A 57485-nucleotide genomic window follows, 5' to 3' on the forward strand; every position below is an offset into this window, starting at 1 on the left:
CGGCGACCCCGAGTGCGTTACCGGACGCCCGGAAAAACGCGCGCGGAAGGCTGCGGGCGGCGCGGGAGGGCGCTCCAGACGATAACCTGTAAAACGTGTCTACTCCTTTCAACCCGTTCGGGCAGGTCCTCGTCGCCCTGGTGACACCATTCACGGCAGACGGAGAGGTCGACTGGGCCGGCGTCGAGAAGCACATCGACGACGTCATCACCGCCGGAGCGGACGGCATCGTCGTCACCGGCACCACCGGCGAAACCTCCACCCTCACCGACCCGGAGAAGCTCCGGCTCGTCGAGGTGGGCAAAGACGTCGCGGCCGGCCGGGCCAAGATCATCACCGGCGGCGGGTCCAACGAGACCGCCCACGCCATGCAGCTGGCCAGGCAGAGCGAGAAGGCCGGCGCCGACGGCAACATGATCGTCACGCCGTACTACAACAAGCCCACCCAGGCGGGTGTGCTCACGCACTTCCGCATGATCGCGGATGCCACCGACCTGCCGGTCATCCTGTACGACATCCCGGGGCGCACGGGCATCCCGATCATGTACGAGACCATCCTGCGGGCGGCGAAGCACCCGAACATCCTCGCGGTCAAGGACGCCAAGGGCGACCTCGCGCAGGTGAGCCGGGTGCTCAACCAGACCGACCTGCTCTACTTCTCCGGCGACGACCCCAATGTGCTGCCGCACCTGTCGATCGGCGCCACAGGCTTGATCGGCGTCACCGCGAACATTGCCGCGACGCCGTACCGCCAGATGGTGGATGCCGTCAACGCCGGCGACCTCAAGACGGCCACGTTGGCGCACCAGCAGCTCGAACCGCTCGTGCGCGCCGTGATGACCCACGTGCCCGGCACCGTCGCGGCCAAGTACATCCTGCACGGGCTGGGCCGCATCGGCAGCCCCCGCGTGCGCCTGCCTCTCGTCGGCCCCGAGGAATCCGAGGCCGCCATGATCGAAGACGAAATCGACCTCGTCCGCAACATCCCCGGTGTCGACTTCACCAACTTCCGGCCCGACCGCAATGCCGCCGCAGGTGGCGCGCTGCCCAAGGTCGCCGGAACCACACGCTAAAAGCAACACGAACGCACCACAAACTCCAGCACCACCAACTCCACATATAGGAGGGCTTATGCCCAACGACGTATACGCACCGCCCGCGCTCCCCAAGGGGACTCTCCGCGTCACGCCCATCGGCGGACTCGGCGAAATCGGCCGGAACATGACCACCTTCGAGATCAACGGCAAAATCCTGATCGTCGACTGCGGCGTGCTGTTCCCCGAGGAGCACCAGCCCGGTGTCGACCTGATCCTGCCGGACTTCACGCCGATCAAGGACCGCCTCAAGGACATCGTCGGTGTTGTGCTCACGCACGGCCACGAAGACCACATCGGCGCGGTTCCCTACCTGCTCAAGCTGCGCCAGGACATCCCGCTGATCGGCTCCGGCCTGACGCTGGCGTTCATCGAGGCCAAGCTCAAAGAACACCGCATCACCCCCTACACCTTGCAGGTGAAGGAAGGCCAGAAGGAACGCCTCGGCCCGTTCAACCTCGAGTTCGTCGCGGTCAACCACTCGATCCCCGACGCCCTCGCCGTGGCCATCAAGACCGAGGGTGGCAGCGTGCTGCACACCGGTGACTTCAAGATGGACCAGCTGCCGCTGGACAACCGCATCACCGACCTGCGCGACTTCGCCCGTCTGGGCGTCGAAGGCATCGACCTGTTCCTGGTCGACTCCACCAACGCGGACGTTCCCGGCTTCACCCCGTCCGAACGCGCCATCGGCCCGGTCCTGGAAGACGTCATCGCCCGCGCCCCGCGCCGGGTCGTCATCGCCAGCTTCTCCAGCCACGTGCACCGCGTGCAGCAGGTTCTGGATGCCGCACACGCCAACGGCCGCCGCGTGGCCCTGCTCGGCCGCTCGATGGTGCGCAACATGACCATCGCCGCCGACCTCGGCTACCTCAAGGTGCCCGACGGTGTGCTCATCGACTTCAAGAAGGCCGGGAACATCCCGGACAACAAGATCGTCTACATGTCCACCGGTTCGCAGGGCGAGCCGATGGCTGTGCTCAGCCGCATCGTCAACATGGAGCACCAGATCGAGGTCGGCCCCGGCGACACCGTCATCCTGGCCTCCAGCCTGATCCCCGGCAACGAGAACGCGGTCTACCGCATCATCGACGGCCTCACCAAGCTCGGCGCCAACGTCGTGCACAAGGGCAACGCCAAGGTGCACGTCTCCGGACACGCCGCCGCCGGCGAGCTGCTCTACGTGTACAACGTGCTGCGCCCGAAGAACGTGCTGCCCGTGCACGGCGAGTACCGCCACCTGGTGGCCAACGCCAAGCTCGCGGTGCAGAGCGGTGTGCCGGTCGAGAACGCGATCTTGGCCGAGGACGGCACCGTCCTCGACCTGCGCAACGGCGTCGTGAAGAAGGTCGGCCAGCTCGACCTCGGCTACGTCTACGTCGACGGCTCCACCGTGGGCGAGATCACCGAAGCCGACCTCACCGACCGCCGCACCCTGGCCGAAGAGGGCTTCATCTCGATCATCGTCGTGGTCGACAAGTCCACCGGCAAGATCATCACCGGCCCGGAGATCCACGCCAAGGGCTTCGCCGAAGACGATTCGGTCTTCGACTCCGTGCGGCCCAAGATCGAGGCCGCGCTGGCCGAGGCCGCCCAGAGCGGCAGCCACGACACCTACGCGCTCACGCAGGTCGTGCGCCGCACCGTCGGCCGCTGGGTGCAGGCGTCGTTCCGCCGCCGCCCGATGATCGTCCCGATGATCATCGAGGCGTAACCGAACGCGTCAACCGCACCATCCGCCAACCCCCGGCCGCCCTCGGCGCCGGGGGTTGGCGTGTGTCTGGGCCTGTCGTCGGACCCCGCCGAAGTGGGGGTCATCCTTCAGGAGGATTTTGCCCGAAAGCGGCCCCGACGGGCCTGAACTGCCCCTAGGCTCGAGCCAGCCGTCACCGGAGAGGTGCGACCGAGCATGGGGGAATCAGTGAATGTGATGCGCAAATGGGTCTTTCCGATCCTCCGTTTGCTGGTGGTGGCCGCGATCGCCGTCGCCCTGGTGAAACTGGCGTTCTTCGCCGACACCGCTGAGGCCCTCGACCCGGCCCAGCCCACCGGGCAGATCGTGGAACCGCAGGTGCCGGTGGCCCTGGGCACCATCACCAACGACGTCACCCTGCCGGGAACCGTGTCCGCCGACGCCGCGGTGCCGGTCAAGGCCGTGGCCATCGGCACCGTCGACGAGCTCTTCTTCGCCCCCGGCCAGACCGTCACGGCGGGCGACAAGCTCTACGACATCAAGGTGGAGACCGTGCTCGACCCCGTCGAGACCACGGACGAGACCGGCCTGGTGACCATCACCCAGCCAAAGCCCGCGATCACCTTCGAGAAGGTCTTCGCGCCCGCCAGCGGCGTGCTCAGCGCGCTCACCGTCATCCACGGCCAGTCCGTCGCCATCGGTGACGTCACCGGGCAGGTCGCCCCGCCCAGCTACTCCGTGAGCGGCTCGCTGAGCCCCGAACAGCAGTACCGGCTGGTCACCCAGCCCACCGAGGCGTCCATCACCATCACCAACGGGCCGGCCCCGTTCACCTGCACCGGGCTGCGCATCAGCACCCCGCTGGCCGGGGCGGATGCCGACCCCACGGCCGGCGGCGCCGACACCGGGAGCGGGACTGCGGCATCCGGCACCACCGTCAGCTGCGCCATCCCCGCCGAGGTCACCGTGTTCCCGGGCCTGGCCGCGCAGATCACCATCGCCGGCGGCAAGGCCGAGAACGTACTCGTCGTGCCCACCACCGCCGTCAAGGGCTCCGCCGAGACCGGCGTGGTCTGGTTCGTGCTGGAGGACGGCACCACCGAGGAGCGCCCGGTGACCCTGGGCATGAACGACGGCACCTCGGTGCAGGTCGTCGAGGGACTCGCGGAGGGCGACCTGATCAACCAGTTCGTACCCGGCGCCGTCGCCCCGACCGACTGCCTGAACCCCGGCGAGATCTGCGCCGACACCGGAACGACACTCCATTGACGCTCCTACACCTGGCCGGCGTGACCCGCACGGTCGAACTCATCGACGGTCCGCCGCTGACGATCCTCTCCGGCGTCGACCTCGACGTCGCCGTGGGGGACCGGGTCTCGGTCGTGGGCCGCAGCGGTTCGGGCAAGTCCACCCTGCTCAACCTGCTCGGGCTGCTCGACAACCCCACCTCCGGTGACCTCGAATTCGATGGCCGGCCGGTGAAGTCGTTCTCGTCCGCCGAGCGCGACCGGGTGCGCGGCCGCGACGTGGGCTTCATCTTCCAGCAGTTCAACCTGCTGCAGGGCCGCACGGCGCTGGAGAACGTGATGACGCCCCTGCTCTACGCCAACGGCAAGCAGTTCTGGCAGCGCGCCCGCATCGCCACCGAGATGCTCGAGCGGGTCGGACTCGGCCACAGGCTCGGGGCCATGCCCGACAAACTCTCCGGCGGCGAGCAGCAGCGCGTGGCCATCGCCCGCTCGCTGGTGCGCGGCCCGCGGCTGATCCTGGCCGACGAGCCCACCGGCGCGCTCGACCTGGAGACCGGCGCCGACGTGATGGCCCTACTCGACGAGGTCGCCACCGGCTCCGGCGCGGCCCTGATCACCATCACCCACGACCCCGCCATCGCCGCCCTCGCCACCAGGCACCTGCGCCTGGACCACGGCGTGCTCACGGCCGTCGGCGCGCTGGCCGCGCCCGCTCCGTTCGATGACCAGCTCGAGACGGTCCCGGCATGAACCGGCTGCTCAGCAACGTGGTCGGCTCGTTCGTGGAGGCCTGGCAGGAGCTGCGCATCCACAAGACCCGGGTGATGCTGTCGCTGATCGGCGTGGCCGTCGCGGTCTGCGCGATCACCACCGTCGTCGGCCTCGGCGCCGTCGCGCAACAGTCCATCGTGGAGCAGAACGAACGCAGCGGCGGGCGCAGCGCCACGCTCTCGCTGTATGCATCCTCGAGCGATGGCAGCATCATCGATCCCGAGGTCATGCAGGAACTCTGGGCGACCGAACTCGAACGGTACGGCATCGAGTACGCCAGCCGGGTGCTGTACTCCACCCAGACCGTACAGTTCACGGATGGCGCGGTGCCCGTGCAGGTTATGGGCGTCGACCAGCCCTACGGCACCATGCACCGGGTGACCCTCTCCGAGGGTTCCTGGTTCGCCGAGGACGACGCTGAGCGCCTCGCACCGGCGGTGCTCGTCAATCAGATCTTCTACGACAGGATCGGCCGGCCAGACCTGGCCACGCATCCCACCACGACCCTGCTCGGCGCCACTCCGACCACCGCCGTGATCACCGGCGTCTACCCGGTGAGCGTCTGGGAGACCGAACCGGCCATGTACCTGCTCATGGACACGCTGACCGCACTGACGCCCGCCGATCAGCTCGCGGCGGGCGGCATGACCCCGAACTACGAATTGTGGGTGCCGCCGGAGATCAGCGAGGACCTGATCACGGCGCTGCAGCGGGATGTCCAGGGGGCGCTCGGCGCCGGCACCGAGGTGTCGGTGAGCCGGCAGGACTACGCCGCGTACAACGAGGACCCGTTCGCGTCGATCAAGTTGCTGGTCGGGGGAGTGGCCGGCCTCGTGCTGCTGCTCGGCGCACTGGGACTGGTGAACATCGCCCTGGTCACCCTCAAGCAGCGCATCCGCGAGATCGGCGTGCGGCGCAGCTTCGGCGCCACCGCCGGCCGGGTGTTCTTCTCGGTGATGATGGAGAGCATCGTCGCCACCGTGGTGGCCGGCGTCGTCGGCGTGATCGGGGCGGTGCTCATCGTGACCAACCCGGTCGTGCAGGGCTTCATCGCCCAGGGCATGGTCACCGACTTCCCGCCGTTCCCGGTGGAGGCGGCCCTGCTCGGCCTGGCCTGCTCCGTCGGTGTCGGCGCCCTGGCCGGCCTGCTGCCGGCCCTCGTGGCGGTGCGCGTCAAGGTGATCGACGCCATCCGCTATTGATCGCTCGCGAAAGCGGCCGTGTGGTCGCCACGGCTCTCCCGAAGCAGCCCCAGGGCCGCTTTCGTGGAGTCCTGAACGGGTCACGCCCGGGTAATTGGGCGTGGGCTCACGCCGATGTCGGCGCTCGGCGGTACCGTGGAACACATGGCTACGAGCACTAAGTCGACCGGGCGTGCCCGCAGCACGCCTGCGCGCGGCACCGGAACGACCGCGCGCACCAAGGCCGGCACCACCACGAACCAAAAAACCGTCAAGTTCCCGGCGGCCGAGACCAAGCCCGGCCTCGGCGTGCGGCTGTGGATGGGCCTGGCCCACGTGTCCGGCGGCGCCGCGCGCGCGCTCGGCCCCGAGCAGCTCTCCAAGGAGGAACGCCGCGACGGCCTGCCCTTCTTCCTCGTGCTGCTCGCGATCGCCGGAGCCGTCATCGAGTGGTTCCTGATCAACGACCCGATCGCTCAGACCCTGGATGCCTGGACCTTCGGCGCCCTCTTCGGCCGGCTGGCCTTCGCCCTGCCGGTGATCTTGCTGCTCTTCGCGATCTGGCTGTTCCGCAACCCGAGCTCCGTGCACGACAACGGCCGCATCGGCATCGGCCTGTCGCTGCTGCTGGTCACGGTCTCCGGGCTGTGCCACATCTTCGGCGGCCAGCCCGCGCCCACCCAGGGCGTGGAGGTGCTGGCCCTCTCCGGCGGTGTCCTCGGCTGGATGATCGCCGCCCCGCTGATCTTCCTGATCACCACCGTGGGCGCGGCCATCGTAGTGATCCTGCTGCTCATCCTCAGCCTCTTCATCATCACCAAGACCCCGCCGAACAAGATCGGTGAGCGCAGCCGCGAGCTCTACGCCTGGCTGTTCGGCACCCCGCTGGCCGAACCCGAGGAACGGGCGGCGGCGAAGGAAGCCAAGCACGAGCGCATCCAGGCGCTCAAGACCAAGCAGATCGAGCTCGACGGCCTCGACCCGGCCCAGGACGACGACACCGACGAGGGCGCCCTGCCCTGGTGGCGTCGCAACACCAGCAAGCGCGAGGAGGACCCCGACTTCTCCAGCGCCATGTCGAGCGAGTCCGACGAGCCAGCCCCGCCGGCCGCCGACCCGCTCAGCACCCTGCTCAACCACGGGGCGGATGCGGCCAAGGGCGGCTTCGACTCCGCCCTCGAGTCCCCGAAGGAACCGGTTCACCAGGACCACTACGGCACCGAGGTGCTCGAAGACCTGCTCAAGGCCGAGGAAGCCATCAAGCGCTTCACCGGCGAGGTGGAACCGCTGCCGCGCAGCACGGGCCTGCACGCCGACGACCCGGCCGGCCTCACCGAGGAGCTGCCGGGCCTCGACGACCTCGACGAGGCGGCCACCGCGGTGGACCGCAGCGTGGGCGAGTACAAGTTCGGCGAAGAGCCCGTGCTGCCGTACGTGCTGCCGTCGGCCACGACCCTCACCGCCGGCCCGCCGGCCAAGGCCCGCTCAGCGGCCAACGACGAGATCGTCAAGTCCATCACCGAGGTGCTCAGCCAGTTCTCGGTGGACGCCCGCGTCACCGGTTTCTCCCGCGGCCCCACCGTCACCCAGTACGAGATCGAACTCGGCCCCGGCGTCAAGGTCGAGCGGGTCACCGCGCTGAGCAAGAACCTCTCCTACGCCGTCGCCTCCAACGAGGTGCGCATCCTCTCGCCGATCCCCGGCAAGAGCGCCATCGGCATCGAGATCCCCAACACCGACCGTGAGATCGTCACCCTCGGAGACGTGCTCCGCTCGAGCACGGCCACCAACAGCACCCACCCGATGACCATCGGCGTCGGCAAGGACGTCGGTGGCGGGTTCGTCATCGCCAACCTCGCCAAGATGCCCCACCTGCTCGTGGCCGGCTCCACCGGATCCGGTAAGTCCAGCTTCGTGAACTCGATGATCACGAGCCTGCTCATGCGCGCCAAGCCCAGCGACGTGCGCATGGTGCTGATCGACCCCAAGCGCGTCGAGCTCGCCGCCTACGCCGGCGTGCCGCACCTGATCACCCCCATCATCACGAACCCCAAGAAGGCAGCCGAAGCGCTGCAGTGGGTCGTGAAGGAGATGGACATGCGTTACGACGACCTGGCCAGCTTCGGATTCCGGCACATCGACGACTTCAACAAGGCCGTCGTCAACAATGAGATCGTGCTGCCCGCCGGCAGCGCCCGCACCCTCAAGCCCTACCCCTACCTCCTCGTGGTGGTCGACGAGCTCGCCGACCTCATGATGGTCGCCCCGCGCGATGTCGAAGACTCGATCGTGCGCATCACGCAGCTGGCCCGTGCCTCCGGCATCCACCTGGTGCTGGCCACCCAGCGCCCCAGCGTCGACGTGGTCACCGGTCTGATCAAGGCCAATGTGCCGTCCCGTCTGGCCTTCGCCGTCACGAGCGTCACCGACTCCAGGGTCATCCTCGACCAGCCCGGCGCCGACAAGCTGATCGGCCAGGGCGACGCACTGTTCCTGCCGATGGGCGCCTCCAAGGCCCTCCGGGTGCAGGGCGCCTGGGTGAACGAGTCCGAGATCGAACGTGTGGTCAAGCACGTCACCCAGCAGGCCAGGCCCGACTACCGGCCCGACGTCTCCGCCGAGGCGCCGCGCAAGGAGATCGACTCCGACATCGGCGACGACCTCGAGGTGCTGCTCGCCGCCGCCGAGCTCGTGGTGTCCACCCAGTTCGGCTCCACCTCGATGCTGCAGCGCAAGCTCCGCGTGGGCTTCGCCAAGGCCGGCCGCCTGATGGACCTGCTCGAGTCCCGTGAGATCGTCGGCCCGTCGGAGGGTTCAAAGGCCCGCGACGTTCTCGTCACCGCCGAACAACTGCCCAGCGTGCTGGCCAAGCTGCGCGGCTCAGACGCCGAGCACCACGCCGCCACCGCCCGCTCGCAGTTCGAAGAATCGCAGCGTCAGCAGGCGCACGAGCAGGCCGCGCCCGACCCCCGCTACGCCGACGACCCGGTGGCCAAGATGAGTGAAGGGTACGCTGAGGAGGAGGGCGACTCCGACGAGGACGCCTGGCAACTCACCGACAGGGACTGACCCCATGGCTACACCGACCACTCCGGCCAAGGCGTCCAACTGGAACCTGCCCAACGTCATCACCATCGTGCGCATCCTGCTCGCACCGCTGTTCTTCTGGATGCTGCTGGCCGACAACGGCGCAGATGGCGCGCTGCGCTGGTGGGCCGCTGTGCTGTTCATCGTGGCGATCGCCACCGACGGTGTCGACGGGGCCATCGCCCGGCGGTACAACCTGGTCACCGACCTCGGCAAGCTGCTCGACCCGATCGCCGACAAGATCCTCACCGGCGCCGCGCTGATCGGCCTGTCGATCCTGGCCGAGCTGCCCTGGTGGGTCACCATCGTCATCCTGGTGCGCGAGATCGGCATCACCGTGTTCCGCTTCGCCATGCTCAGCGACAGGGTCATCCCCGCTTCCCGCGGCGGCAAGCTCAAGACCATCATGCAATCGGTGGCGATCTCGCTGGCCCTGCTGCCACTCTGGCTGGTCTTCGGCGGCTGGATCGACTGGGTCAACACCATCACCATGACCCTCGCTCTGCTGCTCACGGTCTACACGGGCGTCGAATACCTCGTCGCCGCCCGCCGGGAGAACCGTCAGCCCAAGCCCACCAGCCAGGCCTGAGATGCCCGCTGAGTCGGCCAGGGCCACGGATGCCGCGGCAGACCTGGTCGCCACCCTCACCGCCAGGCACCTCACCATCGCCGTGGCGGAATCGCTGACCGGCGGACTGCTCGTGGCCGAGCTTGTGCGCATCCCCGGCGCATCCGCCGTGCTGGCCGGGGGAGTCGTGGCCTACCAGACGCCGCTCAAGCACACCCTGTTGGGCGTGGACGCTGTAGTGCTGGCCGAGCACGGGGCCGTGCACCCCGAGGTGGCCAGGCAGATGGCGAGCGGCGTGCGCACCGCCCTGGCCGTCGACGGGCGCCCGGCCGACATCGGCATCGCCACCACCGGGGTGGCCGGCCCCGATGAACAAGACGGGCAGGCCGTCGGCACGGTCTACCTGGGAGTGTCGTTCGGGGATAGTGTGCGGGCCATGGGGTTCAGCTTCACGGGCGGCCGGGCAGAGATCCGGGCGCAGGCCGTCGAGCAGGCGATCGAAGCTGTGCGTCAGCTGATGGAACCCGGAAAGCCCGAATTCGCGGAATAGTTCGTGTTACCGGTGGGTTACAGAAGGCATATTCACAAGAAAAGTCCAGTCATCCTCGGTAATCTCGAGGTGTCGGATGGATAGGGTACTGTTGGCCATCCGCCACACGAAACTGACCAGTTGAGTGGGCCCCAGCAGTTCAGACAGCACGAAGAAGGAGGTTCCGATGATTCTTGTTCGTCAGGAAATCGGCGATGTGCTCAGGGACTTCCGCCTGCAGAAGGGGCGCACACTGCGTCAGGTTGCGAGTAAGGCCAGTGTGGCCCTCGGATACCTGTCCGAAGTGGAGCGCGGCCAGAAGGAAGCCTCATCTGAGATTCTGGCTTCCGTCGCAGAGGCGTTGGAGACCCCCATTTCAGTCATCATGCGCGAGGTCGGCGACCGTTTGGCCGTCATCGAGGGAATCGATCGTTTCCCCGACACCGTGCCCGACGAGCTGGTTGCGAAGTTCGACGCCAGCATGATGGTGCGCTAAGTCGGCCACCATCACGGCGGCACCGACTGAACGCAGCATCCGAATGAGCACACCATGAGACTGAGCGAATTCCGCCAGGCCCTGAAAGATGAATTCGGCGAGAGTTACGGCCGGGTCCTCACCAGGGACCTGGTGCTCGGTCCGCTCGGACGCACGGCCGATCAGGCCCTTGCCGGCGGCGTTCCCGCCCGCGATGTCTGGCTGGCGCTCTGCGCCGAGACGGATGTCCCGCCGGCCAGGCGCCACGGTGCAGGCCTGCCGCCGGCGCGCAGCTGACCGTCCCGCAGACCAGCCCGAGCGCCGGAAACATCCCATGACCCAGAACGGCCCGGCTCACCCAGCCGGGCCGTTCGTCTGTCACCGGCCCTGCACGTCCTCCGGCGAAGATTTCCGGCACCGCGGTTTCCGACACACCGCAACACCGTCGAATGCGTGTTCGGTTCTTGGTAGGCTCCTCCACAGTAGAAGTCGAAGACGGATTATGCACAGTAGCGGTGCCTCCCGGCCAGTGTCGGGGGTGCCGCGTACAGTCAGGCTCGTCAACGACCTGCGCACCAGCCTTGTCGAGGACGGTCGCCGGGGTCTTCCCGGTGGCCGGAACGACAGCCTATAGGCGCCACGCGCACGACCCGAAGGAGCACACCATGGCATCAGCAGCAGACCGCGAGAAGGCACTCGACACCGCCCTCGCCCAGATTGACCGCCAGTTCGGCAAGGGCTCGATCATGCGCCTCGGCAGCGACGAGCGCGCACCCGTCGAGACCATCTCCACCGGGTCGATCGCGCTGGACGTCGCCCTCGGCATAGGCGGGCTGCCCCGCGGCCGCGTCGTGGAGATCTACGGCCCGGAGTCCTCGGGTAAGACCACCCTCACCCTGCACGCCATCGCCAACGCGCAGAAGAACGGCGGCATCGCCGCCTTCATCGACGCCGAGCACGCCCTCGACCCGGAATACGCCAAGAAGCTCGGCGTCGACATCGACGCCCTCCTGGTCTCCCAGCCCGACACCGGCGAGCAGGCGCTCGAGATCGCCGACATGCTCGTGCGAAGCGGCTCGATCGACCTCATCGTCATCGACTCCGTCGCGGCCCTGGTGCCCCGTGCCGAAATCGAAGGCGAGATGGGCGACTCCCACGTGGGCCTGCAGGCCCGCCTGATGTCACAGGCGCTGCGCAAGCTCACCGGTGGTCTGAGCCAGACCAACACCACCATGATCTTCATCAACCAGCTGCGCGAGAAGATCGGCGTCATGTTCGGCAGCCCGGAGACCACAGCCGGTGGAAAGGCACTCAAGTTCTACGCGTCGGTGCGCCTCGACATCCGCCGCATCGAGACCCTCAAGGACGGCACAGAGGCCGTCGGTAACCGCACCAGGGTCAAGGTGGTCAAGAACAAGATGGCGCCGCCGTTCAAGCAGGCCGAATTCGACATCATCTATGGCGTCGGCATCTCCCGCGAGGGCAGCCTGATCGACTTCGGTGTCGACCAGGGCATCGTCAAGAAGTCCGGCGCCTGGTACACCTACGACGGCGACCAGCTCGGCCAGGGCAAGGAGAACTCGCGCAACTTCCTGCTGCGCAACCCCGACATGGCCAACGAGATCGAGACCAAGATCAAGAACAAGCTCGGCATCGGCGCAGAGGGCAAGGCCGCCAAGAAGGCCACGGATGACGCCGCCACCGCCGCGGCAGCAGCCGAGGCCGCGGCGAACGGACTGGCCACAGGTACCGACGGTGCCAAGGTCGCCTCCATCGCGCCCAAGGCCGGCGCGCGGAAGGGCGCCTAGCCACCATGGTGCACTTCGAAGCCTCGCCTGAGCGCTCCGCCGATCGGGCGGGCCTGGCCCCGGTGACCTACCTGCCGGGCGCCAGCCCCACCGACCAGGCGGATGCCGCCGCCGACGAGGCGGCGGACGAGCGCGAGCACGCCGAGAAGATGCTCCTACAGCGTCTGCGCGGCCGGTCGCTCTCGGTCGTCGAGGCCGAGAAGCTGCTCCGCTCCACCGATATCGACGAGGAGGCGGTGCAGGAGATCCTCGAACGCTTCGCCGAACTGCACTACCTCGACGAAGAGAAGCTCGCCGACCAGATCATGCACAGCCACCACGAACGCAAGGGGCTGGGCCGCAGCGGCGTCGCCGCCGAGATGCGCCAACGCGGTCTCGACGCCGAACTGATCGCCGAGAAGCTCGAAGAGATGCCGGACGACGAGGCCGAGCGGGCCACCGAGCTCGCGCTCAAACGCGTGCAGCAGCTCGACAGGTTTGACGACGCCACCATCGACCGTCGGCTCACCGGGTTCCTGATGCGCAAGGGCTACGCCTCCTCGGTGGTGCGGGACGCCGTCAAGGCCGCGCTGGCGTCCCGGCGCGGCTCCGGCCGCACCTCCACCGTGCGATTCCGCTGAGCCTGGCCCGCGCGCAAGCGTAAGCTGGGGGAACTATGAGCAGCGTCACCGCACCGTCCCTCGCCACTCCGTCGTCCCTCGACCCGTCGCCGCATGCGACCACGGTGATCGCGCCGTCGTCGGCGGCGAGGGACGACGAGGGCCGGGCGCGCACCTACGAGGTGCGCACCTTCGGCTGCCAGATGAACGTGCACGACTCCGAACGGCTCAGCGGGTCGCTCGAAGCGGCCGGCTACGTGTCCGCGGACGGCGCCGAGGCCGACATCGTCGTGATCAACACCTGCGCGGTGCGGGAGAACGCCGACAACAAGCTCTACGGCAACCTGGGCTACCTGGCCTCGGTGAAGCGCAAGCATGCCGGCATGCAGATCGCCGTCGGCGGCTGCCTCGCCCAGAAGGACAAGGCCACCATCCTGGCCAAGGCACCCTGGGTAGACGTGGTCTTCGGCACCCACAACATGGGCTCCCTGCCCAGCCTGCTCGAACGAGCCCGCCACAACGGCGAGGCCCAGCTCGAGATCCTCGAATCCCTGGAGACCTTCCCCTCCACCCTGCCCACCAAGCGCGACTCCAGCTACAGCGGCTGGGTCTCCATCTCGGTCGGCTGCAACAACACCTGCACCTTCTGCATCGTGCCCGCCCTCCGCGGCAAGGAGAAGGACCGCCGCCCCGGCGAGATCCTCGCCGAGATCCAGGCCCTCGTCGACGACGGCGCCATCGAGGTCACCCTGCTCGGCCAGAACGTCAACTCCTACGGCGTCGAGTTCGGCGACCGGCTCGCCTTCGGCAAGCTGCTGCGCGCGGCCGGGCAGATCCAGGGCCTGGAGCGCATCCGCTTCACCAGCCCGCACCCGGCCGCCTTCACCGACGACGTCATCGACGCCATGGCCGAGACCCCCGCCGTGATGCCGCAGCTGCACATGCCGTTGCAGTCCGGCTCCGACCGGGTGCTCAAGGCGATGCGCCGCTCGTACCGGTCCACCAAGTTCCTCGGCATCCTCGAACGGGTGCGCGCCCAGATGCCCGACGCCGCGATCAGCACCGACATCATCGTCGGCTTCCCCGGCGAGACCGAGGAGGACTTCCTCGAGACCATGCGGGTCGTCGAGGAATCCAGGTTCGCCACCGCGTTCACCTTCCAGTACTCCATCCGCCCGGGCACCCCCGCCGCCACCATGGCCGACCAGGTGCCCAAGGCCGTGGTGCAGGACCGCTACGAGCGCCTCATCGCGTTGCAGGAGCGCATCTCCTGGGAAGAGAACCGCAAGGTCATCGGCCGCGAGGTCGAACTCCTCGTCGCTAACGGCGAAGGCCGCAAGGACGCCGATACCCACCGGCTCAGCGGACGCGCACCCGACAGCCGCCTGGTGCACTTCGACGTGCCAGCCGGCTCCGAGCTTCCCCGCCCCGGCGACATGGTCACCGTCACGGTCACCCAGGCCGCCCCCTTCCACCTCATCGCCGACTCCCTCGACGGCACCCCCTTGCGCATCCGCCGCACCATCGCCGGCGACGCCTGGGACCGCGCGCAGGCCGAGTCCTGCGGCGTGCCCACCCCGGCCGGCTCCACGAGCGGTGCCGTCTCCCTCGGACTGCCGACCCTGCGCGTGGGCCCCGCCGGCCTGAACCTCAGCAACCTCAACCAGCACGGCGGCGCCACGACGATCCCGATCTACCCCGTCGACGACGCGGAACGCTAGAGCGCGGTGCTCGTCGTCATCGTCGGTCCGACCGGCACCGGCAAGTCCGAGCTCTCCCTCGACCTCGCCGAGCAGCTCATCTCGGCCGGCCAGCCGGCCGAGATCGTGAACGCGGATGCCATGCAGCTGTACCGCGGCATGGACATCGGCACCGCCAAGCTGCCGGTGGCCGAACGCCGCGGGGTGCCACACCACCTCCTGGACGTTCTCGGCGTGGCAGACGAGGCCACGGTCGCGCGCTACCAGGTGGACGCCAGGGCGGCCATCACCGACATCACCGAGCGCGGCGCGGTGCCGATCCTGGTCGGCGGCTCCGGTCTGTACGTGTCCTCGGTCGTCTACGATTTCCAGTTCCCCGGCACCGACCCGGTGCTGCGCGCCCGCCTCGAGGCCGAGCTCGTTGAGCAGGGCCCCGGCCTGCTCTACGAACGGCTCAAGGCCGTCGACCCGGAGTCGGCCGCCCGCATCGGCGCGAGCAACGGCCGCCGGCTGGTGCGCGCACTCGAGGTCGTCGAACTCACCGGTGCCCCGCATGTCGCCGTGCTGCCCGGCGACCCGGTCTACTGGATGCCCGCGGTGACCCTGGGGCTGCGACTGCCCCGCGAGATTCTCACCCCCCGGCTCGATGCCAGGGTCGAGCGAATGTGGGCGGCCGGCCTGGTCGACGAGGTACGTGGCCTGCTCCCCGCAGGCCTGGAAGCCGGTGTCACGGCCAGCCGCGCGATCGGCTACGCCCAGGCGCTCGGCCAGCTGCGCGGCACGCACAGTCAGGCCGAGGCCGTCGAGGCCACCCAGCAGCTCACCCGCCGCTATGCCCGCCGGCAGGTCAGCTGGTTCAAGCGCGACCCGCACACCCACTGGATCGACGCCGACGACACCGACCGCGTCGCCCAGGCCGCCCGTCACCTGCCCTGAGTCGTCACCGGCCGTGTGCGGCCGACATCACATCCTGGCCGAGTCCCTAAACTGATCAGATGAGCATCGATCTCCACTTCACCAAGGGTCACGGCACCGGCAACGACTTCGTGCTCTTCGCCGACCCGGACGGCCTGCTCACCCTGACCCCCGAGCAGATCCAGAGCGTCTGCGAACGCCGGTTCGGCGTCGGCGCCGACGGGATCATCCGGGCCGTGCGGTCGGCCAACCTGGACGCGGGCGCCGCGGCCCTCGCCGAGGACGACACCGCCGAGTGGTTCATGGACTACTGGAACGCCGACGGCACGGTCTCGGAGATGTGCGGCAACGGCATCCGCGTGTACACCCGTTTTCTGCTCGAGCAGGGCCTCGTGGAGCTCGGACCGGGCGAGACCCTGCCCATCGGCACCAGGAGCGGCGTGCGCGACGTGCAGCGGAACGCCACCGGCTACCAGGTGGACCTGGGCCGCTGGCGGCTGGAGCCGGGGGAGACCCTGGTGCGCGCCAAGAACCTCGCCGTGGCGAGGCCGGGCCTGGGCATCAACGTGGGCAACCCGCACGTGGTGGTGGCCCTCGCCGACGCCGACGAGCTCGAGAGCGCCGACCTCACCTTCATTCCGCAGCTGGACCCCGAGCCCGCCGACGGCGCCAACGTGGAGTTCGTGCTGCCGCACGACCCGCTGGTTGTCGACGGTGTCGGCCGCATCCGCATGCGCGTGCACGAACGCGGCAGCGGAGAAACCCTCTCCTGCGGCACCGGTGCCGTCGCCGCCGCCCTGGCCACCCGGCACTGGGCCGGCAAGGGTGCTCCGAACCAGTGGCGCGTCGAAGTCCCCGGCGGTGTCCTGGGCGTGCGCATGTTCCCCACCGAAGACGGCGAGCACGTCTCCCTCTCCGGCCCCGCGACCCTGGTCTTCGACGGCACCCTCACCCTGGCCTAACCCACAGGCCCACAAGCCCGCGAGCCGTGAGAAAAACCCCGAAAACCGGAGGTTTTCGGGGCTCAACTCACGGCTCGCGGGAGGGGTTACTCGGGTTTGTGGGCCTGCAGGATGCGGAAACCCTTATCGGTCGCATAGCGGGAGACTTCCAGGGCGCCGGGCTGGCCGGGGAACTCCTCCGCGAGCCAGCGCTGCAGCGAGTCTGAGCCGAGGTTCCGCTGCACGACAAGCCAGGCATCCGTGCCGGGCGTCAGGCGCGGCAGCCAGTGCTCGAGCATCGAGTGCAGCTCGGCCTTGCCGACCCGGATGGGCGGGTTCGACCAGATGCCGGCGAAAGCGACAGTGTCGGGAACATCCGCGGGCAGGACGGCGTTGATGTTGGTGAGCCCGAGGTTGGCGGCGTTCATCCGCACCAGGTCGAGGGCTCGCTCGTTGACGTCGACGGCCCAGACCGTGGCGGACGGGTCGGCCAGCGCGAGATGCAGGCTGATCGGGCCCCAGCCGCAGCCGAGGTCGAGCACATCCCCGCCGCCGGAGGGCAGCGGAGCTTCGCGCATCAGCACCTTGGTGCCGGTGTCGATGTGTTCGGGGGAGAAAATCGCGTTCGCGGTGGTGACCTCGCGGATCTGGCCGGCGATCTTCACGGTGATCTGCCGCAATTTCAGGTCGCTGCCCGGAGCCGACGAGAAATAGTGTTCGGAAGCCATACAACGAACTTATCGAAAGAAGAGGAACTAGAGTTAAAGCAATGACTGAATCAACCGCTCCACACGACGATGACGATGTAGTTGCGCGCGTGCTGGCCAGCGCCGAGAGCCGTTCGTCCGGCTACTCCCTCTTCGCCAGCGGATCGGCGCAGGCACTGCAGGCCCGCCCGGCCGACGGCGGCTTCGACGGCGGCGACCACGACGGCGAACAGACCGAGCGTGAAGACCGCAACGCCCTGCGCCGCGTCGGCGGACTCTCCACCGAACTCCAGGACGTCACCGAGGTCGAATACCGCCAGCTGCGCCTCGAAAACGTGGTGCTGATCGGCGTGTACTCCGCCCGCAGCCTGCTCGACGCCGAGAACTCCATGCGCGAACTCGCCGCCCTGGCCGAAACCGCCGGTGCCACCGTGCTCGACGGCCTGCTGCAGCGCCGCGCCACCCCAGACCCGAGCACCTATCTCGGAAAGGGCAAGGCCCTCGAACTGGCCTCCATCGTGGCGGCGCTCGGCGCCGACACCGTGATCGCCGACTCCGAACTCGCGCCCAGCCAGCGGCGTGCCCTCGAAGACGTCGTCAAGGTGAAGGTCATCGACCGCACCGCCGTGATCCTCGACATCTTCAGCCAGCACGCCAAGAGCCGGGAGGGCAAGGCGCAGGTCGAACTTGCCCAGCTCGCCTACCTGCTTCCCCGCCTGCGCGGCTGGGGCGACTCGATGTCCCGCCAGGCCGGTGGCCAGGTCGGTGGCACCGGAGCCGGCATGGGCTCGCGTGGACCCGGTGAGACGAAGATCGAACTCGACCGCCGGCGCATCCACACCCGGATGTCGCGCCTGCGTAAGCAGATGATCGAGATGAAGCCCGCCCGCGAGGCCAAGCGCGCCAACCGCAAGCGCAACGCGGTGCCGTCTGTGGCCATCGTCGGGTACACCAACGCCGGCAAGTCCAGCCTGCTCAACCGCATCACCAAGGCCGGCGTGCTGGTGGAGAACTCCCTGTTCGCCACCCTGGACGCCACCGTGCGCAAGTCCAGCACCGCCGACGGCCGGCTGTACACCTTCACCGACACCGTCGGTTTTGTGCGCAACCTGCCGCACCAGTTGGTGGAGGCGTTCCGCTCCACCCTCGAGGAGGTCGCGGACTCCGACGTCATCATCCACGTCGTGGACGCGTCACATCCCGACCCGGCCAGCCAGCTGGCCACGGTGCGCGAGGTCATCGGCGAGGTCGGCGCCAGCGCCATCCCCGAGCTGGTCGTGTTCAACAAGAGCGACCTGGTCAGCGACGACGACCGCCTCGTGCTGCGCGGGCTCTCCCCGCAGGCGATCTTCGTGTCGGCGCGCTCCGGCGAAGGCATCGAGGCCGTGCTCACGGCCATCGAGACCATGCTGCCCCGCCCGGAAATCAGGCTGGACCTGCTCATCCCGTATGACCGCGGCGACCTCATCCCGATCCTGCACGGCCAGGGCAAGGTGCTGGCCCTGGACTACGCCGAGACCGGCACCCTCGTGACCGCGCTCGTGTCCGCCGGCATCGAGGCGCAGTTCACCCCGTTCGTGGTGGCCCCCGCCATCGCCAGCTGACACCAGCACCAGCCGCCGGGCGGCATCCGCAGTCGAACACTGACAGCGGATGCCGCCCGCTGCTGTTAACACCCGATTCTGCACCGCAACGTAACATTCGGCCATCCGGGTGCGAGCGCGAATACCCGTTGTTAGAGTCATCTCATTCGTTGCCGGGAGCACCACCCGCCCGGCATGGAGCGACAGCCGAGCCCGGCACCCGCCCGCGAGCAACCGCCTGGTTTTCGGGGCGGTCCGCGGCCGCCTGGCCTTCGAGTTGTACCGACCATGCCGAATGAGGAACCATGACAGCGTCTTTCGCGTCCACGACAGCGGACCCGGTCTGTCCGCCGAACACGCCGTTCTCCTTCGAGCTCTATCCGCCCAAATCGGATGCCGCCGAAACCGCGTTGCACACCACCATCGACGAGCTGGCCGCGGCCGGACCCGACTTCATCTCGGTGACCTACGGCGCCACGGGCTCGTCCCGCACCTCCTCGCTGGACGTGCTGCGCTACATCCGCCGGGCCACCCAGGTCGACCCGATGGCGCACCTCACCTGCGTCGGCTCCTCGCACGCCGAGGCCAGCAGCCTGATCCGCGAGTTCCTCGACGCCGGGGTGCGCAGCTTCCTCGCCCTGCGCGGCGACCCGCCGGAGGGCCTCACCGAAGGGGACACCTTCCTCGGTGACCTGCACAGCGCCGGCGAACTCGTGCAGCTGATCCACCGGGTGCAGGCCGAGCGGGTGCCGTACCAGGAGACACCCATTCCCGGGCTGCCGCGGGCACGGGCGGTCAAGACCGAACGCGAACACGTGCGCATAGCCGTGGCCGCCTTCCCGAACGGGCACCCGCGCTCACGCTCCACGGCGCAGGACATCGACACGCTGCTGGCCAAGCAGGCCGCGGGGGCGAACCTGGCCATCACGCAGCTCTTCTTCCACGCCGACCACTACCTGAGCTTCATCCAGCGGGCCAGGGAAGCGGGGGTCGAGTTCCCGATCCTGCCCGGCATCATGCCCGTCACCAGCCCCAGCCGGCTCCGGCGCATCCTCGAGTTGTCGGGGGAGGACCTGCCCAGCGACCTCTCGATCCAGCTGGAGGTGGAGCCCACCGCGGAGGGCCAGCGCGAGATCGGCATCAGCCACGCGGCCACCCTGGCGTCGAAGCTCGTCGCCGGCGGTGCCCCCGGCCTGCACCTCTACGCCTTCAACCAGCATGCGACGGTGCTGGCCGTGCTCGAGCGCGCCGGTGTCCTGCCGCGTGTCGGCGCACCGGCGACCCCGTCAACCAGCCCCACCGGCATCCCCACTGCCGGCACTCACCCCACGAAGGACAAGCGATGACCACGACTGACATCCCCGCGTTCCCCACCGGAACGATCCTCGGCTACCCACGGATCGGGCGCCGGCGTGAACTGAAGAAGGCAATCGAGGCGTTCTGGGGCGGCCGGATCGACGCCGCAGAGCTGGAGGCCGCCGCCGCCGGGCTGCGGCGCGCCACCCGGCAGCGGCTCGCCGGGCTGGGCCTGGGACGCAGGGACTCCTCGATCCCCGAGAGCTTCTCCTTCTATGACCAGGTGTTGGATGCCGCCGTCACGGTCGGCGCCATTCCTGCCCGGTTCGCAGACCTCGTCGATGCCGACGGCCACCTCGACCTGGCCGGGTACTTCACCCTGGCGCGCGGGGCCGGCGACAACCTGCCGCTCGAGATGACCAAGTGGTTCGACTCCAACTATCACTACCTGGTGCCCGAGATCGGCCCGGAGACCCGGTTCCACCTGGCCAGCGACCGGATCGTGCGGGAGTTCGAGGAAGCCGTCGCCGACGGCTACCTGACCCGCCCGGTGATCGTCGGCCCGGTGACCTTCCTGCTCCTGGCCAAGCCGAGCGACGGGGCCCCGGCGGGCTTCCATCCGCTCGACAGGCTCGCCGACCTGCTGCCGGTCTATCAGGACCTGATCGAACGCCTGGCCGTCGCCGGTGCCGAGTGGGTGCAGCTGGATGAGCCCGCCCTCGTCAGCGAGAGCATCGACATCCCGCGGGAACGCACTCTCGCCGCCGTCGCCCAGGCCTACGCGGCTCTCGGCGGCCTGGACACCCGGCCGGGCCTGTTCGTCGCTGCGCCCTACGGCAGCCTCGACGATGCCCTGGCCGTGCTGGCCACGGCTCCTATCGAGGCCATCGGCCTCGACCTCGTGCGCGGCACGGTGCCGGCTGCCGTCCCCGGGCTGAAGGACAAGACCCTCGTCGGCGGTGTCATCGACGGGCACAACATCTGGCGTGGTGACCTCGCGGCGGCGTTCGACCACGCGCGCCGGCTGGAAACCCTGAGCCCGAACGTTGCGGTCTCCACCTCCACCTCATTGGTGCACCTGCCACACGACGTCGCCGACGAGACCAAGCTCGGTCCCGAGTTGGCCGGCTGGCTGGCCTTCGCCGACCAGAAGATCGGCCAGGTCGCCACCCTCGCCCGGGGCCTCGCCACAGGACGGGAGACGATCCAGGCCCATCTGGATGCGGCGACCGCGTCGCTGGCCTCCCGCCGGGTCTCACCCGGCGTGCGCGACGGCGCCGTGCGCTCCAGGCTCGAGATCCTCACGCCGGCGGACTTCAGCCGCGGCGACTACGAGTCCAGGGTGGCCGCACAGGCGGCCGTGCTCGACCTGCCGCCGCTGCCGACCACCACCATCGGCTCGTTCCCGCAGACCGGCGACATTCGTCGCGCCCGGGCCCGCCTGGTGGCTGGGGACCTCTCCCCGGCCGACTACCGCGATGTCATGCGCGCCGAGATCGCCCGGGTCGTGCAGCTGCAGGAGGACCTCGGTCTGGACGTGCTGGTGCACGGCGAACCCGAGCGCAACGACATGGTGCAGTACTTTGCCGAGAACCTGGACGGTTTCGCCGTCACGGAGAACGGCTGGGTGCAGTCCTACGGCACCCGGTGTACCCGACCGTCGATCCTCTGGGGTGATGTGTCCAGGCCCCGGCCGATCACGGTCGAATGGTCCAGCTACACCCAGACCCTCACCGAGAAGCCCGTCAAGGGCATGCTCACCGGACCGGTGACCATCCTGGCCTGGTCGTTCGTGCGCGACGACCAGCCGCTGGGCGAGACCGCCCGCCAGGTGGCCCTGGCCCTGCGCGATGAGATCGGCGACCTGGAGGCCGCGGGCATCCGGGTGGTCCAGGTGGACGAGCCCGCCCTGCGCGAACTCCTGCCGCTGAAGAAGAAGGACCACGCCGACTACCTCGACTGGTCGGTCGGATCGTTCCGGCTCGCCACGGCCGGGGTCGCCGACCAGACCCAGATCCACACCCACCTCTGTTACTCCGAGTTCGGGGTCGTGATCGACGCCATCCGCAACCTGGACGCCGACGTCACCAGCATCGAGGCCGCCAGGTCGAAGATGGAGGTCGTCACCGACATCCAGGCGAGCGGCTTCGACCACGGCATCGGCCCGGGCGTGTACGACATCCACTCCCCGCGGGTGCCGGGCGTGCCTGAGATCACCGAACTGCTGGAACGGGCGCTCGAAGCGATCCCAGCCCGGCAGGTGTGGGTGAACCCGGATTGCGGGCTGAAGACCAGGGGGTACGCCGAGACCGTCGACTCGCTGCGCAACATCGTCGACGCCACGCGGGCGGTTCGCGCCACGCTGGTCTGACCGATGCCGCGTTAACGCACCAGGCCCGGCCCCTCGCGGGGCCGGGCCTGCTCTGTGCTCGTGCTGCCGGACTAGACCGAGCGCAGCACCGCGACGACCTTGCCCAGTACCTCGGCGTAATCGCCCAGGATCGGCTCGAAGTTGGTGTTGCGGGGGAGTAGCCAGGTGTGGCCGTCGCGCTGGCGCAGCACCTTCACGGTGGCCTCGCCATCGAGCATGGCGGCCACGATCTCGCCGTTCTCCGCGGTCTTCTGCTGTCGGATGACCACCCAGTCACCGTCGCAGATGGCCGCGTCGATCATCGACTCACCGACGACCTTGAGCATGAAGAGTTCACCCTTGCCCACCAGCTGGCGGGGGAGCGGGAAGATCTCGTCGATCTGCTGGTCGGCCATGATCGGGATACCGGCGGCGATACGACCGACCAACGGCACCATCGCCGCGTCACCCACCTGGATGCCGGACTGGTAATCGTCGGCAGCACCGGGTGTGACCTCGTCGGTGGACTGCGGCAGCTCGATGAGGACTTCGAGGGCACGCGGCCGGTTGGGATCACGACGCAGGTAACCGCTCAGCTCAAGCTGGTTGAGCTGGTGGGTGACGCTCGAGAGCGAGGACAGGCCCACTGCGTCACCGATCTCCCGCATGCTCGGCGGGTAGCCCCTGTCGCGCACTGAGCGCTGGATGACGTCCATGATGGCGCGTTGTTTGTCGCTCAGGCTCTTGCGGCGCCGGGTGCCGCCCTTATCCCGAGGTGTGCTCTCCTGTGCCACGTTATCGCTCCTCTGCTTGTCGGTTCCGGGTGGGTGCATCTGACGCAGCCGGATCAGGTCAGGGATCACGTCAGAAGGAATGTCGGTGGTGTCTGTTTGAGTACTGCTACCCGATCGAAACTGTAGCCAAGGGGCTCGGAATCGTAGACAGGTATTCGAGTGTGTTGCGAAATCTGTTTCCATAATATCCGGAAACAGGGTTGCTTGTTCGAACACTCGAAGATATATTCGGAACATAGATTCGCATCCGGCCCTCCCGGCCGAGGGCCGGATGCGTTACCAGGAGGTTCGACATGAGCGCAGCATACGCAGTGAAGCCCGGCTCGATAGCCGTGCGTCCTTCCATCGGCCACGCGGCAGCCACCGGCGTGCCGCGCACGCACCTGCGGCTCACCCGCCGTGGTCGCGTTGTTTTCACCACGCTCGCGGCCCTGCCGCTGGTTCTGGGCTCCATCGCCGTCGCCGTCAACGGCGGCGTCGCTGCCGCGGAGGGCACGGCTGGCGTGGGCGCCGCGGCGTTCGAATACGTCACGATCGACGCCGGTCAGTCCCTCTGGGAGCTGGCCGAGTCCATCGCACCCAAGCAGGACCCGCGCGACGTGATCGCCGACATCGTCAACCTCAACCAGCTCTCCTCCGAGGCCGTTGAGCCCGGCCAGCGTCTCGCTCTGCCCGCCTCCTACTAGCCGTCGCCTGCTGCCCCGAAAGCGGGCGCCCACGGCGCAACTAAGCTTGTTCGGGTGACCAGCCTCAACGACCTGCCCCTCCGCGCCAACCTTCGCGGACAAATCCCCTACGGCGCACCGCAGCTGCACGTGCCGGTGGCGCTGAACGTCAACGAGAACACCCACCCGATCCCGCCGGCCGTCGCCGCCGACATCGCGCAGGCCCTCGCCGAGGCGATCCTCACCGTGAACCGCTACCCCGACCGGGAGTTCACCCAGCTGCGCGAGGACCTCGCCGGCTACCTCGGGCACGGTCTCACCCTCGACAACATCTGGGCCGCGAACGGCTCCAACGAGGTGCTGCAGCAGGTGTTGCAGGCCTTCGGCGGACCGGGACGTTCCCTGCTCGGCTACGCGCCGACGTACTCCATGTACTCGATCCTGGCGTCCGGCACCGATACCCGGTGGATCCCCGGCGGCCGGGACGCCGACTATGAGCTGAGCCCGGAGACGGCCGTGCGCTGGGTGAACGAGACCACGCCGGACATCGTCTTCCTCTGCTCCCCGAACAACCCGACCGGCACCCCGCTGTCGCTGGAGACCATCGCGGCCGTCTACGACGCCACCGATGGAATCGTCGTGGTCGACGAGGCCTATGCCGAGTTCGCCCCGGTGGGAACCGAGAGCGCCCTCAGCCTCCTGGCCGGCCGCCCGCGCCTGCTGGTGTCCCGCACCATGAGCAAGGCCTTCGCCTTCGCCGGCGTGCGGGTGGGCTACCTGGCCGCCGATCCGGCGGTCACGGATGCGCTCCGCCTGGTGCGCCTGCCGTACCACCTCTCCGCGCTCACCCAGGCGGCCGCCGTGGCGGCGCTCGCGCACACCGGGGAGATGCTCGCCATGGTGGACGACATCAGGGTGCAGCGTGACCGTCTGGTCACCGAACTCAGCGCGCTCGGCTTCTCGCCGCTGCGCAGCGGCAGCAACTTCGTTCTCTTCGGCGGCGTGGCCGATCCGCACGCACTGTTCGAGGCGCTCCTGGCCGAGGGCATCCTGATCCGCGACGTGGGCATCCCCGGCCACCTGCGCGTCTCGGCCGGCACCGAGGCCGAGACCAGCGCCTTCCTCACCGCCATCGCACGGCTTCGTCCGATAGCCGAATAAACTAACGCCATGAGCAACGTCACGCCCGCGCCTCGCCGTGCCCACCTGCAGCGCGAAACCAGCGAATCGAGCATCGATCTCTCGATCGACCTCGACGGCACCGGAGTGAGCGACATCCACACCACAGTGCCGTTCTACGACCACCTGCTCACCGCGTTCGCCAAGCACTCGCTGACCGACCTCACCGTGCACGCCAAGGGCGACATCGAGATCGACGTGCACCACACCGTCGAAGACATCGGCATCGTGCTGGGCCAGGCGATCAAGCAGGCCCTCGGCGACAAGTCCGGCATCTCCCGGTACGGCGACGCCCTGGTGCCGCTGGACGAGGCCCTCGTGCAGGCCGTCGTCGACATCTCCGGCCGCCCGTACCTCGTGCACACCGGTGAACCGGCCGGCTTCGAATTCCACCTCATCGGCGGCCACTTCACCGGCTCCATGGTGCGGCACGTCTTCGAGGCGATCGCGTTCAACGCCGCGCTCACCGTGCACGTCACCGTCGTCGGCGGCCGCGACCCGCACCACATCGCCGAAGCCGAGTTCAAGGCCTTCGCCCGCGCCTTCCGCCAGGCCAAGGCCTACGACGCCCTCGTCAGCGGCATCCCGTCCACCAAGGGCGCTCTATGACCAGCGTCGTCGTCCTGGACTACGGCACCGGCAATGTGCACTCCGCCGTCAAGGCGCTCGAACTGGCCGGAGCCGACGTCACCCTGACCGGCGACCGCAAGCTCGCGTTGGAAGCCGACGGCCTCCTCGTTCCCGGTGTCGGCGCATTCAGCGCCGTGATGTCGGCGTTGAACGAGGCCCACGGCGGCGACATCATCGACAAACGCCTCTCCGGCGGGCGCGCAGTGATGGGAATCTGCGTGGGCATGCAGGTCATGTTCGAGCGCGGCGTCGAACGCGGCGCCGACACCGAGGGGCTCGGCGAGTGGCCGGGCACCATCACGGCGCTGCCGGCGCCCGTGCTGCCGCACATGGGCTGGAACACCGTCACGCCAGACCCCGATTCGGTGCTGTTCCGCGGGCTGGAGGAGGAGCGTTTTTACTTCGTGCACTCCTACGCCGCCCAGGAATGGACCCTAGACGTGATGCCCCCGTTCCCGGTTCCCCGCCTCACCTGGGCCGAGCACGGCGCGCCGTTCCTCGCCGCCGTCGAGAACGGGCCCCTGACGGCCACCCAGTTCCACCCCGAGAAGAGCGGCGACGCCGGCATCCGCCTGCTGTCGAACTGGCTCGGCACCCTCCGCGACTAGTCGTCCCACCATCCGGCCGCCACGCGCGCGGCCGCCCAATCACGAAAAAGGCACCCCCCAATGAGCGAGTTCACCAAGACCCCGAAACTGGTCCTCCTGCCGGCCGTCGACGTGGCGGACGGCAAGGCCGTGCGTCTCACCCAGGGTGAGGCCGGCACCGAGACCAACTACGGCGACCCGATGGATGCCGCACTCGACTGGGCGAACCAGGGCGCAGAATGGATCCACCTCGTCGACCTCGACGCCGCCTTCGGCCGGGGCAACAACACGAGCGTGCTCAAGAAGGTCATCAAGCAGCTCCGCGGCGTGAACGTTGAGCTGTCCGGCGGCATCCGTGACGACAGGTCACTGGAGGCGGCCCTCGGCACCGGAGTCAAGCGCATCAACCTGGGCACGGCGGCGCTGGAGAACCCGGAGTGGGCCGCCAGTGTCATCGCGCAGTACGGCGACGCGATCGCGGTCGGCCTGGACGTGCGCGGCACGACGCTCGCCGCCCGCGGCTGGACCAAGGACGGCGGCGACCTCTGGCAGGTGCTCGAGCGCCTCGAGGAAGCCGGCTGCACCCGCTACGTCGTCACCGACGTCACCAAGGACGGCACCCTCAAGGGACCGAACATCGAACTGCTGCGCGAGGTCATGGAGCGCACCCACCGGCCTGTGATCGCATCCGGCGGCATCGCCAGCCTCGACGACATCGCGGCACTCCGCGAGCTCGTTCCCCTCGGCCTGGAAGGCGCGATCGTGGGCAAGGCCCTCTACGCGGGCGCCTTCACCCTCGCCGAGGCGCTGGATGTCTCCGGCGCGTAACCTCGGCTCCACCGGCCGGCCCAACGCGTCCGCCGGCGACTCCGGCGACCAGACTGGGGACTCCGCCGGCCAAGCCTGGGCCGGCCGGTCGCTGGGCGACACCGAATTCGCCGACGACGACGGCCTCGCGCCAGCCGCACTCCTCGACGCGCTCGGCCGGTTCCGGGCCAGGGAACTCGGCGAGGAGGGTGTCGTCGACGCCCTCCGCTCGGCGCGGCTGCTCATCCCGCTGGTGACCGCGCTCGGCGGCGACGACGGGTCGCCCGCCGACCTCGGCCCGCACGGCCTCCGGGTCGACAAGACCCAGGAGCTCTCCATCATCACCGTCGCGGGGCCGGACGGCCGCGCCGTGCTGCCGGTGTTCTCCTCGGCGGCCACCATGCAGGCCTGGAACGCCGACGCCCGGCCGGTGCCCGCCGACGCGGTGCGGGTAGCCCTCGCCGCCGCCCAGGAGGACACCGACCTGGTGGTGCTCGACCCCACCGCCGACACCGAGTTCGTCGTGCGCCGGCCCGCGCTCTGGGCCATCGCCCAGTCCGCGCCGTGGACCCCCAGCTACGCCAGCCGCCAGGTCGCCGCCGCCTTCGAGGACTCCATCACGAGTGAACTGGCGGCGTTGTCGGTGAGCCTCACCGCCGGCGACCCGCACGCCCGGCTGGCCGGACCGGAGTTGATCGTGCGGCTCGAACTCGTCGACGGCCTCAGCCGCGCCGACCTCGATGCCACCCTCGCCCGTCTCGCCGCCCGCTGGGCAGCCGACGACGTGATCGCCACCGGGGTCGACTCCCTCCGCGTGCAAATCGTCGCCTCAGCCTGACCGGTCCGCCCGGGTCCCGCCCTCGCCTGACGTATCCGACCTGCCCCGGCCCATCCGCCAGCCCGGCAGCGGCAGCAACTGTTGCCGAAGCGGACAATTGCACCCGGCGCACCGGGCGCAATTGTCCGCACGGGGAACAGTTGCGGCGGCATTCGGGCCGATGTCGGGGGGATCGGGGAGGATAGGAAGATGACGGAGATCCTGCAGCGCCTCTCGCCGGCCACCCGCGAGTGGTTCTCCGGCGCGTTCGATGCGCCCACCGAGGCGCAGCTCGGCGCCTGGGACGCCATCTCCCGCGGCTCGCACACCCTCGTCGTCGCCCCCACCGGGTCGGGCAAGACCCTGGCCGCGTTCCTCTGGGCGCTCGACCGGCTCTACTCGGCGTCCACGACCCCGGCCACTGCCACTGCGGCCCCGACGGATGCGGCTGCCACGCCGGCACCCGCCCCGACCGGCACCCGGGTGCTCTACATCTCCCCGCTGAAGGCCCTCGGCGTCGACGTGGAACGCAACCTGCGGGCCCCGCTCGTGGGCATCGGCCAGGCTGCCGAACGGCTGGGCCTCGCCCCCGTGCGCGTGACTGTGGGCGTGCGGAGCGGCGACACCCCCGCGGCCGACCGGCGCACCCTGGTGAAGACGCCACCCGAGATCCTCATCACCACCCCCGAGTCGTTGTTCCTCATGCTCACCTCCGCCGCCCGCGAGTCCCTCCGGGGCGTGGACACCGTGATCATCGACGAGATCCACGCCGTGGCGGCGAGCAAGCGCGGCGCCCACCTCGCCGTGTCCCTTGAGCGCCTCGACGCCCTGCTCGCCAAGCCGGCCCAGCGCATCGGCCTGTCCGCCACAGTGCGGCCGGCCTCAGAGGTCGCCCGGTTCCTCGGCGGCCTCGCCCCGGTCGAGATCGTGGCTCCCAAGAACGAGAAGCGGTTCGACCTGCGCGTGGTCGTTCCCGTCGACGATATGAGCCAGCTCGGCGCCGTGGCCGCGCCGGAGGGAGCCACCTCGGCGGCCGCGCCGCAGACCGGGTCGATCTGGCCGCATGTGGAAGAAGCAATCGTGGACGCCGTGCTCGCGCACTCGTCGTCGATCGTGTTCGCCAACTCCCGGCGCCTGGCCGAGCGTCTCACCGCCAGGTTCAACGAGATCTACGCCGACCGGCTCGCCGCGGCCGACGAGGCCGAGCTGGTGCTCGCCGGCGGCCCTGACAGTGCTGCGGGCGCATCCGCCCTCGCCGCCCGGCCGATCGCGGCACCGCCGTCGCGGCCGCCCGCTGAGCTGATGGGCGGCAGCGGCCAGAGCGAGGGCGCCGAAGCGCTGCTCGCGCGTGCGCACCACGGGTCGGTGAGCAAGGAACAGCGGGCCATGATCGAGGACGACCTCAAGTCCGGGCGGCTCCGCTGCGTGGTGGCCACCTCGAGCCTCGAACTCGGCATCGACATGGGCGAGGTCGACCTGGTCGTGCAGGTGGAATCGCCGCCGTCGGTGGCCAGTGGCCTGCAGCGCGTGGGCCGGGCCGGGCACCAGGTCGGCGAGGTCTCCCGCGGCATCATCTTCCCCAAGCACCGTGCCGACCTCATCCACGCCACCGTCGCGGCCGAGCGGATGGTGTCGGGCATGATCGAGTCGCTGCAGGTACCCGCCAACCCGCTCGACATCCTCGCCCAGCAGACTGTCGCCGCCGTGGCCCTCGAGCCGATCGACGCCGAAGAGTGGTTCGACGCCGTGCGCCGTAGCGCCCCGTTCGCCACCCTGCCGCGCTCCGCCTACGAGGCCACCCTCGACCTGCTCGCCGGGCGGTATCCGTCCGACCAGTTCGCCGAGCTGCGGCCGCGCATCATCTGGGACCGCGACACGGGCCTGCTCACCGGCCGGCCCGGCGCCCAGCGCCTCGCCGTCACGAGCGGCGGCACCATCCCCGACCGTGGGCTGTTCGGCGTCTTCATGGTGGGCGGCGACCAAGCCACCGGCCGCCGGGTGGGTGAGCTCGACGAGGAAATGGTCTACGAATCCAGGGTCGGCGACGTCTTCGCGCTCGGGGCGACGAGCTGGCGTATCCAGGAGATCACCCACGACAGGGTGCTCGTGCTGCCGGCGTTCGGCGAACCGGGCCGGCTGCCGTTCTGGAAGGGCGACGGCCTGGGCCGGCCTGCCGAACTCGGCGCGGCCATCGGCGCCTTCCTCCGTGAGGTGTCCGCCCTGTCGCCCGCCGAGGCCCGGGCGCGCTGCTCGGCGGGCGGCCTCGACGACCGAGCCGTCACCAACCTGCTGGCCTTCCTCGACGAACAACGTGCGGCCACTCGCTACCTGCCCACCGACCAGACCCTCGTCGTCGAGAGATTCCGCGACGAACTCGGCGACTGGCGGGTCATCCTGCACTCACCGTTCGGCCTCACCGTGCACGCGCCCTGGGCCCTAGCCGTGGGCGCCAGGGTGCGGGAACGCTTCGGCATCGACGGCGCCTGCGTCGCCAGCGACGACGGCATCGTGGTGCGCATCCCCGACACCGAGACCGAACCGCCCGGAGCCGACCTCTTCGTCTTCGACCCCGACGAGCTCGAACAGCTCGTCACCGACGAGGTCGGCGGCTCTGCCCTGTTCGCCTCCAGGTTCCGCGAGTGCGCCGCCCGGGCGCTGCTGCTGCCCCGGTACCGGCCGGGCAGCCGCTCCCCGCTCTGGCAGCAACGCCAGAAGGCCTCCCAACTGCTGGATGTGGCGCGCGAGTACCCGTCGTTCCCGATCATCCTCGAGACCATTCGCGAGTGCCTGCAGGATGTCTACGACCTGCCCGCCCTCGTCGGCCTGGCCAAACAGGTGGCCAGCCGCGCCATCCGGCTGGTGGAGACCAGCACCGATTCGGCCAGTCCGTTCGCCAACGCCCTCTTGTTCGGCTACGTGGCCGCGTTCATGTACGAGGGCGACTCGCCGCTGGCCGAACGCCGCGCCACGGCCCTGTCGATCGACTCCGGCCTGCTCGCCGAACTGCTCGGCCGGGTGGAGCTGCGGGAACTGCTCGACCCTGCGGTGATGGAGCAGACCGACGCCGAACTGCAACGGCTCGCGCCCGACCGTCGCGCCCGCGGGCTCGAGGGCGTGGCCGACCTGCTGCGCGGCCTCGGCCCGCTCACCGAGGTGGAGGTCGCCGAGCGTCTGCAGGCACCGGCCGACAGCGGCAGCCACACCGGCACCGGCACGAGCCCGGAGGGGGACGCCGACGGTGACCCCGACTCCGCGGCGGCCCTGGCCGTGCCGCCGGCATCCGTCGCCGTGGCCCGGGCGCACCTGGACACCCTCACCGGTGCGCGGCGCGCGCTCAAGGTGGGCATCGCCGGCGAGGACCGCTGGGTCGTCATCGAAGACGCCGGCCGGCTGCGGGATGCTCTCGGCGTGCCGCTGCCGCCCGGCATCCCCGAGGCCTTCACCGAGAGCGTGAAGGATCCCCTCGGTGACCTGGTGAGCCGGTACGCCCGCACCCACGGCCCGTTCACCACGGCCGATGTGGCCGCCAGGTTCGGTTTCGGCACGGCCATCGCGCTCGGCGCCCTGCGCCGGCTCGCCGATGCCCGGCGCCTGATCGAAGGGGAGTTCCGCCCGCACGGCACCGGCACCGAATGGTGCGACGCCGAGGTGCTCCGCCGCCTCCGCCGCCGCTCGCTCGCGGCGCTCCGGCACGAGGTCGAGCCCGTCGACCAGAGCACCCTGGGCCGGTTCCTGCCGGCCTGGCAACACGTGGGCAGCCGGTTGCGCGGCGTGGACGGGGTCGCGTCGGTGATCGAACAGCTCGAGGGCGCCCGCATCCCGGCCTCCGCCTGGGAGACACTGATCCTGCCCGCGCGCGTGGCCGACTACAACCCGGGCATGCTCGACGAACTCACCAACGCCGGCGAGGTGCTCTGGGCCGGCGCCGGCACGCTCGCCGGCAACGACGGCTGGGTGAGCCTGCACCTGGCCGACACCGCCCCGCTCACCCTGCCGATGCCCACCGAACTGGACACCACGCCGCTGCAACGGGAGATCCTCGCGACCCTCGGTGGAGGCGGCGGCTACTTCTTCCGCCAACTGGCCGAATCGGTCGGCAGCCAGGACGACGGCGAACTCGTCGACGCACTCTGGGACCTGGTCTGGTCAGGCCTGGTCAGCAACGACACCTTCGCCCCGGTGCGATCGCTCGTCTCCGGCGGCAAGACCGCACACTACACCCGCCGCGCCGCTCCCCGGGCCCGGATGCACCGCGGCCGCGCCCTGCCCCGGCCCAGCCTGCCCAGCCGGCAGGGCCCGCCCACTGTCTCCGGCCGCTGGTCGATCGTGCCCGTCGCCGACACCTCGGCCACCCGGCGCGCGCACGCCCTGGGTGAGACCCTGCTCGAACGCTACGGCGTCGTCACCCGCGGTGCCGTGATGGGGGAGAACGTGCTCGGCGGCTTCGCCCTGGTCTACAAGACCCTCAGCGGCTTCGAGGAGATGGGCCGCTGCCGGCGCGGGTACTTCGTGGAGGGCCTCGGCGCCGCCCAGTTCGCCACGGCCGGCACCATCGACCGGATGCGCGGCTACGTCGACCAGCAGGAACGCGCCGAACGCGGCGACAGGTCCGCCGTCACCGCGGTGACCCTCGCCGCGACCGACCCGGCCAACCCCTACGGGGCCGTGCTGCCCTGGCCTGCCCTCCCGGAGGGCACCGGCCACCGGCCGGGCCGCAAGGCCGGCGGTCTGGTGGTGCTCGTCGACGGGCACCTGGTGCTCTACGTGGAACGCGGCGGCAAGTCGATGCTGGTGTTCGACCCGGCCGCCGCGCCACCCGCCACCGATGCCGACGCTGCCGGTTCTGCTACCGACGCTGCCGGGAACGGCGCAGAGTCCCCAGCCGCCGGCGCCGCGTCATCCGCACCGGCCCGGGCGACGTCGACGAGGCCGGGAACGCCGCGCGCCGCGGCGACCGAGGCCGTGCTGGCGGCCACCCGGTCGCTGGCAGCCACGGTCACCGGCGGGCGGGTACCCAAGCTGGCCGTCGAAACCGTGAACGCCGAGTTCGTGCTCGGCACCACGGTGGGCGATGCCCTGCGCGCCGCCGGCTTCACCGAAACGCCGCGGGGGTTGAGGCTCAGTGCCTGAGGGCGACACCGTCTACCGCAGCGCCCGCAGCCTCGATGAGGCCCTGCACGGCACCACGCTCACCCGCTGCGACATCCGCGTGCCCGCCTTCGCCACCGTCGACCTCACCGGCCAGACCGTGCACGAGGTGATCAGCCGCGGCAAACACCTGGTGGCACACGTGGGGGAGACCAGCATCCACTCGCACCTGAAGATGGAGGGCACCTGGCACCTCTACCGGCACGGCACGAAATGGCAGCGGCCGGCGTTCCAGGCCCGCATCGTGCTGGAGGCCGCGGACTGGGTGGCCGTGGGTTTCGAGCTCGGCACCCTGGAACTCTTCCCCACCCCGGACGACGAACAGCACCTCGGCTACCTCGGCCCCGACCTGCTCGGCCCCGACTGGGACGCGACGGAGGCTGTGCGCCGGCTCGCCGGGGAGGGGGAGCGGCCGGTGGCGGTGGCACTGGGTGACCAGCGCAACCTGTCCGGACTCGGCAACGTGTACGTCAACGAACTGTGTTTCCTGCGCGGGCTGCTGCCCACCCGGCCCGTCACCGAGGTGACCGACCTGCACGGCCTGGTGGCGCTCGCCCACCGGCTGATCACGGCCAACCGGGACCGTTCAGAGCGCACCACCACCGGCAATCTGCGCCGGGGCATGCGCACCTTCGTCTACGGGAGGGAACGGCAGCCCTGCCGACGCTGCGGCACCCGCATCCGGAGCGGCCAACTCGGCCGCAGCGAACTCGAGCAGCGGGTCACCTATTGGTGCCCGCGCTGCCAAACCTGAGGTGCGCGCGTGGCGCCCCCACTCGCTGGTCGAGCTTGTCGAGACCTGGTGAGGTCGTCTCACGGGGTCTACTTCGACAGGCTCAGCACGGCGTCGGCAGGCTCGACCAGCGACGTGGTGTGAGAGAAAGCCCTAGTTGACGGGGCCGGTGAACTTCTCGCCCGGGCCCTGGCCGATCGGGTCGGGGATGGCGGACGCCTCGCGGAAGGCCAGCTGCAACGAGCGCAGACCGTCGCGGAGGCTGCGCGCGTGCATGTCCGAGATGTCGGGGGCGGATGCCGTGATCAGGCCGGCGAGGGCCGTGATCAGCTTGCGCGCCTCATCCAGGTCGATCTGGGTCTCGGGGTCGTCGGCGAGCCCGACCTTGACCGCCGATGCGCTCATCAGGTGCACCGCCGCGGTCGTGATGATCTCCACGGCCGCCACATCCGCGATGTCCCGCGTAGCCTGGCTGGATTGGTCCTGATCGTAATTGTCGCTCACTGGTTTCCTCTGCTATGCTTACCCGGGCTCCGAGATGAAAGTCTCGGTACGAAAGTGGATAATCTCCCACCCGCGCTTGACCGCTTCATAAAGGTTACCGGGTAGTTTGCACTCCGCCGTCGCTTGCTGGTTTCCAGCTTGCACGGTAGATAGGGTGCCGCACGTGGTTGATGAGTGACGGAACAAGGAAATGTTCTGAAGCTTGGGATTGCGCGCGCGATTGTCTCCTCTTCGTCTCCGGACGACATCCGTTGTCAGGCTGTAGCCACGATGCTTGAGTAGAGGAGAGACGCATCAGCGATCCCCGTACAAATGACCGTATCCGCGTCCCCGAAGTCCGTCTCGTTGGTCCCAACGGCGAACAGGTTGGGGTCGTGGCGATTGATGTCGCCCTGCGCCTGGCACAGGAGGCTGACCTCGATCTGGTCGAAGTAGCCCCCACGTCCAAGCCGCCGGTCGCGAAGATCATGGATTACGGCAAGTTCAAGTACGAAGCTGCGCAGAAGGCCAAAGAAGCCCGGCGCAACCAGGCGAACACGATCCTCAAAGAGGTTCGTTTCCGTCTCAAGATTGATAAGCACGACTACGAGACCAAGCGCAAGCGCGCCGAAGGCTTCCTGAAGGCCGGCGACAAGGTCAAGGCCATGATTCTGTTCCGTGGCCGTGAACAGTCCCGTCCCGACCAGGGTGTACGTCTGCTTCAGAGATTTGCCGAGGATGTCGCGGAGTTCGGTTCTGTGGAATCGAGCCCGACCATTGACGGTCGAAACATGGTCATGGTGATTGGCCCGCTGAAGAACAAATCAGAGGCCAAGGCAGAGGCCAATGCACATAGAGCTGCTGACAAAGCAGCCAAACAGGAGGAAAAGAATGCCTAAGCAGAAGACCCACTCTGGGACAAAGAAGCGTTTCAAGGTCACTGGCTCCGGCAAGATCATGAAGCAGCAGGCCGGACTTCGCCACAACCTCGAGGTCAAGAGCACGCAGCGCAAGTCACGCCTGAACCAGGACCAGGTTCTCGCCAAGGCCGACGTCAAGGCCATCAAGAAGCTTCTCGGCCACTAGGCCCCGTACCCCTAAAGGAATTAGAAAATGGCAAGAGTAAAGAGGGCCGTCAACGCCCACAAGAAGCGTCGCGTAATCCTTGAGCGCGCCGAGGGTTACCGCGGTCAGCGTTCACGCCTGTACCGCAAGGCCAAGGAGCAGGTCACTCACTCCCTCGTCTACAGCTACCGTGACCGTCGTGCACGCAAGGGTGACTTCCGTCGCCTGTGGATCCAGCGCATCAACGCTGCGTCCCGTGCAAACGGCCTGACCTACAACCGCCTCATCCAAGGCCTCGCCCTGGCCGGCATCCAGGTTGACCGTCGCATCCTCGCCGACCTCGCCGTCACCGAGCCCGCCACCTTCGCGGCCATCGTTGAGAGCGCCAAGGCAGCACTGCCCGCTGACACCTCCGCACCCAAGGTCGCGAAGTAGTCACACAGCTTTTCCTCAACGGGAGCGATCGCCATCGGCGGTCGCTCCCGTTTTGCATGCCCGGCGAGGCATTCTCTGGCCGGGGTGTGCGGCACCTAAACTGGGAGCATGCTAGATAACCCCCGATCTCCTCGCGTGCGTGCCGTCGCGAAACTTGCGAACCGAGCCGCCCGCTCCGAGACGGGACTGTTCCTGCTCGAAGGCCCGCAGGCCGTCTCCGAAGCCCTCACCTTTCGCCCCGAACTCGTCGTGGAGTTGTACGCGACCCCCACCGCGCTCGAGCGGTACACCGACATCGCCGAGGCCGCCGTGGCCGCGGGCGTCGACGTCGAATTCGTCACCGAGCAGGTGCTCGAGACGATGGCGGACACCGTCACCCCGCAGGGCTTCGTCGCGGTGTGCCACCAGTTCCCCACCTCGATCAAGAAGATCTTCGCCAACGAGCCCAAGCTCATCGCGATCCTCGAAGAGGTGCGCGACCCGGGCAACGCCGGCACCATCATCCGGGCAGCGGATGCCGCGGGCGCCGATGCCGTGATCTTCACCGGCCGCAGCGTCGACCTCTACAACCCCAAGGTGGTGCGCTCGTCCACCGGCTCGATCTTCCACCTGCCCGTTGCCGTCGGCGTCACCCTGGCCGACGTGCGTGAGCGCGCCAAGTTCGCCGGGATGCAGATCCTCGCGGCCGACATCAAGGGCGACGACCTGCTCGAGGCCCGCACCAGCGGCCTGCTCGCCGCTCCGACGGCCTGGCTTTTCGGCAACGAAGCCCGAGGTCTCACCGAGGAAGACCTGGCTCTGGCCGACAAGGCGATCAGCGTTCCGATCTACGGCCACGCCGAATCGATGAACCTCGCGACGGCCGCATCCGTGTGCCTGTATGAGAGCGCGTTTTCCCAGCGCGACTAGCATCTTTCCCGGTCGGGCGTCTATTACATTTGGGTTACCGACCGGGTTAATGGTGGTCTGGCCGCCGCCCCCTGCCCTAGGTTGGGGGGTATGGAGCCAACAGATACATCACCGGCGACGTCCAATATCACCGTGCGCCGGGGGAACCCTTGGTCGTCATCACGGACGTCAACAAGAACTACGGGGACCTGCACGTTCTGAAGAACATCAACGCCACGGTCAACCGCGGCGAGGTGGTCGTGGTCATCGGCCCGAGCGGCTCGGGCAAGTCCACGCTCTGTCGGGCGATCAACCGGCTTGAGACCATCGACAACGGATCGATCACGATCGACGGCAAGGAACTGCCGGCAGAGGGCAAGGCCCTCGCCCAGCTCCGAGCCGATGTCGGCATGGTGTTCCAGGCGTTCAACCTGTTCGCACACAAGACCGTGCTCGAGAACGTGACGCTGGGCCCGATCAAGGTGCGCGGCATGAGCAAGGCCGACGCAGAGAAGAAGGCGTTGGCGCTTCTGGAACGTGTCGGGGTGGCCAATCAGGCCCAGAAGATGCCGTCCCAGCTTTCCGGCGGCCAGCAGCAGCGGGTGGCCATCGCCAGGGCTCTGGCCATGGACCCCAAGCTGATCCTGCTCGATGAGCCCACCAGTGCGCTCGACCCCGAGATGATCAACGAGGTGCTCGAGGTCATGGTCGACCTCGCCAACGAGGGCATGACGATGATCGTCGTCACCCACGAAATGGGCTTCGCCCGCCGTGCCGCCGACAGGGTCATCTTCATGGCCGAGGGCGACATCGTCGAGGAGACCACCCCGGAGAAGTTCTTCACGAACCCCCAGAGCACGAGAGCGAAAGACTTCCTCTCCAAAATACTTGCCCACTAACCGGTCGGCGAGACACACAGCACACAGGAGGAAACCATGAGACGCAACAAGGGTCTAATGATCTCAGCCATCGCCCTGGTCGGAGCGTTCGCGCTGACCGGCTGCACCGATTCCGGCGCCACCACGTCCTCGGCCGCACCCGTCGAGGAAGATGTCACGTTCGCGGAGGGCAGCACCATGGCCGCGCTCAACGAAGCCGGCGAAATCACCATCGGCACCAAGTTCGACCAGCCCCTGTTCGGTCTCAAGGGTCCGGACGGCACCCCGGTCGGCTTCGACGTCGAAATCGGCAAGCTCATCGCGGCGAAGCTCGGCATTGAGGCGTCGAACATCACCTGGACCGAGACTGTCTCCGCCAACCGCGAGCCGTTCATCCAGAACGGTGACGTCGACCTCGTCGTCGCCACCTACACGATCAACGACGCCCGCAAGGAAGTTGTCTCGTTCGCCGGTCCGTACTACGAAGCCGGCCAGGACCTGCTCGTTCTGGCGGGCAACGACGCGAAGATCACCGGACCGGAGGACCTCGCTGACAAGACGGTCTGTACCGTGAGCGGATCCACGTCGGAGAAGAACATCGCCGCGTACACGTCCAACGTGATCGCCACCGACACCTACTCCAACTGCCTCGGCCCGCTGCGCAGCGGCGAAGTCGACGCCGTCACCACCGACAACGTGATCCTGGCCGGCCTCGCCGACCAGAACGCCGGTGAGTTCGAGGTTGTCGGCAACCCGTTCACCGCCGAGCCTTACGGCATCGGCCTGGCCAAGGACGACACCGAGTTCCGCGACTTCATCAACGACGTTCTGGAAGAGTCCTACGACGATGGTTCCTGGGCAGCAGCCTGGGAGGCCACCGCGGGTTCAGTACTCGAGACGCCGGAACCCCCGGCGGTCGACCGCTACTAGCAGTACAGCTCGATCCGATCGGGGTGGCCGCACCGGCCGCCCCGATCGGTTGTTCTCCTGAAATACATCGACCACTACGGTCTCGAACCAACACAGAGGAGGTGAGTCTTGGACGCTGTCATCGAAAACCTGCCGCTCTTTCTGGAAGGCTTCAGAAACACACTTGGCTTGCTGATTTTCTCCGGCATCGGCGCGCTCGTCTTGGGCATCGTCGTTGCCTCACTGCGAATCTCGCCGGTCGCGTCCTTCCGCACCTTTGCGACCGTCTACACGGAGCTTGTGCGCAACACCCCGCTCACCCTCGTTCTGTTCTTCTGCGCGTTCATTTTGCCGTACCTGCAGTTTTCGCCGGGCTACTTCCAACTCGCCCTGATCGGGCTCACGGTCTACACCTCTCCCTTTGTGGCCGAGGCACTGCGTTCCGGGATCAACGGCGTTCCCGTCGGCCAGGCTGAGGCAGCCCGCAGCGTCGGCCTCACCTTCGGTCAGTCCCTGAGCTACGTGATCATGCCCCAGGCCGTGCGGATGGTGATTCCCCCGCTGATCAACGTCTTCATCGCCCTCACGAAGAACACGTCCGTCGCCGGCGCGTTCTTTGTCTTCGAACTCTTCGGCGTCGGCCGCAGGGTCACCAACGACCGCGGTGACGAGGTCATCGCGATTCTGCTCGCCGTCGCGTTCTTCTACCTGATCATCACGATCACACTCGGCCAGATCGCGGCCAGGGTGGAAAAGAAAGTGGCGGTGCTGCGATGAGCTCGGTTCTCTACGATGCACCGGGGCCCAAGGCCCGCGCACGGTCGCGAGTGATCTCAGTTGTCGGTGTTGTTCTCGTACTGGCCCTCCTGGCCTGGCTGATCTGGGCACTGGGCACACCCAAGGCCAGCGCCAACGGCGTTGTCCAGCCGGGCATGTGGGATGCCATGCGCTGGGACGTCTTCTCCGACCGTCAGGTGTGGCTTGCACTGGGCCGCGGAGTCCTGGCCACCCTGAGGATGGCCGGAGTAGCCGCGGTGATCGCCCTGGTCCTCGGAGTGGTGTTCTCGTTCGGTCGGTCCGCCGATCACCGGGCCATACGCATCCCGACCACGATCATCCTCGAATTCGTGCGCGGCCTGCCGGTGCTTCTGATGATGCTCTTCATCCTTCTCGTGTTCGCCACGGGCGCCTACTGGGCCGGTGTCGCGGCGCTGGGTCTCTACAACGGTGCGATCATCGGGGAGGCGCTGCGGGCGGGCATCCAATCGCTGCCTCGCGGTCAGCGCGAGGCCGGCCTGGCCATCGGACTCACTCCGCTGTCCACCCGGTTCCGGATCGAATTCCCGCAGGCGTTCCGCCAGATGCTGCCGATCATCATCGCCCAGCTGGTGGTGCTGCTCAAGGACACCTCGCTGGCATTCATCGTGGGTTACGGCGAACTGCTGCGCGAGGGCGTGCGGAACCTGCCGAACTTCTTCGGTGAGCGTTACCAGTTCTCGTTCTTCCTGGTCGTGCTGGTCATCTACCTCGCGATGAACATGTCGTTGTCCTGGCTGGCCCGGGTCATCGCCCGCCGTTCGGGCCCGAAGGCCGGCAAGATCGTCGAGCCGGCGCCGGAGCCCATGCCGAACGCGGCTGGACCGGGCGGCGGCTTCTAAAGCCCACGGTGTGCCGGCTGCCGCAGCCCGTGCGGCGGCCGGGCACTAAACTTGGGTCTCGTGTCTGCCCCCACTGAAATAACCGAACCCGTCGTCACCGCGGCCGTCGATGCCGCCCTCGCGGCCATCGAAGCCGCCACTGACTCCGCCGCCCTCAAGGCCGTGCGCTCGGCGCACGTCGGCGAGGCCTCGCCGCTGGCCGCGCTGAACGCTCTCATGCGCAGCGTGCCCGGCGACCAGAAGGCCGCCGCCGGCAAACTCGTCGGCCAGGCCCGCGCCCGGGTGAACCAGGCGTTGAGCGCCCGCGAAGCCGCGATCGTCGAAGCCGAGGCCACCGCCCAGCTCGCCGCCGAAGCCGTGGACGTCACCGCCGCCGCCTCCACCTGGCGGGCCGGGGCCCGGCATCCGCTCACTCTGCTGCAGGAGCGCGTCTCAGACGTGTTCGTGGGCATGGGCTGGGAGGTCGCAGAGGGCCCGGAGCTCGAGAGCGAGTGGTTCAACTTCGACGCGTTGAACTTCGACGAGGACCACCCGGCCCGCGCCATGCAGGACACGTTCTTCATCGACCCGCCCGAGGCGCACCTGGTGCTGCGCACGCACACCTCGCCCGTGCAGATGCGCGCGCTGCTGGGCAACGAGCCGCCCGTCTACCGGATCTCTCCCGGCCGCGTCTACCGCACGGATGAACTCGACGCCACCCACACCCCGGTCTTCCACCAGATCGAGGGCATCGCCGTGGACAAGGGCCTCACCATGGCCCACCTGCGTGGCACCCTCGACCACTTCGTCAAGGCACTCTTCGGTGACGAGGCCAAGGTGCGCCTGCGCCCCAACTACTTCCCGTTCACCGAGCCGAGCGCCGAGCTCGACCTCTGGCACCCCACCTTCAAGGACGGCGCCCGCTGGATCGAGTGGGGTGGCTGCGGCATGGTCAACGCCAATGTGCTGCGCTCCGCCGGGATCGACCCCGAGGTCTACTCCGGATTCGCGTTCGGCGTTGGCGTCGAACGAGCACTGATGTTCCGCAACGATGTGAAGGATATGCACGACATGGTCGAAGGCGACGTTCGGTTCAGCCAGCAGTACGGGATGACCGTCTGATGCGCGTTCCCCTGAGCTGGCTCGGCGAATTCGTCGACCTAGAACCCGGCACCACCCCCGAAGCCGTGCACGCCGCCTTGGTGAGCGTGGGCCTGGAGGAAGAAGAGATCCACCGCTTCGAGCTGACCGGCCCCATCGTGGTGGGCCAGGTTCTCGAGTTCGTCGGTGAAGTGCAGACCAACGGCAAGACCATCAACTGGTGCCAGGTGCGCGTCGCCGCGGACGGCGAACTCGCCGCAGACGGCGGCCCGGCCATCCACGGCATCGTCTGTGGCGCCCACAACTTCGTCGTCGGCGACAAGGTCGTCGTGACCCTGCCCGGCGCCGTGCTGCCCGGGCCGTTCCCGATCGCGCCGCGCAAGACCTACGGCCACGTCTCTGACGGCATGATCGCCTCGGCCCGCGAACTCGGCCTCGGCGACGAGCACGCCGGCATCCTGGTGCTCGGCGGCCTCGGTCTCGACCCCGAGATCGGCACGGATGCGATCAGCCTGCTGGGCCTGGACGACTCCGCCGTGGAGATCAACGTCACGCCCGACCGCGGCTACGCGTTCTCGATCCGCGGCGTCGCCCGCGAGTATTCGCACGCCACCGGCGCGACCTTCCGCGACCCGGCCCTCGCCGTGACCGCGACGGCGTCCACCGAGGTCTTCCCGGTCTCGATCGACGATGCCGCACCCATCCGCAATCGTGTCGGCGCGAGCGTCTTCGTCACCCGCGTTGTGCGCGGCGTCGACCCGAGCAAGCCGTCACCGGCCTGGCTCATCGCCCGGCTCAAGCTGGCCGGCATCCGCTCGATCTCGCTGATCGTGGACATCACCAACTACGTGATGATCGAACTCGGCCAGCCGATCCACGGCTACGACCTCGACAAGCTCACCGGGGGCCTGGTCGTGCGCCGCGCGCAGGCTGGGGAGAAGATCGTCACCCTCGACGACGTCACCCGCACCCTGAACCCCGAAGACCTGCTGATCACGGACGGTTCCGGCCCCATCGGCCTGGCCGGCGTGATGGGCGGAGCGACCACCGAGATCGGCGCGGGCACCACCAACGTGCTGGTCGAGGCCGCGAATTTCGACCCGGTGTCGATCGCGCGCACCGCCCGCCGGCACAAGCTGCCCAGCGAAGCGTCCCGCCGGTTCGAACGCGGTGTCGACCCCGAGGTCGCTGCTGTGGCAGCCGCCAGGGTGGTGCAGCTGCTCGTCGAGCTCGCCGGGGGAGTGGCCGACGGACTCGGCTCGCTGCACGACGCCACCCCGGAGCGCACCCCGATCGACCTGCCCACCGGCTTCGTCTCCGGCCTGATCGGCCTGGAGTACACCCGCGAGGAGGTGCGCACCTCGCTCGCCGAGATCGGCGCCTCCATGACCGAGACCGAAACCGGCCTGGCCGTGGTCGCGCCCAGCTGGCGCCCCGACCTCACCGACAAGTGGACCCTCGCCGAGGAGGTCGCCCGCATCGTCGGGTACGACCGCATTCCGTCGGTGCTGCCCGTCGCCCCGCCCGGCCGCGGCCTCACCCGCACGCAGCAGCTCAAGCGTTCGGTCGCCAACGTGCTCGCCGCGACCGGCCACACCGAGGTGCTGGCCTACCCGTTCGTCGCCGAGAAGGCCAACAACCTGTTCGGCGACTCGGTCAGCAGCACGGTTCCGCAGATCAAGGTGGCCAACCCGCTCGACGGCGAGGCGCCGTTCATGCGCACCTCGATGCTGCCGGGCCTCTTGCAGATCGCGCACCGCAACCTGTCCCGCGGCTCCACCGACCTGGCGATCTTCGAGCTCGGCTCGGTGTTCCGCCCGGTAGCAGGCGTCAGCTACGGCAGCGCCGTCGTGCCGCCGGCCGCCGTGCGGCCCAGTCGCGAGCTCGAAGCCCAGCTGAACGCCGGCATCCCGCCGCAGCCGTTCACCGCCGGCATCGTGCTGCTCGGCAACACCGTGCGCCACCAGCCCGGCCATACGCCCATCGCGGCGTCCTGGCAGGACGCCCTCACCGCCGTGCGGCAGATCGGCCTGGCCGTCGGCCTGCCGATCCTCGTGCGCCAGGGCACCCACCAGGCCATGCACCCCGGCCGCACCGCCGAGCTGTTCGTGGCAACGGATGCCGGCGACCTGTCCGTCGGCTTCGCGGGCGAACTGCTGCCCGCCGTCGCGCGCGGCGCCGACCTGCCCGCCGTGGTCGCTGTCGTCGAGCTGAACCTGTCCGCGGTCTTCGCCCAGGTGACCGGGGAGCTGCAGGCCACCGTGATCGGTACCAAGCCCGCCGCCACCCAGGACCTCTCCCTCGTCGTCGACGCCCAGGTGCCGGCCAGCGACGTGCTGGCCGCCGTGCGCGAGGGCAGCGGAGCGCTGCTGGAGAGCATCGACCTGGTCGACGACTACCGCGGCACGGGCATCGAGACCGGGCAGAAGTCGCTCACCTTCGCCCTGCGGTTCCGGGCGCCCGACCGCACCCTCACCGCCGCTGAGGCCAGCGACGCGAAGCTGGCCGGCGTGCAGCTCGCCGCGGCCCGCTTCGGGGCGCACCTGCGCGAGTAACCGGCCACCGAAGCACCGCCGAGCTGCCCCGTTTCGGACGAATTGCCCCCGCACAGCGGGGCAACTCGTCCGCAACGGGGCATTTCGCGATTCTTGGGCGGTGGCGGCAGCCGGGTAAGTTTGATTTATGGTCTTTTCGGTAGCTGTTGCGGGCGCGAGTGGGTATGCGGGCGGTGAGCTGCTGCGTCTGCTGGCCGCGCACCCCGATTTTGAGGTGCGCACGGTTACCGCGCACAGCAACTCCGGTCAGCGCCTGGTCGACGTGCAACCGCACCTGCGCTCGCTGTCCCACCTCGTGCTGGCCGACACGGATGCGTCCACCCTGGCCGGCCACGACGTCGTCTTCCTCGCCCTCCCGCACGGCGCCTCCGGGGCACTGACCGCCCAGCTGCCGGAAGACACCCTCGTGGTCGACTGCGGCGCCGACCACCGCCTCGAGAGCGAGGCCGACTGGGCCGCGTTCTACGGCGGCGACTACTTCGGCGCCTGGGCCTACGGTGTGCCCGAACTTCCCGTGGGCGACGGCCGACAGCGCGACCGCCTGGTGGGCGCCCGCCGCATCGCCGCGCCCGGCTGCAACGCCAGCACCGTGGCCCTCGCCCTGGCCCCCGGCATCCTCGCCGGCGTGATCGAGGCGGCCGACATCGTCGCCGTGCTCGCCGTCGGCCCCTCCGGCGCGGGCAAGAGCCTCAAGGTGCCCAACCTGGCCGCCGAGATCCTCGGCTCCGCCAACCCCTACGCCGTCGGCGGCACCCACCGGCACATCCCCGAGATCCAGCAGAGCCTGCGCTGGGCCGGAGCGACGAACCCGACGGTGTCGTTCACGCCGGTGATCGTGCCGATGTCGCGCGGCATCCTCGCCACCGCCACCGCACGAGTGGTGCCGGGCACCAGCGCGGCCGCTGTGCGCGAGGCCTGGGTCTCCGCCTACGCTGACGAACCGTTCGTGCATGTGCTGCCGCCAGGGCAGTTCCCGCGCACCGCCGACGTGCTCGGCGCCAATACCGCTCTCATCGGCCTCGCGGTCGACGAGGCCGCCGGCCGGGTCGTCACCGTCACCGCGGTCGACAACCTGGTCAAGGGCACCGCAGGCGCTGCCATCCAATCCGCCAACATTGCCCTGGGGCTGCCGGAAACCCGCGGCCTCAGCACGAATGGAGTTGCCCCGTGAGCGTCACCGCCCCCGCCGGATTCGCCGCCGCCGGTGTCACCGCCGGCCTCAAGAAGTCCGGTGGCCTCGACCTGGCCATCGTCGCCAACCTCGGCCCGCTCGCCAACGCTGCCACGGTGTTCACCAGCAACCGCTGCAAGGCCAACCCGATCATCTGGAGCCAGCAGGTCATGCGCGACGGCCGGGTGAGCGCCATCGTGCTCAACTCCGGCGGCGCCAACTGCTACACCGGCACCATCGGCTTCCAGACCACGCACGCCACGGCCGAAGCCGTCGCCGAGCAGCTGCAGGTCTCCGCGGGCGACGTGCTCGTCTGTTCCACCGGTCTGATCGGCGAGCAGCTCGACCTCGGCAAGCTCACCGCCGGAGTCTTCGACGCCGGCCTGGCCCTGAAGAACGCCGACGCGTCCTCCGCCGACGCGGGCCTCGCCGCCGCCCAGGCCATCATGACCACCGACACCCGCCCCAAGCAGGCCATCCAGGTGTCGCCGGCCGGGTGGACCATCGGCGGCATGGCCAAGGGTGCGGGCATGCTCGCTCCCGGTCTGGCCACCATGCTCGTGGTGATCACCACCGACGCCGTGCTCTCCTCCGCCCAGCTGGATGCGGCGTTGCGCGAAGCCACCCGGGTCACCTTCGACCGGCTCGACTCCGACGGCTGCATGTCGACCAACGACACCGTGAGCCTGCTCGCCTCCGGCGCCAGCGGCGTCGACGCCGACCCGGCCGAATTCGCCACCGCGCTCACCAACCTGTGCCGCGACCTCACCCTGCAGCTGCAGGGCGACGCCGAGGGTGCCTCCCACGACGTGGCGATCTCGGTGCGCAACGCCCACGCCGAGTCCGAGGCCGTCACCGTGGCCCGCGCGGTGTCGCGCAGCAACCTGTTCAAGGCCGCCATCTACGGCAACGACCCCAACTGGGGCCGGGTGCTCGCCGCGGTGGGCACCATCTCCGAGGCGGATGCGGCGTTCGACCCGTACGGCATCGACGTGGCCATCAACGGCATCCAGGTGTGCACGGCGGGGGAGCCAGACCAGCCCCGCGAACTCGTCGACCTCACCCCGCGTGCGGTCTCGGTGGTCATCGACCTGCACGCCGGCACCGCCGGCGCCACGATCTGGACCAACGACCTCACGCACGACTACGTCGAAGAGAACAGCGCGTACTCCAGCTGATGAGCGCCGACCAGACCAGCACCGGCATCCCCGCCGCACCGCCCCAGGTGCCCACGCTCGACGACGTCGACAACACCCCCGCGGAAGCCAAGGTCAAGGCCGCCACCCTGATCGAGGCGCTGCCCTGGCTCAAGAAGTTCCACGACCAGATCATCGTCGTCAAGTTCGGCGGCAACGCCATGGTCAGCGAGGAACTGCAACGTGCCTTCGCCGAGGACATGGTCTACCTGCGCTACGCCGGCATCCGTCCCGTCGTCGTGCACGGCGGCGGACCGCAGATCTCCGCCATGCTCGCCCGCCTGGGCATCGAGAGTGAATTCCGCGGCGGCTACCGGGTCACCACGCCGGAGGCCATGGATGTGGTGCGCATGGTGCTCACCGGGCAGATCAACCGCGACCTGGTCAGCCACATCAACGCTCACGGGCCCCTCGCCGCCGGTCTGAGCGGCGAAGACGCCGGCCTGTTCCGCGGCCGTCGCCGCGGTGTTGTCATCGACGGCGAAGAGGTCGACCTCGGCCTGGTCGGAGACGTCATCGGCGTCGACCCCGAGGCCGTGCTCGCGCAGCTCAATGCCGGCCGCATCCCGGTGGTCTCGTCGATCGCACCCGACACCGACGTTCCCGGCCAGTCCCTCAACGTGAACGCGGATGCCGCGGCCGCGGCCCTCGCCGTGTCGCTGAACGCGGCCAAGCTCGTGATCCTCACCGACGTGGCCGGCCTGTACAGCGACTGGCCCAACCGTGATTCACTCGTGTCGGTCATCGACGTCGATGCCCTGCGCACCCTGCTTCCCGATCTTGAATCGGGCATGATCCCCAAGATGACAGCCTGTCTGGACGCCGTCGAGGGTGGCGTCGCGAAAGCGGCGATCATCGATGGTCGAGTGCCGCACTCGATCCTCGTCGAGATCTTCACCGGAAGCGGTATCGGCACTGAGGTGGTTCCCGCATGACCTGGCACGAACGTTACGACACAGCGATGATGAAGACGCTCTCACCCCCGCTGGCGGTGCTCGTGCGCGGGGAGGGCTGCTACGTCTGGGACGAGAACGGCACCAAATACCTCGACTTCCTCGCCGGTATCGCCGTCAACTCGCTCGGCCACGCGCATCCGGACATGGTCGAAGCGGCCCGGCACCAGATCGGCACGCTCGCGCACATCTCCAACTACTTCGCCTCCCCGTCGCAGATCGAGCTGGCCGAGCGCCTCAAACGCCTCACCGGCGCCGGCGACGCGGGCCGGGTGTACTTCTGCAACTCCGGCGCCGAGGCCAACGAGGCCGCGTTCAAACTCGCCAGGCTCAACACTGCCGGCGGCCGTCGCCGCCGCATCCTGGCCCTGAACGACTCCTTCCACGGCCGCACCATGGGGGCGCTCGCCCTCACCGGCAAGCCGCTCATGCGCGCGCCGTTCGAGCCCGTGCCCGGCGGTGTCGAGCACATCGAGACCACCATCGCCGCGCTGGAGAGGGAGATCGACGACACCGTGGCCGCGCTGTTCCTCGAGCCCGTCAAGGGCGAGGCCGGCGTCATCGACCTGCCGGAGGGCTACCTGCGCCGCGCCCGTGAACTCTGCACCCAGCACGGCGTGCTGCTCATCATCGACGAGGTGCAGACCGGCGCCGGCCGCACCGGCGCCTGGTTCGCCTTCCAGCACGACAATGTGGTTCCGGATGCCGTCACGGTGGCCAAGGGCATCGGCGGGGGAGTCCCGATCGGAGCACTGGTGACCTTCGGAGCCACCTCCGATCTGTTCCAGCGGGGCCAGCACGGCTCCACCTTCGGCGGTAACCCGTTCGTGACTGCCACCTCGAACGCCGTGCTCGGCGTGATCGAGCGCGACGACCTGGTCGGCAACGCCGCCCGTCGGGGCGCACAGATCCGCGAGCTGATCACGCGCATCGATTCGCCCCTGATCAGCGAAGTCCGCGGCCGCGGGCTGCTGCTGGGCATCGGCCTCACCGAACCGGTGGCGCTCAAGCTGGCCGCCGCCGCCCACCAGGCCGGCCTGATCGTGAACGCCGCGAACGAATCCAGCATCCGGATGGCGCCGCCGCTCATCGTGGGCGACGCCGAGCTGGCCGATTTCGACACGCGCTTCCGGGCTGCCCTGGACAGCGTGACCCGTTCAGGGCTCGTCTCTGCGAACGCGTGACGTAGGCCAACGCTTAACGTCCCAACAGATAAGGTGGAGGAATCCTGCACGCCACCGAAGAATTCAGCGAAAGTGACCCCGTGACCCGCCATTTCCTGCGCGATGACGACATCTCTCCGGCCGAACAGGCCGAGATCCTCGATCTGGCCCTGGAACTGAAGCGAGACCGATTCGCGGTCCAGCCCCTGGCCGGACCGAAAACCGTCGCTGTGATCTTCGACAAGTCGTCGACGCGCACCCGCGTCTCCTTCGCCGTCGGCATCGCCGACCTCGGTGGCAGCCCGCTGATCATCAGCACCGCGAACAGCCAGCTCGGCGGCAAGGAAACCGCCGCAGACACGGCCCGGGTGCTCGAACGCCAGGTCGCCGCCATCGTCTGGCGCACCTACGGCCAGGCCGGCCTCGAAGAGATGGCGCTGAACACCACGGTTCCGGTCGTCAACGCACTGTCCGACGAATTCCACCCCTGCCAGCTGCTCGCCGACCTGCTCACCATGCGGGAGCACCGCGGTGACCTGGCCGGGCAGACCCTCACCTTCCTCGGTGACGGCGCGTGCAACATGGCCCAGTCCTACCTGCTCGCGGGTGCGACGGCCGGCATGCACGTGCGCATCGCCTCGCCGGCCGGGTACACCCCCGACCCCCAGGTCGTGGCGGATGCCGAGGCCATCGCCGCGCAGACCGGCGGCTCCGTCGCCCTCTTCACCGACCCGGCCGAGGCCGTCGCCGGCGTCGACGTGGTCATCACCGACACCTGGGTGTCGATGGGCAAGGAAGAGGAGAAGGCCACCCGGCTCGGCTCGCTCGGCGGCTACCGCGTCGACGCCGCCCTGATGGGTCTGGCCAAGCCGGACGCCCACTTCATGCACTGCCTGCCCGCCGATCGTGGCTATGAGGTCACGGCCGACGTTATCGACGGCCCGCAGAGCATCATCTGGGACGAGGCGGAAAACCGCCTGCACGCCCAGAAGGCCCTGCTCGTCTGGCTGCTCGCGCACAACGCGCGATAACCGCCGACCGAGCAGACCACACCAATAAACTTGAACCAAGAACACATCATGAAGGAGAACCATGGCTGAGCGGGTTGTACTGGCATATTCGGGTGGACTCGACACCTCGGTGGGCATCGGCTGGCTGAAGGACGCCACCGGCAAGGAGGTCGTGGCCCTGGCCGTCGACGTCGGACAAGAGGGCGAGGACATGGATGTCATCCGTCAGCGCGCGCTTGACTGCGGCGCCGTGGAGTCCATCGTCATCGACGCCAAGGACGAATTCGCCAACGACTACATCGTTCCGGCGCTCAAGGCCAACGCGCTGTACCAGAAGCGCTACCCGCTGGTCTCCGCCATCAGCCGGCCGCTGATCGCCAAGCACCTCGCCGCCACCGCCCGCGCCCTCGGCGCCGACAGCGTCGCACACGGATGCACCGGCAAGGGCAACGACCAGGTGCGCTTCGAAGCCGCCGTCACGGCCCTGGCTCCCGAGCTCACGTCGCTCGCCCCGGTGCGCGACTTCGCCCTCACCCGCGACAAAGCCATCGAATACGCCGCGGTGCACAACCTGCCGATCGCGCAGTCGAAGAAGAGCCCGTACTCCATCGACCAGAACGTCTGGGGTCGCGCCGTCGAGACCGGCTTCCTCGAAGACCCGTGGAACGCGCCGATCGAAGACCTCTACACCTACACGCAGGACCCGTCGATCCCGCGCGAGGCCACCGAGATCATCATCACCTTCGACCAGGGCGTGCCCGTGGCCGTCGACGGCAAGCCCGTCACCCCGCTCGAAGCCGTCGTGCTGCTCAACAAGCTCGCCGGCGACCAGGGTGTCGGCCGCATCGACATCGTCGAGGACCGTCTCGTGGGCATCAAGAGCCGCGAGGTCTACGAGTCCCCGGCCGGCATCGCCCTGATCACCGCGCACGAAGAGCTCGAGAACGTCACCGTCGAGCGCGACGTCGCCCGCTACAAGCGCGGCGTCGAAGCCAAGTGGAGCGAACTCGTCTACGACGGCCTCTGGTTCTCCGGCCTGAAGAAGTCCCTGGACGCCTTCATCGAGGACACCCAGAAGTACGTCTCCGGCGACATCCGCCTCAAGCTGCACGCCGGCACCGCCGTCGTCACCGGCCGCCAGAGCAAGCAGAGCCTGTACGACTTCGACCTGGCCACCTACGACACCGGCGACTCGTTCGACCAGTCAATGGCCAAGGGCTTCATCGAGCTGTGGAGCCTGCCCAGCAAGATCGCGGCCCGCCGCGACCAGGCCGCGAAGTAGGCATCGGCATGACCGGTGACAAGAGTGTGAACCGCGCGGGCGAGGCGGGTGCCCTGTGGGGCGGCCGCTTCGCCGGCGGACCGTCGCCGGAATTGGCGCGCCTGAGCAAGTCGACGCATTTCGACTGGCAACTGGCCGGGTACGACATCCGCGGGTCGCGTGCTCACGCACGCGCCCTCGCGGCCGCCGGCTACCTCACCGAGGACGAGCTGGCCGGCATGATCGCGGGTCTGGACACCCTGGACGAGGCCGTCAACGACGGCCGGTTCCAGCCTGCCCCCACCGACGAAGACGTGCACTCCGCGCTCGAGCGTGGACTGATCGACATCGTCGGCACCGAACTGGGCGGCAAGCTGCGCGCCGGTCGCAGCCGCAACGACCAGGTGGCCACCCTGGTGCGGATGCTGCTGCGCGACCACGCCGCCGTCATCGCCGGGCTGCTGATCGACCTCATCGACGCCCTCGCCGCACAGGCCGAGGCCAACGAGCACGCGATCATGCCCGGCCGCACCCACCTGCAGCACGCCCAACCGGTGCTGTTGGCCCACCACCTCTTCGCGCACTGCTGGCCGCTCGTGCGTGACCTCGAGCGATTCACCGACTGGAACAAGCGGGCGAACTTCTCCCCATACGGTTCCGGCGCCCTGGCCGGCAACACCCTCGGCCTCGACGCCGGCATGATCGCCACCGAGCTCGGCTTCGGCGCCGTGGTGGAGAACTCGATCGACGGCACCGCCAGCCGGGACCTGGTCGCGGAGTTCGCCTACATCACCGCCCAGATCGGCATCGACCTGTCCCGCCTGGCCGAGGAGATCATCCTCTGGAACACGCGCGAATTCGGTTTCGTCACCCTCGACGACTCCTACTCCACGGGCTCGTCGATCATGCCGCAGAAGAAGAACCCCGACATCGCCGAGCTCGCGCGCGGCAAATCCGGCCGTCTGATCGGCAATCTCACCGGGCTGCTCACCACCCTCAAGGGTCTCCCGCTCGCGTACAACCGCGACCTGCAGGAAGACAAGGAGCCGGTTTTCGACTCCATCGAAACCCTCGAGGTGCTGCTGCCCGCGTTCACCGGCATGATCGCCACGATCACCTTCCACACCGAGCGCATGGCCGAACTGGCCCCGCAGGGATTCTCCCTGGCAACGGATGTCGCCGAATGGCTGGTCAAACGGCACGTCAGCTTCCGCGACGCGCACGAGATCACCGGCACCATGGTGAAGGTCGCCGAGGCCAAGGGCCTCGACCTGCACGAGATCGACGACGCCGGACTCGCCGAGATCTCCCCGCACCTCACCCCCGAGGTGCGCGAGGTGCTCACCATCCAGGGCTCGGTCACCCGCCGCGACGGCCAGGCCGGCACGGCTCCCGTGCGGGTCGCCGAACAGCGTGCCGCCCTGGTGGCGCGCGTGCGCGGCCTCGCCACGGCGCTGGCCCGCTGAGAACCATGACCGCAGCAGCCTGAGTGGCGGTAAGTGGATGACTGTCGACCGTGACCTGTTCGCGCAGGGCGCGGTCGACGTCGCCCCGCTCCTGCTGGGCGGTCTCCTGCGGCACGGCTCAACGGTGCTGCGCATCACCGAGGTCGAGGCCTACCTGGCCGGAGCCGATCCGGGCTCGCATGCCTTCCGTGGCCGCACTCCGCGCAACAGCACCATGTTCGGCCCTCCGGGGCACCTCTACGCCTACTTCAGCTACGGCATGCACGTCTGCGCGAACATCGTCTGCTCACCGGCGGGCGAGGCATCCGGCGTGCTGCTGCGGGCCGGTGAGATCGTCGCCGGCATCGACGACGCCAGAGAGCGACGCGGTCCGGCTGTCAGCGACCGCGACCTGGCGCGGGGCCCGGCGCGGCTGACCCGGGCGTTGGGCATCCGGCTCGACCAGGATGGCGCCGACCTGGCCGCCGAGCCGTTCGACCTCACCCTGCCCGACACTCCGGTGGCGGCGCTGAGCGGGCCGCGCACCGGTGTGGGCGGCGCGGGCGGCGGTGCCGACTTCTCTTGGCGGTTCTGGATCGCGGGGGACCGCACGGTCTCGGCCTACCGGCGCCACCCCAACCTCGCTGCGCCCGCCTGATCACCCACCATCCGTGCTCCGCATTAGGTTGCACGCAATCTAATTGTGCAAAACCCTGCTAGGGTTCAGAGATGGCCGACACGCAGATGCTTCCCCCCGAGCAGCAGATCTGTTTTGCGCTCTACTCCGCATCCCGGTCGATCACCGGGCGCTACCGCACCCTGCTCGCTCCGCTCGGCATCACGTATCCGCAGTACCTCGCCATGCTCGTGCTCTGGGAAACGGGCACCAGCACGGTCAGCCAGCTCGGTGACCGCTTGCAGCTCGATTCCGGAACGCTGTCACCGCTGCTGAAGAGGCTCGAGTCGCTCGGCCTGGTCACGCGGGGGCGCTCCGAGAGCGACGAGCGCGTCGTGAAGATCGCCCTCACCCCGGCCGGTGACGCGATGCGGAGTCACGCGCCGCACATCGCGGAGCAGATCTGCGCGTCGACCGGGCTGCCCCTGGACGAACTCGTCGACCTGCAGAACCAGATCGCCGCTCTCGCCCAGCGCGTGCGCGCGCTCACCTGACTTTTCCCGACCCGAACCGGCCTTTCCGGCCGGCTCCACCACTCCACCCCACAGAAAAGGACACCGTATGCCCACACGCACCGCACGCACTGGCTGGACCGGAACTCTCGAAGCCGGGGAGGGCCAGGTCGAACTGACCAGCTCGGGCCTCGGCACGTTCGACGTCTCGTTCCCCAAGCGGAGTGCCGACAGCGCGAACGGCTTCACGAGCCCCGAAGAACTGCTCGCCGCCGCCCACTCGGCCTGCTACTCCATGCAGCTCTCGGCCGAACTGGCGGCAGCCGGCGACATCACCATCGAGGCCCTCGACGTGTCGGCCGACGTGAGCCTCGGCGCCGACCCGGCCGGCGGCTTCCGCCTCACCGGCATCCACCTCACCGTGCGCGGCGAAGTGACCGGCATGGACAGCGAGACGTTCCTGGCTGCCGCGGACGCCGCCAAGCTGAACTGCCCCGTCAGCAAGGCCCTCACCGGCGTCGACATCACGCTCGACGCGGTGCTCGAAGAACTCGACGAGGCGCTGCAGGCCTAAGACCCGCACGCAACGAAGCCCGGCCGCTGGAAGCTCAGCGTGCCGGGCTTTGTCATGCCTGAGGAACTCAGGACTGGGCGAGGCTCACCAGGATGGCGCAGGCACAGGCCCAGATGAGGCTCGCGAAGGTGCCGATGATGAAGCGTTCCCTGGCCTCGGAAGACGCCAGCTCGGTGAAGCGGCCGACGCCCTTGATGGCGACGACCACGGCGAGGGCCTCGGGGAAGCCGGCCAGGATCGCGCCGGCGACGGCCAGGCGCTCGAGCACGCCGATGGTGAGTCCGCCGCGCAGCACCTCGTGCACGGCAGGGGCTGCGGATGTGCCGTCGGCATCGACGTCGGCATCCGTGGCCAGTGCAGTTGGCGTGTCGCTGCCGACGAGGATGCCGCCGTGGCTACCCGGTGCCACGGAGTTCTTCGTGGCCAACTGCAGCGCGAGCACGGCCGCCGGGCCGCCGCCGATCACCGCGAGCACGAGGCCGGCCAGGCAGATGACCACGCCGAAGGCCACCGGAGCGCTGCCCACCGGAATGGCGGCGAGCAGCAGTGCGGCGCCGAGGGCTCCGGCCGACGCGATGGCGAACGGCTGCTTGCCGAGCCGGAACGCCAGAATGGCCAGGATCAGCGAGGCCATCGTGACCAGGAGCAGCAGCACCCAGTACAGGTAGAGCACGACGGAGAAGGAATCGAGGAAGGTCATGGGCGGTGGGCGTCCGTTTCGCTGGTGTCGCGGTCGAGGTTGTGTAGCAGCCTAACGAGTGCCGGATGAGCGGCGCGCTCAACTTTCCAGGAGGAGCTCTTCACCCGCTGGCTGACCGCGGCGGTGGAGATTCCCAGGGTGCGGGCGATGGCGGTCTGGGCGAGCCCGCTCTCGAGCAGGTCCACGGCCTCCCAGCCCTCGGCGGTGCGGCGCTGCCGGAGCAGCAGCAGCATGGTCACGAGCGCCTCCACCTCGGCGCCGGTGGAACTGCCGGGGGAGTCGTCCACGTTCCAGGCGATGGAGTCGGCGTCCGCGGTCTCCAGAGGGCCGGACTCCGGCGGCACATCGAGCGCGAATCTTGCCTCAAGCCTCTTCGCCCTGGTCACCGCGGCCCTGGCCGCGATGAAGGCGTCTCCCGTCGCCTGCCGGGTGGTCGCCGGAAGGGGAGTGCGGATCCGCCCGATGCCGAGGCCGATGCTCCAGAATCCGGTGCGGTGCAGATCGAGCAGGATGTTGAACGCATCCGCCGCGGTGGGCACGAGCAGCTGGATCTCGTCTCCGGAGGTCTGGTCGGGCGGCAGCGCGAAGGCCGCCGCGTGCCGGTGCACCAACTCGGCGATCATCTCGCTGGCGCGGTCTCGATCATGGCGGCTGTCGATTTGATCGGCTGTAATCACAAACATGGGTTAAGCCTCCGTCCTAAATGCAGCCTAATCAAGGTTCAAGGATTAATCCAGCCTAATTCAGCCTGGGGGCTTGATCGACCGGCCGTGTCGGATGCGGAATCCCGGGGCTGGGCTGTCGGCGCTGGTAATCTGGCTTCGTGTCAGACCCCAGCATCCTTGCCCAGCAAGCCAACGATCCCACCTTCGCCGACGTTTGGGAGGAAATCTCCTGGCGCGGCCTGGTTCACGTCTCCACAGACGAGGCGGCGCTCCGCGCGCTGCTCGCCGGGGACCCGATCACGTACTACTGCGGCTTCGATCCCACCGCCGCGAGCCTGCACCTGGGCAACCTCGTGCAGCTGTTGCTGATGCGCCGCCTCCAGCTGGCCGGACACCGCCCGCTCGGACTCGTCGGCGGGTCCACTGGCCTCATCGGCGACCCGCGCCCCACGGCCGAACGCACCCTGAACACCCCAGAGGTCGTCAACGAGTGGGTCGGGTACCTGCAGGCGCAGGTCACCCGCTTCCTCAGCGCCGAGGGCGACAATGCCGTGACCCTGGTGAACAACCTCGACTGGACGGCGCCGCTGTCGGCGATCGACTTCCTGCGCGACATCGGCAAGTACTACCGGGTGGGCACCATGCTCAAGAAGGATGCGGTGAGCGCCCGGCTCAATTCCGACGCCGGCATCAGCTACACCGAGTTCAGCTACCAGGTGCTGCAGGGCATGGACTTCCTCGAGCTCTACCGCAGCTACGGCTGTGTGCTGCAAACCGGGGGTAGCGACCAGTGGGGCAACCTCACCAGTGGCACCGACCTCATCCACCGCGCGGAAGGCACCAGCGTGCACGCGATCGGCACGCCGCTGATCACAAACACCGACGGCACCAAGTTCGGCAAGAGCGAGGGCAATGCCGTGTGGCTGGACCCTGCTCTCACGAGCCCGTACGCGATGTACCAGTTCTGGCTCAATACCGATGACTCCGATGTGATCGCCCGGCTCAAGATCTTCACTTTCCTCACCCGTGAGCAGATCGAGGCTCTCGCGGAGTTGGTGGCCACCGAGCCGTTCAAGCGGGAGGCCCAGCGCACACTCGCGTTCGAGGTGACGAGCCTCGTGCACGGTGTCGCGGCAACGGATGCCGCCATCCAGGCCACCCAGGCGCTCTTCGGTCAGGGCGACCTGGCCGACCTCGACCCGGCGACCCTCGAGGCGGCCCTGCGCGCGCTGCCGAACACCACGACTTCCCCGCAGGCGCAGGTCATGCAACTGCTGGTGGACACCGGACTCACCAAGAGCCTGGGCGAAGCGCGGCGTGCGATCGGCCAGGGCGGGGTGTACCTCAACAACGTGAAGGTCACGGACGAGGCGGCCACCGTTGAGGGCTCGGTTCTGCGTGGGGGAGTGGCTGTGCTGCGGCGCGGCAAGAAGACCCTCGCCGGCGTCTTCGTCGAGTAGTCCGGCGCTCGCTCGCGGTATGTGACCGGCAGGTTACGGCGGCATTGCGGGTAAATGTCGATTTCCGACACGCCCGGGATGCTCCCGGGATTGCGGGCCCTCCGGAAGCCGCGTAATGTCATCTCTTGTCACCCCACAGGTGCGGAAAGCCGAAGAGCTTCCCGGCCTCAAGCGGGACCACTTCCAAGTGTGGCAGCGAATTTATTCGTTCTGTCATGCTTGATGGCGTTTGATCCACTCCAAATCTGGGGTAGATCGTAACGACACGAAAACAGAATTACATCGAAGTGCCTCAGTGCAAAGGTCAATTGGCCGGCGGCTGGGTGCGTCCGATCCTTGAGAACTCAACAGCGTGCACAATGTCAAATGCCAAAAACCTCGTGGTTTGGATCCGTTTCTAGCGGTGAAGGGCCAAGAGATTCCTTTGGAAAACATTTAAACAACAAAGCAAGTCAGTAATGATTTGTTCTGTCAGTTTCAAACTTGTGTCTTGTTCGCCTATTCCGGCGGCTGGACACACTAGATGTGCCCACTGAGCTTGCTTGGTGAGGCTATTAAACATTTACGGAGAGTTTGATCCTGGCTCAGGACGAACGCTGGCGGCGTGCTTAACACATGCAAGTCGAACGGTGAAGAGGAGCTTGCTCCTTGGATCAGTGGCGAACGGGTGAGTAACACGTGAGTAACCTGCCCCAAACTCTGGGATAAGCACTGGAAACGGTGTCTAATACCGGATACGAGCTTCAGCCGCATGGCTAGGAGTTGGAAAGAATTTCGGTTTGGGATGGACTCGCGGCCTATCAGCTAGTTGGTGAGGTAATGGCTCACCAAGGCGACGACGGGTAGCCGGCCTGAGAGGGTGACCGGCCACACTGGGACTGAGACACGGCCCAGACTCCTA

52 protein-coding genes and 1 rRNA gene (1 of these 53 cut by a window edge) are annotated in these 57485 nt (G+C 68.6%); 48 read left to right on the top strand and 5 right to left on the bottom strand.

Features of this window, described 5'->3' with window-relative positions:
• Positions 1–95: 95 nt before the first annotated feature.
• From dapA to dapF, 15 genes are all read left to right on the top strand, one after another.
• Positions 96–1073, top strand: coding sequence for a 4-hydroxy-tetrahydrodipicolinate synthase (gene dapA, locus BJQ94_RS06245; RefSeq protein WP_265399068.1), 978 nt, complete (start codon positions 96–98; stop codon positions 1071–1073).
• A gap of 58 nt (positions 1074–1131) precedes the next feature.
• Positions 1132–2808 (top strand): ribonuclease J, encoded by a 1677-nt coding sequence (locus BJQ94_RS06250; protein ID WP_265399069.1) that lies wholly within the window; start codon positions 1132–1134, stop codon positions 2806–2808.
• 195 nt (positions 2809–3003) lie between these two features.
• Positions 3004–4056: an efflux RND transporter periplasmic adaptor subunit gene (locus tag BJQ94_RS06255; RefSeq protein ID WP_265399070.1), complete on the top strand. Its 1053-nt coding sequence runs from the start codon at positions 3004–3006 to the stop codon at positions 4054–4056.
• A complete protein-coding gene (locus tag BJQ94_RS06260; protein WP_265399071.1) occupies positions 4053–4787 on the top strand; it encodes an ABC transporter ATP-binding protein in 735 nt (244 codons plus the stop codon). The genes BJQ94_RS06255 and BJQ94_RS06260 overlap by 4 nt, the downstream gene beginning before the upstream one ends.
• A complete protein-coding gene (locus tag BJQ94_RS06265; protein WP_265399072.1) occupies positions 4784–6010 on the top strand; it encodes an ABC transporter permease in 1227 nt (408 codons plus the stop codon). The genes BJQ94_RS06260 and BJQ94_RS06265 overlap by 4 nt, the downstream gene beginning before the upstream one ends.
• 144 nt (positions 6011–6154) lie before the next feature.
• Entirely contained in the window at positions 6155–9058 is a 2904-nt protein-coding gene (locus BJQ94_RS06270) for a DNA translocase FtsK (RefSeq protein WP_265399073.1), read from the top strand.
• Positions 9059–9062: 4 nt separating this feature from the next.
• A complete protein-coding gene (gene pgsA / locus BJQ94_RS06275) occupies positions 9063–9665 on the top strand; it encodes a CDP-diacylglycerol--glycerol-3-phosphate 3-phosphatidyltransferase (protein ID WP_265399074.1) in 603 nt (200 codons plus the stop codon).
• Between the two features lies 1 nt (position 9666).
• Positions 9667–10194, top strand: a complete 528-nt coding sequence (locus BJQ94_RS06280) for a CinA family protein (RefSeq protein ID WP_265399075.1) — start codon at positions 9667–9669, stop codon at positions 10192–10194.
• Between the two features lie 166 nt (positions 10195–10360).
• Positions 10361–10669, top strand: a complete 309-nt coding sequence (locus BJQ94_RS06285; RefSeq protein ID WP_066594354.1) for a helix-turn-helix transcriptional regulator — start codon at positions 10361–10363, stop codon at positions 10667–10669.
• Between the two features lie 54 nt (positions 10670–10723).
• Positions 10724–10945, top strand: coding sequence for a DUF3046 domain-containing protein (locus BJQ94_RS06290; RefSeq protein WP_088455723.1), 222 nt, complete (start codon positions 10724–10726; stop codon positions 10943–10945).
• 368 nt (positions 10946–11313) lie between these two features.
• Complete coding sequence (recA, locus tag BJQ94_RS06295; protein WP_265399076.1) at positions 11314–12456, top strand: recombinase RecA; 1143 nt, start codon at positions 11314–11316, stop codon at positions 12454–12456.
• 5 nt (positions 12457–12461) lie between these two features.
• Positions 12462–13076, top strand: coding sequence for a regulatory protein RecX (locus tag BJQ94_RS06300; protein WP_265399077.1), 615 nt, complete (start codon positions 12462–12464; stop codon positions 13074–13076).
• A 35-nt stretch (positions 13077–13111) separates the two neighbouring features.
• On the top strand, positions 13112–14776 hold the full coding sequence (miaB, locus tag BJQ94_RS06305) for a tRNA (N6-isopentenyl adenosine(37)-C2)-methylthiotransferase MiaB (RefSeq protein ID WP_265399078.1): 1665 nt from the start codon (positions 13112–13114) through the stop codon (positions 14774–14776).
• Between the two features lie 6 nt (positions 14777–14782).
• A complete protein-coding gene (gene miaA, locus BJQ94_RS06310; RefSeq protein ID WP_265399079.1) occupies positions 14783–15691 on the top strand; it encodes a tRNA (adenosine(37)-N6)-dimethylallyltransferase MiaA in 909 nt (302 codons plus the stop codon).
• Positions 15692–15750: 59 nt separating this feature from the next.
• Positions 15751–16632, top strand: a complete 882-nt coding sequence (gene dapF / locus BJQ94_RS06315) for a diaminopimelate epimerase (protein ID WP_265399080.1) — start codon at positions 15751–15753, stop codon at positions 16630–16632.
• Positions 16633–16718: 86 nt separating this feature from the next.
• Here dapF and BJQ94_RS06320 read toward each other — a convergent pair whose 3' ends face one another.
• Positions 16719–17339, bottom strand: coding sequence for a methyltransferase (locus BJQ94_RS06320; protein WP_265399081.1), 621 nt, complete (start codon positions 17337–17339; stop codon positions 16719–16721).
• Between the two features lie 41 nt (positions 17340–17380).
• Between BJQ94_RS06320 and hflX the strand changes: the two genes are divergently transcribed.
• The 3 genes from hflX (at position 17381) to metE (ending at position 22568) form a co-directional block, all read left to right on the top strand.
• Positions 17381–18922, top strand: coding sequence for a GTPase HflX (hflX, locus tag BJQ94_RS06325; RefSeq protein ID WP_265399082.1), 1542 nt, complete (start codon positions 17381–17383; stop codon positions 18920–18922).
• A gap of 284 nt (positions 18923–19206) precedes the next feature.
• Complete coding sequence (locus tag BJQ94_RS06330) at positions 19207–20247, top strand: methylenetetrahydrofolate reductase (protein ID WP_265399083.1); 1041 nt, start codon at positions 19207–19209, stop codon at positions 20245–20247.
• Positions 20244–22568, top strand: a complete 2325-nt coding sequence (metE, locus tag BJQ94_RS06335; protein ID WP_265399084.1) for a 5-methyltetrahydropteroyltriglutamate--homocysteine S-methyltransferase — start codon at positions 20244–20246, stop codon at positions 22566–22568. Before BJQ94_RS06330 ends, metE begins: the two co-directional genes overlap by 4 nt.
• Before the next feature lie 71 nt (positions 22569–22639).
• On the opposite strand, the gene lexA is transcribed toward metE, so the two are convergent.
• Complete coding sequence (lexA, locus tag BJQ94_RS06340; protein WP_265399085.1) at positions 22640–23341, bottom strand: transcriptional repressor LexA; 702 nt, start codon at positions 23339–23341, stop codon at positions 22640–22642.
• Positions 23342–23634: 293 nt separating this feature from the next.
• Here lexA and BJQ94_RS06345 point away from each other — a divergent pair, with 293 nt between their 5' ends.
• The 8 genes from BJQ94_RS06345 to BJQ94_RS06380 all read left to right on the top strand — a co-directional run bounded on the left by BJQ94_RS06345 (position 23635) and on the right by BJQ94_RS06380 (position 33928).
• Positions 23635–24027, top strand: a complete 393-nt coding sequence (locus tag BJQ94_RS06345) for a LysM peptidoglycan-binding domain-containing protein (protein WP_265399086.1) — start codon at positions 23635–23637, stop codon at positions 24025–24027.
• A 54-nt stretch (positions 24028–24081) separates the two neighbouring features.
• Complete coding sequence (locus BJQ94_RS06350) at positions 24082–25167, top strand: histidinol-phosphate transaminase (protein ID WP_265399087.1); 1086 nt, start codon at positions 24082–24084, stop codon at positions 25165–25167.
• 9 nt (positions 25168–25176) lie between these two features.
• Entirely contained in the window at positions 25177–25794 is a 618-nt protein-coding gene (gene hisB / locus BJQ94_RS06355) for an imidazoleglycerol-phosphate dehydratase HisB (protein WP_265399088.1), read from the top strand.
• Positions 25791–26423: an imidazole glycerol phosphate synthase subunit HisH gene (gene hisH, locus BJQ94_RS06360; RefSeq protein ID WP_265399089.1), complete on the top strand. Its 633-nt coding sequence runs from the start codon at positions 25791–25793 to the stop codon at positions 26421–26423. The genes hisB and hisH overlap by 4 nt, the downstream gene beginning before the upstream one ends.
• Before the next feature lie 60 nt (positions 26424–26483).
• A complete protein-coding gene (priA, locus tag BJQ94_RS06365) occupies positions 26484–27230 on the top strand; it encodes a bifunctional 1-(5-phosphoribosyl)-5-((5-phosphoribosylamino)methylideneamino)imidazole-4-carboxamide isomerase/phosphoribosylanthranilate isomerase PriA (RefSeq protein ID WP_265399090.1) in 747 nt (248 codons plus the stop codon).
• A complete protein-coding gene (locus BJQ94_RS06370; protein ID WP_265399091.1) occupies positions 27214–28047 on the top strand; it encodes an SseB family protein in 834 nt (277 codons plus the stop codon). The genes priA and BJQ94_RS06370 overlap by 17 nt, the downstream gene beginning before the upstream one ends.
• Before the next feature lie 189 nt (positions 28048–28236).
• Positions 28237–33156: a DEAD/DEAH box helicase gene (locus BJQ94_RS06375; RefSeq protein WP_265399092.1), complete on the top strand. Its 4920-nt coding sequence runs from the start codon at positions 28237–28239 to the stop codon at positions 33154–33156.
• Complete coding sequence (locus tag BJQ94_RS06380; RefSeq protein ID WP_265399093.1) at positions 33149–33928, top strand: DNA-formamidopyrimidine glycosylase family protein; 780 nt, start codon at positions 33149–33151, stop codon at positions 33926–33928. Before BJQ94_RS06375 ends, BJQ94_RS06380 begins: the two co-directional genes overlap by 8 nt.
• Before the next feature lie 132 nt (positions 33929–34060).
• Here the strand turns inward: BJQ94_RS06380 and BJQ94_RS06385 are convergent, their stop codons facing one another.
• The gene (locus tag BJQ94_RS06385; RefSeq protein ID WP_265399094.1) at positions 34061–34411 is read right to left on the bottom strand and encodes a DUF1844 domain-containing protein; all 351 of its coding nucleotides are present in this window, start codon (positions 34409–34411) and stop codon (positions 34061–34063) included.
• Between the two features lie 293 nt (positions 34412–34704).
• On the opposite strand from BJQ94_RS06385, the gene infC reads away from it, so the two are divergent.
• The 20 genes from infC to BJQ94_RS06485 all read left to right on the top strand — a co-directional run bounded on the left by infC (position 34705) and on the right by BJQ94_RS06485 (position 53759).
• Entirely contained in the window at positions 34705–35289 is a 585-nt protein-coding gene (gene infC / locus BJQ94_RS06390; RefSeq protein ID WP_084020755.1) for a translation initiation factor IF-3, read from the top strand.
• A complete protein-coding gene (gene rpmI / locus BJQ94_RS06395; RefSeq protein ID WP_066594389.1) occupies positions 35282–35476 on the top strand; it encodes a 50S ribosomal protein L35 in 195 nt (64 codons plus the stop codon). Before infC ends, rpmI begins: the two co-directional genes overlap by 8 nt.
• Before the next feature lie 27 nt (positions 35477–35503).
• Positions 35504–35890, top strand: a complete 387-nt coding sequence (rplT, locus tag BJQ94_RS06400; RefSeq protein ID WP_265399095.1) for a 50S ribosomal protein L20 — start codon at positions 35504–35506, stop codon at positions 35888–35890.
• A 108-nt stretch (positions 35891–35998) separates the two neighbouring features.
• Positions 35999–36799, top strand: coding sequence for an RNA methyltransferase (locus tag BJQ94_RS06405; protein WP_265399096.1), 801 nt, complete (start codon positions 35999–36001; stop codon positions 36797–36799).
• Positions 36800–36948: 149 nt separating this feature from the next.
• Positions 36949–37677 (top strand): amino acid ABC transporter ATP-binding protein, encoded by a 729-nt coding sequence (locus BJQ94_RS06410; RefSeq protein WP_265399097.1) that lies wholly within the window; start codon positions 36949–36951, stop codon positions 37675–37677.
• Between the two features lie 57 nt (positions 37678–37734).
• Positions 37735–38586 (top strand): glutamate ABC transporter substrate-binding protein, encoded by an 852-nt coding sequence (locus BJQ94_RS06415; RefSeq protein WP_345893483.1) that lies wholly within the window; start codon positions 37735–37737, stop codon positions 38584–38586.
• A gap of 108 nt (positions 38587–38694) precedes the next feature.
• A complete protein-coding gene (locus tag BJQ94_RS06420) occupies positions 38695–39342 on the top strand; it encodes an amino acid ABC transporter permease (RefSeq protein WP_265399099.1) in 648 nt (215 codons plus the stop codon).
• A gap of 50 nt (positions 39343–39392) precedes the next feature.
• Complete coding sequence (locus tag BJQ94_RS06425; protein WP_265399100.1) at positions 39393–40223, top strand: amino acid ABC transporter permease; 831 nt, start codon at positions 39393–39395, stop codon at positions 40221–40223.
• A 60-nt stretch (positions 40224–40283) separates the two neighbouring features.
• Entirely contained in the window at positions 40284–41324 is a 1041-nt protein-coding gene (pheS, locus tag BJQ94_RS06430) for a phenylalanine--tRNA ligase subunit alpha (protein ID WP_265399101.1), read from the top strand.
• The gene (gene pheT / locus BJQ94_RS06435) at positions 41324–43858 is read left to right on the top strand and encodes a phenylalanine--tRNA ligase subunit beta (protein WP_265399102.1); all 2535 of its coding nucleotides are present in this window, start codon (positions 41324–41326) and stop codon (positions 43856–43858) included. The genes pheS and pheT overlap by 1 nt, the downstream gene beginning before the upstream one ends.
• Positions 43859–43985: 127 nt before the next feature.
• Positions 43986–45029 carry an N-acetyl-gamma-glutamyl-phosphate reductase gene (gene argC / locus BJQ94_RS06440; protein ID WP_265399103.1) on the top strand — a complete coding sequence of 348 codons (1044 nt, stop codon included), beginning with the start codon at positions 43986–43988 and terminating at the stop codon, positions 45027–45029.
• Positions 45026–46207: a bifunctional glutamate N-acetyltransferase/amino-acid acetyltransferase ArgJ gene (argJ, locus tag BJQ94_RS06445; RefSeq protein ID WP_265399104.1), complete on the top strand. Its 1182-nt coding sequence runs from the start codon at positions 45026–45028 to the stop codon at positions 46205–46207. The genes argC and argJ overlap by 4 nt, the downstream gene beginning before the upstream one ends.
• Complete coding sequence (argB, locus tag BJQ94_RS06450; protein WP_265399105.1) at positions 46207–47160, top strand: acetylglutamate kinase; 954 nt, start codon at positions 46207–46209, stop codon at positions 47158–47160. Before argJ ends, argB begins: the two co-directional genes overlap by 1 nt.
• Complete coding sequence (locus BJQ94_RS06455; RefSeq protein ID WP_265399106.1) at positions 47157–48362, top strand: acetylornithine transaminase; 1206 nt, start codon at positions 47157–47159, stop codon at positions 48360–48362. The genes argB and BJQ94_RS06455 overlap by 4 nt, the downstream gene beginning before the upstream one ends.
• A gap of 80 nt (positions 48363–48442) precedes the next feature.
• A complete protein-coding gene (argF, locus tag BJQ94_RS06460; RefSeq protein WP_265399107.1) occupies positions 48443–49372 on the top strand; it encodes an ornithine carbamoyltransferase in 930 nt (309 codons plus the stop codon).
• A gap of 61 nt (positions 49373–49433) precedes the next feature.
• The gene (locus tag BJQ94_RS06465) at positions 49434–50633 is read left to right on the top strand and encodes an argininosuccinate synthase (RefSeq protein WP_066594420.1); all 1200 of its coding nucleotides are present in this window, start codon (positions 49434–49436) and stop codon (positions 50631–50633) included.
• An 8-nt stretch (positions 50634–50641) separates the two neighbouring features.
• On the top strand, positions 50642–52078 hold the full coding sequence (gene argH / locus BJQ94_RS06470; protein ID WP_265399108.1) for an argininosuccinate lyase: 1437 nt from the start codon (positions 50642–50644) through the stop codon (positions 52076–52078).
• A 37-nt stretch (positions 52079–52115) separates the two neighbouring features.
• On the top strand, positions 52116–52715 hold the full coding sequence (locus BJQ94_RS06475; protein ID WP_265399109.1) for a DNA-3-methyladenine glycosylase: 600 nt from the start codon (positions 52116–52118) through the stop codon (positions 52713–52715).
• A gap of 71 nt (positions 52716–52786) precedes the next feature.
• Positions 52787–53227 (top strand): MarR family transcriptional regulator, encoded by a 441-nt coding sequence (locus BJQ94_RS06480; RefSeq protein WP_265399110.1) that lies wholly within the window; start codon positions 52787–52789, stop codon positions 53225–53227.
• Between the two features lie 67 nt (positions 53228–53294).
• Positions 53295–53759 carry an OsmC family peroxiredoxin gene (locus tag BJQ94_RS06485; protein ID WP_265399111.1) on the top strand — a complete coding sequence of 155 codons (465 nt, stop codon included), beginning with the start codon at positions 53295–53297 and terminating at the stop codon, positions 53757–53759.
• A 67-nt stretch (positions 53760–53826) separates the two neighbouring features.
• Here BJQ94_RS06485 and BJQ94_RS06490 read toward each other — a convergent pair whose 3' ends face one another.
• Both BJQ94_RS06490 and BJQ94_RS06495 read right to left on the bottom strand, forming a co-directional pair.
• Entirely contained in the window at positions 53827–54459 is a 633-nt protein-coding gene (locus BJQ94_RS06490; RefSeq protein ID WP_265399112.1) for a hypothetical protein, read from the bottom strand.
• Positions 54456–55142 carry a DNA-binding protein gene (locus tag BJQ94_RS06495; RefSeq protein WP_265399113.1) on the bottom strand — a complete coding sequence of 229 codons (687 nt, stop codon included), beginning with the start codon at positions 55140–55142 and terminating at the stop codon, positions 54456–54458. The genes BJQ94_RS06490 and BJQ94_RS06495 overlap by 4 nt, the downstream gene beginning before the upstream one ends.
• A 140-nt stretch (positions 55143–55282) precedes the next feature.
• Here BJQ94_RS06495 and tyrS point away from each other — a divergent pair, with 140 nt between their 5' ends.
• On the top strand, positions 55283–56584 hold the full coding sequence (tyrS, locus tag BJQ94_RS06500; RefSeq protein WP_265399114.1) for a tyrosine--tRNA ligase: 1302 nt from the start codon (positions 55283–55285) through the stop codon (positions 56582–56584).
• A gap of 561 nt (positions 56585–57145) precedes the next feature.
• Positions 57146–57485, top strand: a 16S ribosomal RNA gene (locus BJQ94_RS06505) (it continues 1181 nt past the right edge of the window).

Origin of the sequence: Cryobacterium sp. SO2 (genome assembly GCF_026151165.2) — a bacterium.
Classification (GTDB): domain Bacteria; phylum Actinomycetota; class Actinomycetes; order Actinomycetales; family Microbacteriaceae; genus Cryobacterium.

What these genes read in the sequence shown, in the direction of transcription:
- BJQ94_RS06490 (WP_265399112.1), bottom strand. Translation starts at nt 54,459, where the DNA reads ATGACCTTCCTCGATTCCTTCTCCGTCGTGCTCTACCTGTACTGGGTG.
- argH (WP_265399108.1), top strand. Translation starts at nt 50,642, where the DNA reads ATGACCGGTGACAAGAGTGTGAACCGCGCGGGCGAGGCGGGTGCCCTG.
- BJQ94_RS06250 (WP_265399069.1), top strand. Translation starts at nt 1,132, where the DNA reads ATGCCCAACGACGTATACGCACCGCCCGCGCTCCCCAAGGGGACTCTC.
- hisB (WP_265399088.1), top strand. Translation starts at nt 25,177, where the DNA reads ATGAGCAACGTCACGCCCGCGCCTCGCCGTGCCCACCTGCAGCGCGAA.
- BJQ94_RS06330 (WP_265399083.1), top strand. Translation starts at nt 19,207, where the DNA reads ATGACAGCGTCTTTCGCGTCCACGACAGCGGACCCGGTCTGTCCGCCG.
- pgsA (WP_265399074.1), top strand. Translation starts at nt 9,063, where the DNA reads ATGGCTACACCGACCACTCCGGCCAAGGCGTCCAACTGGAACCTGCCC.
- hflX (WP_265399082.1), top strand. Translation starts at nt 17,381, where the DNA reads ATGACTGAATCAACCGCTCCACACGACGATGACGATGTAGTTGCGCGC.
- BJQ94_RS06455 (WP_265399106.1), top strand. Translation starts at nt 47,157, where the DNA reads ATGACCTGGCACGAACGTTACGACACAGCGATGATGAAGACGCTCTCA.
- BJQ94_RS06475 (WP_265399109.1), top strand. Translation starts at nt 52,116, where the DNA reads ATGACTGTCGACCGTGACCTGTTCGCGCAGGGCGCGGTCGACGTCGCC.
- BJQ94_RS06280 (WP_265399075.1), top strand. Translation starts at nt 9,667, where the DNA reads ATGCCCGCTGAGTCGGCCAGGGCCACGGATGCCGCGGCAGACCTGGTC.
- BJQ94_RS06465 (WP_066594420.1), top strand. Translation starts at nt 49,434, where the DNA reads ATGGCTGAGCGGGTTGTACTGGCATATTCGGGTGGACTCGACACCTCG.
- BJQ94_RS06480 (WP_265399110.1), top strand. Translation starts at nt 52,787, where the DNA reads ATGGCCGACACGCAGATGCTTCCCCCCGAGCAGCAGATCTGTTTTGCG.
- pheT (WP_265399102.1), top strand. Translation starts at nt 41,324, where the DNA reads ATGCGCGTTCCCCTGAGCTGGCTCGGCGAATTCGTCGACCTAGAACCC.
- BJQ94_RS06265 (WP_265399072.1), top strand. Translation starts at nt 4,784, where the DNA reads ATGAACCGGCTGCTCAGCAACGTGGTCGGCTCGTTCGTGGAGGCCTGG.
- argC (WP_265399103.1), top strand. Translation starts at nt 43,986, where the DNA reads ATGGTCTTTTCGGTAGCTGTTGCGGGCGCGAGTGGGTATGCGGGCGGT.
- BJQ94_RS06405 (WP_265399096.1), top strand. Translation starts at nt 35,999, where the DNA reads ATGCTAGATAACCCCCGATCTCCTCGCGTGCGTGCCGTCGCGAAACTT.
- BJQ94_RS06285 (WP_066594354.1), top strand. Translation starts at nt 10,361, where the DNA reads ATGATTCTTGTTCGTCAGGAAATCGGCGATGTGCTCAGGGACTTCCGC.
- BJQ94_RS06290 (WP_088455723.1), top strand. Translation starts at nt 10,724, where the DNA reads ATGAGACTGAGCGAATTCCGCCAGGCCCTGAAAGATGAATTCGGCGAG.
- priA (WP_265399090.1), top strand. Translation starts at nt 26,484, where the DNA reads ATGAGCGAGTTCACCAAGACCCCGAAACTGGTCCTCCTGCCGGCCGTC.
- BJQ94_RS06370 (WP_265399091.1), top strand. Translation starts at nt 27,214, where the DNA reads ATGTCTCCGGCGCGTAACCTCGGCTCCACCGGCCGGCCCAACGCGTCC.
- rplT (WP_265399095.1), top strand. Translation starts at nt 35,504, where the DNA reads ATGGCAAGAGTAAAGAGGGCCGTCAACGCCCACAAGAAGCGTCGCGTA.
- dapF (WP_265399080.1), top strand. Translation starts at nt 15,751, where the DNA reads ATGAGCATCGATCTCCACTTCACCAAGGGTCACGGCACCGGCAACGAC.
- miaB (WP_265399078.1), top strand. Translation starts at nt 13,112, where the DNA reads ATGAGCAGCGTCACCGCACCGTCCCTCGCCACTCCGTCGTCCCTCGAC.
- hisH (WP_265399089.1), top strand. Translation starts at nt 25,791, where the DNA reads ATGACCAGCGTCGTCGTCCTGGACTACGGCACCGGCAATGTGCACTCC.
- BJQ94_RS06270 (WP_265399073.1), top strand. Translation starts at nt 6,155, where the DNA reads ATGGCTACGAGCACTAAGTCGACCGGGCGTGCCCGCAGCACGCCTGCG.
- metE (WP_265399084.1), top strand. Translation starts at nt 20,244, where the DNA reads ATGACCACGACTGACATCCCCGCGTTCCCCACCGGAACGATCCTCGGC.
- BJQ94_RS06485 (WP_265399111.1), top strand. Translation starts at nt 53,295, where the DNA reads ATGCCCACACGCACCGCACGCACTGGCTGGACCGGAACTCTCGAAGCC.
- recA (WP_265399076.1), top strand. Translation starts at nt 11,314, where the DNA reads ATGGCATCAGCAGCAGACCGCGAGAAGGCACTCGACACCGCCCTCGCC.
- BJQ94_RS06345 (WP_265399086.1), top strand. Translation starts at nt 23,635, where the DNA reads ATGAGCGCAGCATACGCAGTGAAGCCCGGCTCGATAGCCGTGCGTCCT.
- BJQ94_RS06375 (WP_265399092.1), top strand. Translation starts at nt 28,237, where the DNA reads ATGACGGAGATCCTGCAGCGCCTCTCGCCGGCCACCCGCGAGTGGTTC.
- BJQ94_RS06495 (WP_265399113.1), bottom strand. Translation starts at nt 55,142, where the DNA reads ATGTTTGTGATTACAGCCGATCAAATCGACAGCCGCCATGATCGAGAC.
- BJQ94_RS06300 (WP_265399077.1), top strand. Translation starts at nt 12,462, where the DNA reads ATGGTGCACTTCGAAGCCTCGCCTGAGCGCTCCGCCGATCGGGCGGGC.
- BJQ94_RS06255 (WP_265399070.1), top strand. Translation starts at nt 3,004, where the DNA reads ATGGGGGAATCAGTGAATGTGATGCGCAAATGGGTCTTTCCGATCCTC.
- argB (WP_265399105.1), top strand. Translation starts at nt 46,207, where the DNA reads ATGAGCGCCGACCAGACCAGCACCGGCATCCCCGCCGCACCGCCCCAG.
- BJQ94_RS06415 (WP_345893483.1), top strand. Translation starts at nt 37,735, where the DNA reads ATGATCTCAGCCATCGCCCTGGTCGGAGCGTTCGCGCTGACCGGCTGC.
- BJQ94_RS06320 (WP_265399081.1), bottom strand. Translation starts at nt 17,339, where the DNA reads ATGGCTTCCGAACACTATTTCTCGTCGGCTCCGGGCAGCGACCTGAAA.
- rpmI (WP_066594389.1), top strand. Translation starts at nt 35,282, where the DNA reads ATGCCTAAGCAGAAGACCCACTCTGGGACAAAGAAGCGTTTCAAGGTC.